Origin of the sequence: uncultured Faecalibacterium sp., assembly GCF_900066275.1 — a bacterium.
In the GTDB taxonomy this organism is placed as follows: Bacteria; Bacillota; Clostridia; order Oscillospirales; family Ruminococcaceae; genus Faecalibacterium; species Faecalibacterium taiwanense.
In genome coordinates, this window is sequence record NZ_FMFG01000020.1 from 1 (window position 1) to 45308 (window position 45308).

At 56.0% G+C, this 45308-nt stretch carries 44 protein-coding genes and 1 tRNA gene; 19 read left to right on the forward strand and 26 right to left on the reverse strand.

Features of this window, described 5'->3' with window-relative positions; all coding sequences use genetic code 11:
- A partial coding sequence (locus QZL71_RS08115) for a helix-turn-helix domain-containing protein (protein ID WP_294648445.1) occupies positions 1-473 on the reverse strand: 473 nt, incomplete at its 3' end.
- Between the two features lie 449 nt (positions 474-922).
- On the opposite strand from QZL71_RS08115, the gene QZL71_RS08120 reads away from it, so the two are divergent.
- The 3 genes from QZL71_RS08120 to QZL71_RS08130 all read left to right on the forward strand — a co-directional run bounded on the left by QZL71_RS08120 (position 923) and on the right by QZL71_RS08130 (position 2749).
- On the forward strand, positions 923-1204 hold the full coding sequence (locus tag QZL71_RS08120; protein ID WP_005928337.1) for a hypothetical protein: 282 nt from the start codon (positions 923-925) through the stop codon (positions 1202-1204).
- Positions 1204-1911, forward strand: coding sequence for an ImmA/IrrE family metallo-endopeptidase (locus QZL71_RS08125; RefSeq protein ID WP_181573319.1), 708 nt, complete (start codon positions 1204-1206; stop codon positions 1909-1911). Before QZL71_RS08120 ends, QZL71_RS08125 begins: the two co-directional genes overlap by 1 nt.
- A 526-nt stretch (positions 1912-2437) precedes the next feature.
- A complete protein-coding gene (locus QZL71_RS08130; protein ID WP_294648446.1) occupies positions 2438-2749 on the forward strand; it encodes a helix-turn-helix domain-containing protein in 312 nt (103 codons plus the stop codon).
- A 543-nt stretch (positions 2750-3292) separates the two neighbouring features.
- On the opposite strand, the gene QZL71_RS08135 is transcribed toward QZL71_RS08130, so the two are convergent.
- The 4 genes from QZL71_RS08135 to QZL71_RS08150 form a co-directional block, all read right to left on the reverse strand.
- Positions 3293-4666 (reverse strand): sodium-dependent transporter, encoded by a 1374-nt coding sequence (locus QZL71_RS08135; RefSeq protein ID WP_154261127.1) that lies wholly within the window; start codon positions 4664-4666, stop codon positions 3293-3295.
- A 158-nt stretch (positions 4667-4824) separates the two neighbouring features.
- The gene (locus QZL71_RS08140; RefSeq protein ID WP_097780898.1) at positions 4825-6117 is read right to left on the reverse strand and encodes a TRAP transporter large permease; all 1293 of its coding nucleotides are present in this window, start codon (positions 6115-6117) and stop codon (positions 4825-4827) included.
- 24 nt (positions 6118-6141) lie between these two features.
- On the reverse strand, positions 6142-6597 hold the full coding sequence (locus QZL71_RS08145) for a TRAP transporter small permease (RefSeq protein WP_005946464.1): 456 nt from the start codon (positions 6595-6597) through the stop codon (positions 6142-6144).
- A 192-nt stretch (positions 6598-6789) separates the two neighbouring features.
- Positions 6790-7890 carry a TRAP transporter substrate-binding protein gene (locus tag QZL71_RS08150; RefSeq protein ID WP_223388112.1) on the reverse strand — a complete coding sequence of 367 codons (1101 nt, stop codon included), beginning with the start codon at positions 7888-7890 and terminating at the stop codon, positions 6790-6792.
- Between the two features lie 392 nt (positions 7891-8282).
- Between QZL71_RS08150 and QZL71_RS08155 the strand changes: the two genes are divergently transcribed.
- Complete coding sequence (locus QZL71_RS08155) at positions 8283-8972, forward strand: GntR family transcriptional regulator (RefSeq protein ID WP_294648447.1); 690 nt, start codon at positions 8283-8285, stop codon at positions 8970-8972.
- A 70-nt stretch (positions 8973-9042) separates the two neighbouring features.
- On the opposite strand, the gene QZL71_RS08160 is transcribed toward QZL71_RS08155, so the two are convergent.
- The 5 genes from QZL71_RS08160 to QZL71_RS08180 form a co-directional block, all read right to left on the reverse strand.
- A complete protein-coding gene (locus tag QZL71_RS08160) occupies positions 9043-10536 on the reverse strand; it encodes a DUF1846 domain-containing protein (RefSeq protein WP_294648448.1) in 1494 nt (497 codons plus the stop codon).
- Between the two features lie 364 nt (positions 10537-10900).
- A complete protein-coding gene (locus QZL71_RS08165; protein WP_120120958.1) occupies positions 10901-12826 on the reverse strand; it encodes a PTS fructose transporter subunit IIABC in 1926 nt (641 codons plus the stop codon).
- A gap of 48 nt (positions 12827-12874) precedes the next feature.
- Positions 12875-13780: a 1-phosphofructokinase gene (gene pfkB / locus QZL71_RS08170; RefSeq protein ID WP_005946476.1), complete on the reverse strand. Its 906-nt coding sequence runs from the start codon at positions 13778-13780 to the stop codon at positions 12875-12877.
- The gene (locus tag QZL71_RS08175; RefSeq protein WP_294648449.1) at positions 13777-14532 is read right to left on the reverse strand and encodes a DeoR/GlpR family DNA-binding transcription regulator; all 756 of its coding nucleotides are present in this window, start codon (positions 14530-14532) and stop codon (positions 13777-13779) included. Before QZL71_RS08175 ends, pfkB begins: the two co-directional genes overlap by 4 nt.
- 263 nt (positions 14533-14795) lie before the next feature.
- Complete coding sequence (locus tag QZL71_RS08180) at positions 14796-15860, reverse strand: ABC transporter substrate-binding protein (protein WP_294648450.1); 1065 nt, start codon at positions 15858-15860, stop codon at positions 14796-14798.
- Positions 15861-16080: 220 nt separating this feature from the next.
- Between QZL71_RS08180 and QZL71_RS08185 the strand changes: the two genes are divergently transcribed.
- The 3 genes from QZL71_RS08185 to QZL71_RS08195 all read left to right on the forward strand — a co-directional run bounded on the left by QZL71_RS08185 (position 16081) and on the right by QZL71_RS08195 (position 18491).
- Positions 16081-16773 (forward strand): Crp/Fnr family transcriptional regulator, encoded by a 693-nt coding sequence (locus QZL71_RS08185; RefSeq protein WP_294648451.1) that lies wholly within the window; start codon positions 16081-16083, stop codon positions 16771-16773.
- A 156-nt stretch (positions 16774-16929) separates the two neighbouring features.
- Positions 16930-17910, forward strand: a complete 981-nt coding sequence (locus QZL71_RS08190) for a glycosyltransferase family 2 protein (protein WP_294648452.1) — start codon at positions 16930-16932, stop codon at positions 17908-17910.
- Entirely contained in the window at positions 17907-18491 is a 585-nt protein-coding gene (locus tag QZL71_RS08195; RefSeq protein WP_294648453.1) for a flavin reductase family protein, read from the forward strand. The genes QZL71_RS08190 and QZL71_RS08195 overlap by 4 nt, the downstream gene beginning before the upstream one ends.
- 342 nt (positions 18492-18833) lie before the next feature.
- Here QZL71_RS08195 and metA read toward each other — a convergent pair whose 3' ends face one another.
- The 5 genes from metA to QZL71_RS08220 form a co-directional block, all read right to left on the reverse strand.
- On the reverse strand, positions 18834-19766 hold the full coding sequence (metA, locus tag QZL71_RS08200; protein ID WP_294648454.1) for a homoserine O-acetyltransferase MetA: 933 nt from the start codon (positions 19764-19766) through the stop codon (positions 18834-18836).
- 160 nt (positions 19767-19926) lie between these two features.
- Positions 19927-21201 (reverse strand): O-acetylhomoserine aminocarboxypropyltransferase/cysteine synthase family protein, encoded by a 1275-nt coding sequence (locus QZL71_RS08205; RefSeq protein WP_097780906.1) that lies wholly within the window; start codon positions 21199-21201, stop codon positions 19927-19929.
- A gap of 228 nt (positions 21202-21429) precedes the next feature.
- Positions 21430-22086, reverse strand: coding sequence for a methionine ABC transporter permease (locus QZL71_RS08210; RefSeq protein ID WP_097773982.1), 657 nt, complete (start codon positions 22084-22086; stop codon positions 21430-21432).
- The gene (locus QZL71_RS08215; protein ID WP_005946498.1) at positions 22083-23096 is read right to left on the reverse strand and encodes a methionine ABC transporter ATP-binding protein; all 1014 of its coding nucleotides are present in this window, start codon (positions 23094-23096) and stop codon (positions 22083-22085) included. Before QZL71_RS08215 ends, QZL71_RS08210 begins: the two co-directional genes overlap by 4 nt.
- Before the next feature lie 150 nt (positions 23097-23246).
- Positions 23247-24167: a MetQ/NlpA family ABC transporter substrate-binding protein gene (locus QZL71_RS08220; protein WP_097773984.1), complete on the reverse strand. Its 921-nt coding sequence runs from the start codon at positions 24165-24167 to the stop codon at positions 23247-23249.
- A 536-nt stretch (positions 24168-24703) separates the two neighbouring features.
- Between QZL71_RS08220 and QZL71_RS08225 the strand changes: the two genes are divergently transcribed.
- Together QZL71_RS08225 and QZL71_RS08230 are read left to right on the forward strand one after the other, a co-directional pair.
- The gene (locus tag QZL71_RS08225; RefSeq protein WP_005946503.1) at positions 24704-25495 is read left to right on the forward strand and encodes a threonine/serine ThrE exporter family protein; all 792 of its coding nucleotides are present in this window, start codon (positions 24704-24706) and stop codon (positions 25493-25495) included.
- Complete coding sequence (locus QZL71_RS08230; RefSeq protein WP_294648455.1) at positions 25492-25938, forward strand: threonine/serine exporter family protein; 447 nt, start codon at positions 25492-25494, stop codon at positions 25936-25938. Before QZL71_RS08225 ends, QZL71_RS08230 begins: the two co-directional genes overlap by 4 nt.
- Positions 25939-26221: 283 nt before the next feature.
- On the opposite strand, the gene QZL71_RS08235 is transcribed toward QZL71_RS08230, so the two are convergent.
- The 3 genes from QZL71_RS08235 to QZL71_RS08245 all read right to left on the reverse strand — a co-directional run bounded on the left by QZL71_RS08235 (position 26222) and on the right by QZL71_RS08245 (position 27989).
- Entirely contained in the window at positions 26222-26839 is a 618-nt protein-coding gene (locus QZL71_RS08235; protein ID WP_294648456.1) for a twin-arginine translocation signal domain-containing protein, read from the reverse strand.
- 199 nt (positions 26840-27038) lie between these two features.
- Positions 27039-27620 (reverse strand): twin-arginine translocation signal domain-containing protein, encoded by a 582-nt coding sequence (locus QZL71_RS08240; protein WP_294648457.1) that lies wholly within the window; start codon positions 27618-27620, stop codon positions 27039-27041.
- Between the two features lie 243 nt (positions 27621-27863).
- Positions 27864-27989, reverse strand: coding sequence for a hypothetical protein (locus tag QZL71_RS08245; protein ID WP_005946513.1), 126 nt, complete (start codon positions 27987-27989; stop codon positions 27864-27866).
- A gap of 178 nt (positions 27990-28167) precedes the next feature.
- Between QZL71_RS08245 and QZL71_RS08250 the strand changes: the two genes are divergently transcribed.
- The 5 genes from QZL71_RS08250 to QZL71_RS08270 all read left to right on the forward strand — a co-directional run bounded on the left by QZL71_RS08250 (position 28168) and on the right by QZL71_RS08270 (position 31783).
- Complete coding sequence (locus QZL71_RS08250; RefSeq protein ID WP_044954313.1) at positions 28168-28743, forward strand: nitroreductase family protein; 576 nt, start codon at positions 28168-28170, stop codon at positions 28741-28743.
- 197 nt (positions 28744-28940) lie between these two features.
- The gene (locus QZL71_RS08255; protein WP_294648458.1) at positions 28941-29780 is read left to right on the forward strand and encodes an amino acid ABC transporter substrate-binding protein; all 840 of its coding nucleotides are present in this window, start codon (positions 28941-28943) and stop codon (positions 29778-29780) included.
- 112 nt (positions 29781-29892) lie between these two features.
- Positions 29893-30657 (forward strand): amino acid ABC transporter permease, encoded by a 765-nt coding sequence (locus tag QZL71_RS08260; protein WP_223388126.1) that lies wholly within the window; start codon positions 29893-29895, stop codon positions 30655-30657.
- Positions 30647-31411 (forward strand): amino acid ABC transporter ATP-binding protein, encoded by a 765-nt coding sequence (locus tag QZL71_RS08265; protein WP_097776679.1) that lies wholly within the window; start codon positions 30647-30649, stop codon positions 31409-31411. The genes QZL71_RS08260 and QZL71_RS08265 overlap by 11 nt, the downstream gene beginning before the upstream one ends.
- Positions 31412-31645: 234 nt before the next feature.
- A complete protein-coding gene (locus tag QZL71_RS08270) occupies positions 31646-31783 on the forward strand; it encodes a hypothetical protein (RefSeq protein ID WP_005946525.1) in 138 nt (45 codons plus the stop codon).
- Positions 31784-31918: 135 nt separating this feature from the next.
- Here QZL71_RS08270 and dnaK read toward each other — a convergent pair whose 3' ends face one another.
- The 3 genes from dnaK to QZL71_RS08285 form a co-directional block, all read right to left on the reverse strand.
- Complete coding sequence (gene dnaK / locus QZL71_RS08275; protein ID WP_294648459.1) at positions 31919-33736, reverse strand: molecular chaperone DnaK; 1818 nt, start codon at positions 33734-33736, stop codon at positions 31919-31921.
- A gap of 91 nt (positions 33737-33827) precedes the next feature.
- Positions 33828-34928 (reverse strand): SseB family protein, encoded by a 1101-nt coding sequence (locus tag QZL71_RS08280; protein ID WP_154261097.1) that lies wholly within the window; start codon positions 34926-34928, stop codon positions 33828-33830.
- 165 nt (positions 34929-35093) lie between these two features.
- Positions 35094-36044: a glycosyltransferase family 2 protein gene (locus tag QZL71_RS08285; RefSeq protein WP_294648460.1), complete on the reverse strand. Its 951-nt coding sequence runs from the start codon at positions 36042-36044 to the stop codon at positions 35094-35096.
- Positions 36045-36251: 207 nt separating this feature from the next.
- Between QZL71_RS08285 and QZL71_RS08290 the strand changes: the two genes are divergently transcribed.
- Positions 36252-37991 carry an ABC transporter ATP-binding protein gene (locus QZL71_RS08290; protein ID WP_294648461.1) on the forward strand — a complete coding sequence of 580 codons (1740 nt, stop codon included), beginning with the start codon at positions 36252-36254 and terminating at the stop codon, positions 37989-37991.
- Positions 37988-39763: an ABC transporter ATP-binding protein gene (locus QZL71_RS08295; RefSeq protein WP_294648462.1), complete on the forward strand. Its 1776-nt coding sequence runs from the start codon at positions 37988-37990 to the stop codon at positions 39761-39763. The genes QZL71_RS08290 and QZL71_RS08295 overlap by 4 nt, the downstream gene beginning before the upstream one ends.
- A 57-nt stretch (positions 39764-39820) precedes the next feature.
- On the opposite strand, the gene QZL71_RS08300 is transcribed toward QZL71_RS08295, so the two are convergent.
- Both QZL71_RS08300 and QZL71_RS08305 read right to left on the reverse strand, forming a co-directional pair.
- Positions 39821-40774 carry an FKBP-type peptidylprolyl isomerase gene (locus tag QZL71_RS08300; RefSeq protein WP_294648463.1) on the reverse strand — a complete coding sequence of 318 codons (954 nt, stop codon included), beginning with the start codon at positions 40772-40774 and terminating at the stop codon, positions 39821-39823.
- A gap of 14 nt (positions 40775-40788) precedes the next feature.
- Complete coding sequence (locus QZL71_RS08305) at positions 40789-41163, reverse strand: DUF3592 domain-containing protein (protein ID WP_154261093.1); 375 nt, start codon at positions 41161-41163, stop codon at positions 40789-40791.
- 230 nt (positions 41164-41393) lie between these two features.
- On the opposite strand from QZL71_RS08305, the gene QZL71_RS08310 reads away from it, so the two are divergent.
- From QZL71_RS08310 to QZL71_RS08320, 3 genes are all read left to right on the forward strand, one after another.
- Positions 41394-41480 (forward strand) — tRNA-Leu (locus tag QZL71_RS08310).
- Between the two features lie 177 nt (positions 41481-41657).
- Complete coding sequence (locus tag QZL71_RS08315; protein WP_294648464.1) at positions 41658-41909, forward strand: DUF6061 family protein; 252 nt, start codon at positions 41658-41660, stop codon at positions 41907-41909.
- A 70-nt stretch (positions 41910-41979) separates the two neighbouring features.
- Entirely contained in the window at positions 41980-42309 is a 330-nt protein-coding gene (locus tag QZL71_RS08320; protein WP_294648465.1) for a hypothetical protein, read from the forward strand.
- A 20-nt stretch (positions 42310-42329) separates the two neighbouring features.
- Here the strand turns inward: QZL71_RS08320 and QZL71_RS08325 are convergent, their stop codons facing one another.
- The 3 genes from QZL71_RS08325 to mobC are packed head-to-tail and all read right to left on the reverse strand — an operon-like array spanning position 42330 to position 45249.
- Positions 42330-43295 carry a hypothetical protein gene (locus QZL71_RS08325; protein WP_294648466.1) on the reverse strand — a complete coding sequence of 322 codons (966 nt, stop codon included), beginning with the start codon at positions 43293-43295 and terminating at the stop codon, positions 42330-42332.
- Positions 43296-43307: 12 nt separating this feature from the next.
- Positions 43308-44843 (reverse strand): relaxase/mobilization nuclease domain-containing protein, encoded by a 1536-nt coding sequence (locus QZL71_RS08330; protein ID WP_294648467.1) that lies wholly within the window; start codon positions 44841-44843, stop codon positions 43308-43310.
- Positions 44815-45249: a plasmid mobilization protein gene (gene mobC / locus QZL71_RS08335; RefSeq protein WP_294648468.1), complete on the reverse strand. Its 435-nt coding sequence runs from the start codon at positions 45247-45249 to the stop codon at positions 44815-44817. Before mobC ends, QZL71_RS08330 begins: the two co-directional genes overlap by 29 nt.
- Positions 45250-45308 lie beyond the last annotated feature (59 nt).

Consider the following 45308-nt stretch of genomic DNA (forward strand, 5'->3'; position numbering starts at 1 on the left):
CCCTCAAGAAAAGCTCCTAGACCTGCCGATACTGGCAACTCTGATACAGGCATCATTATGTAGTCGATTTCCGCGGGTTCTTCTGCGTCTGGCTGGTAGCGCCGAGATGCAATCAAGTCCATTTCGTACTCAGCGACTTTTTTTTGCCCGATGGCATTTAGAAGGGCGGGTTTCTGAAAGGTCTTTGTAAAGTAGGAAGGTCCTTCCTTGATGTTCAATGCGTGGCAGATCGCAACCAGTTGGTAGATGCCGGGAGTGGTGTATCCTTTTTCCCATTTACTGATTCCCTTGTCACTGACATCGACGCCATAGTGGCGGAGAAGTTCGGAGAAAGTTACAAGTGAATAGCCATTCCTTTTTCGTACAGCTGCGAGAATCAGACCAACCTCATTACTATCCCTTGCGGCGACTGCATCATAGCACACCGTAGATGGGGCTATGTGCATTTTGGTGAGCGCAGTTTTCTTTTTCATAGCAAGAACACTCCTTTGTGATCCGGTAGCTCTATTATAGTATAGAAAAGATAATAAATCAACAAGAAATCTCCAAAATGGCGACAAATGCGTAATTGACATCTCCATAAAGTGGGTGTATAATCGAATCAAATCCGCAAATAACAGCTTTTTGGTGTTGATTCTGGACCGAAATCGTGTATATTTGGCGTTTTTGAGAGGTGATAATATGAGAAAAGAAAATTTAAGATGCCCGATGTGCGGAACCATGAACTATGATGTAGATCTTGATGCAACCGACGGCTGGACAAAATGCCGTCTGTGCAAAGCAGTAACCTGCTCTATGGATGAGTGGAAAAAGCATACAGTGTCCGTTCCTCTGTTAAACGAAAAGCAGCTCGTGGCACGCAGTATGATTCGCAAGTAATACACGCTGCATTCTGATAAATCTGCAAAAAGGAGGAATTCTGATGTGTGGTGATTACAACCTTCGCCGTGAGAAAAGATACGTCGAAGTGGATGTTCGTTTTACTCCTGACGGCAAGATCCGTCCTCTTGCCATAAACTATGACAAGACTCGTACTTATGGAATTGATCGTGTCTTGGCAGTCAAGCACGGTACATCACGTTTTGGCGTGAAAGGGCATTGCTTCACCTGCCTGATTTGCGGGCAGAAGCGGAATCTTTGGCTTGAAAAGGGCAAGTGGTTTGTGGAAGCCTACTGTGCCACATCAGAAGGTAGGGCTTCATAATGGCAAGATACTTATCGCGTGCAGAACTTTCGTGCATAGCAGGCAAATATATTGAAATGTATTATGCACTCTTCGGAATAAGCAAAAATGACCCCGCTCCTATTAACCCAGAGCAGTTTGCAAATTCTGTTCTTGGACTGAACCTGAAGATGTTGCCGCTGTGTAGCGATGGTCACATCCTTGGATTAACGGTTTTCCAGAGATGTAGCTTCACAGCAACCCTTGAGGATGGAACAAAGCTTGTTGAAGTATTTATGCCGAGGGATATCGTAATCGATTCTGCTCTTGCGGCAGACAGATGCACTGGATGCCGGAATTTCACAATAGCGCATGAAGCAGCACATCAGATTTTGGCTGATCTGTTTCCGAACGACTACGGAAAAGCAGTCAAGTGCCGTGGGCACATTGCCTATCGGGAGAGAAACGGAAAGCCCTCGTGGGAAGAATGGCAGGCGGATACCCTTGCAGCAGAGCTGCTGATGCCAACATTTCTGATCAATGCCGAAATAGAACGTGTAGCGTTGACTCTGCCAAATGGGATTCTGTACAAATCAGTGTCTGACCCTAACTATGAAAAAATTCTGGAGATGGCTCGACGGATTGGGGTTTCTTGGTCTGCAATCAGGATCAGACTGCAGCAGATGCAGGTTATAAAAGGCAAACCCATCCACTGCCATCCATTGGACATCATGCGATTTGGAGAATGAATATGATTCAGTTAAAGAACCGTCCCTTTGCCGGTAAAGCACCGACTACTACACAGCAGGCAGAATTTAGCATAGGCTGGAGATTTTGCCCTGTTTGTGGAAATAAGTTATACCAAAAAATCGAGGGGTGTTCAGGTATACTACAAGTGAAGTGCAATAGATGCAAAGAAACCCTGAAACTTGATCTGGCATTTAGATGCCGGTGATTTTCCAGTCATTTTAACAAATACGGGTGCATTGCACCCTGAATATGGACTGTTCGCTCCGAGCAACGGGCCATTGCCGCAAGGCAATGTATGAAACGTGCTCCAAATAGCCGGGCAACAGCTGATTGAGAGATTTTCTTCGAAGATTCCTCAGTTGGTTGTTGTCCGGCTATTTTTTTAGCCTTCAGGAAGCCTGCTCCCGTAAAAAGGAGCAGGCTTTATGTTTGTCCGTTTTTCGTGGATGCCCCAAGCGGCTAGATATCCGTAGCAACTCCGAGTTTTCGACTTCTCACGCTTTATCGAAAATTTGGAGGTCACACATGAGCTTTGATCCGAATGCTATTGGTAACCGTATTTTTACTTTGCGTACAAATGCGAAGTTATCGCAGGAAAAACTTGCTGAAAAACTTGGTGTTTCCCATCGACACCTCGGCGATCTTGAAAGGGGAAGCTCCAATGGCTCTGTAAAAATCCTGATCGATATTGCAGAATACTTCCATGTCAGTATGGATTATCTTCTTTTGGGTCGAGATCCTTCTAGGAATCAGTTTCAAAATGAACTGCAAGCCGCTATTGAAAACATTTGTCCATCACACCAGCTACGGCTGTATGGTCTGGTTCACGAATGCTAAACAAGCAAATATCCGTAGGGAAACGTACACTTCCCAGCTAATGAAAGGTGGGCATTTTACAATGAACCTTCCACTTTTCATTAGCTCTGCTAATTTTCTGCTAATGAAAAGCCTTTTACTCGTTTTATTTCGGGGTTTGTGTTCTTTACTCAGATTGACAGCGCAACAAAAAATCAATTGATAAAACGTTACTTGTTTTACCTACTTTTGCCTAGGATTTATGGCTTCAGCCCCTACTCCTAAGCCTGAGGCCCCCGGTTCGAATCCGGGCGGGGACGCCATTTTAAGAAAATGCGAAGGTCATTTTTCCATGTGAAAAACGATCTTCGCATTTTTCATTTTGAACCGATCGCCAAAATTAGCCAGCGAATGCCATTAGCAGAATTTTCGGTTTCAGCTAATAAAATCAGGCTTCCAGCTAATTGAGGCCAAAATCGCCGTTTTCTATGCTTTATGCAACTTCACAGCATAAGAAAACCTTTTGGACATACAAAAAAGCGCAGAAGGCTTCCTTTGAGAAACACCTTCTGCGCTTTTTTGTTTTTACATTGCGATCCAGCCCAGAGCATTTGCCACAGAGCTGATCAGGATAATGGCCGCAAAGATGGGGCACAGATACTGGATCATGAAGTTGAAGATCTTTTTACGGCGGAAGGGCTTGCCGCCCAGCGTCACCTCTTCTTCGATCTTCTGCACGCCGATCACGCGGGACACCAGCAGGCAGATAGCAATGGCTGCAATGGGCATCATGACAGAGTTGGTGAGGAAATCGAAGAAATCCAGAAACTGCATTCCGAACACCGTCACGCCCGCCAGCGGGCCATAGCCCAGTGCCGAAAGGCTGCCCAGCGCCACCATGATCAGGCCGATCAGTGCCGTTGCGCGCTCGCGGCTCCAGCCCAGCTCGTCCTCAAAGGTGGAGACAGCGCTCTCGGTCAGGGCAATGGAGCTGGTCACGGCTGCAAACAGCACCAGCAAAAAGAACAGGATGCCCACCACATGGCCAAAGCCCATGCTCTCGAACACCTTGGGGATGGTAATGAACATCAGCGCCGGGCCGGCCTGCAGGGTGTCCGGGTCGCCGCCGGAGAAAGAAAACACCGCCGGAATGATCATCAGGCCCGCCATGATGGCAATGGCCGTGTCAAACACCTCCACGTTCTCGGTGGATTCCTCAATGGAGACCTCCTTCTTCATATAGGAGCCAAAGGTGACCAGAATGCCCATAGCGATGGACAGCGAATAGAACATCTGGCCCATGGCCGTGACCACCGTCATCCAGGAAAAGTTTGCCACGTTCGGCACCAGAAAATATCTGACGCCGGCCAGTGCACCCGGGCGCGTGACCGAGTAGCCCGCAATGACCACCGAAAGCACCACCAGCACCGGCATCATCACCTTGGAAACACGCTCCACGCCGTTGCGCACACCTGCAAAGATGATGGCCAGCGTAAAGGCCGTGAAGATCAGAAAGCACACCTCTGCCGACAGTCCGCTGGAAATGAAATTGGAAAAATAACCGTCCTGCGAAAGCTCACTGCCATGGCCGCTGATATATTCCGACAGATAGCGGATGACCCAGCCGCCGATGACCGAATAGTACGGCACGATCAGAATGGGAATGACCGCATTGATCCAGCCGCCGAACCGCAGGCCGCCTTTTTTGCCAAAAGCTCCAAAGGCACCCACCGGGCTTTTGTGGGTCATGCGGCCCAGTGCCGTTTCGGCCACGATCATCGTGTAGCCAAAGGTGACGGCCAGCACGATGTACACCAGCAGAAAAATGCCGCCGCCGTATTTCGCGGCGAGGTACGGAAACCGCCAGATGTTGCCCAGACCCACCGAAGCGCCTGCGGCCGACAGCACAAAGCCGATCTTGCCGGAAAAGGCGCTGCGCTTTTGTTTTTGCGTATCCATGATTTAATTCCTCTTTTCCTATATTCCTATACACAAGTGGCCTTAGTGTACCATATCTGTCCGTCAAATACAATGGTCCCGCCTGTTTGCGTGCAAAAAACAAACAGCGCCCCGCAAGGGAGCGCTGCCTGTCTTTATAAGAGGTATACGCGTTGAGCTCAGAAGATGCTGTAGCCCAGCAGCTGCGGCAGGGCGGTGGTAAGCGGGCCCCACAGGCTGATGGAGATCAGAACGATCACGTTGCAGATCACGTAGGGCGCTGCGCCCTTGAAGATCTCGATGATGGGCATACGGTTGATCTTGTTGCAGGCGTTCAGGCACATGCCGACCGGCGGGGTGACCAGACCAATGGCCAGACCGGTGATCATCATGGCACCGAACTGCAGCGGCGAGAAGCCGTACTGCACCATGACCGGCAGCAGGATGGGGGTGAGCAGCAGGATGGCCGGGCTGACGTCGATGAAGGTGCCGATCATCAGGATCAGCACATCAAAGATCAGTGCAATGGCCCATGCGGGCATGTTCAGGGACATGAAGAAGGCACCCACCGTCTGCGGCACCTTCTGCATGGTCAGCACCCATGTAAAGATGGTGGTAAAGCCGATGATGAGCATGATGGAGGAAGAAGAGATCAGGGTCTTTTTCAAAGCCTCCCAGACACCCTTCCATGTCAGCTCCTTGTAGACGAAGAAGCCCACCAGCATGGAATACAGCACGGCCACACCGGCACTTTCGGATGCAGTGCACACGCCGAAGGAAACGCAGATGATGATGAACAGCGGCATGATGAGGGCAGGAATGCCGGAAAGCAGGCTCTTGGCGGCGCGCTTGCCGTCAAACTTGACCTTTTCCGGATGCCAGCCCTTCTTGGCGCTGATGATGTACACCAGCACCAGCTGGGTCAGACCAATCAGGATGCCGGGCACGGCACCTGCCACGAACAGCGCACCCACCGATGCACCGGAGATCATGGAGTAAACGATCATGGGGGTGGAGGGCGGGATGATCATGCCCATGGTGGAGGATGCCACCGTGATACCGGCAGAAGCTTCCGGCGGGTAGCCTTCCTTCTCCATGGCGGGGATCAGGATGGAACCCAGAGCCGAGGTATCGGCCACAGAGGAGCCGGAAATACCGCCAAAGATCATGGAAGCCACAATGTTCACTTCGCCCAGACCGCCGCGGATGGGCCGCAGCAGCTCCATGCAGAAGTTGATGATGCGCTGGGTGATGCCGCCGGTGTTCATCAGTTCGCCAGCCAGCATGAACAGCGGCATGGCGATCATCAGCTCACTGTAGGCACCGTTCCACACGCGCTGCGGCAGCATGGTAATAAAGGTAGGTGCATAGATCAGGATGTAGGTCACACAGGAAGCGCCGATGGCGAAGGCCAGCGGGATGCCCAGCGCGGCAAAGAAGATCAGCAGCACCAGAAGGATGAGCATTGCCATAGTTGTGTATTCTCCCCTTTCCGCTTATGCGTCGTCACGGCTCAGCGCCTGATTCTTGGGCGCAAAGTAGGAAATATCGGCCTTGTACAGGGTGATGATCTTGATCACGACGCAGATGGCACAGATGATGCCGCACACCGGCATGATGCCGTACATATACATCATGGGGATCTCCATGCCCTGACTGATCTGCTTACCGGCAACGCCCACATACTTGAAGCCCTGATAGGTGAACACCAGCACCACGGCCAGCACGATGAGGTAATTGACGATAGCCAGCCAGCGCTTGCGGGCAGGCTTGACACCGTCGTAAAGGATGTCGATCATGACGTGCTCGTCCTTGATCACGTTGATGCCCATGCCCCAGAAGGTGGTAAAGGCAAACAGGGTGGTGTTGAACTCTGCCAGCTGCTTCCAGCTCAGGGAGAAGCAGTAGCGCGCAATAACGGTAAAGATCACAAGAGCCGCCAGCAGTGCCATGGCGATCACGCCGATGGTAAAGTATATGTCAAACAGCTTCTTGCCGATTTTTTTCAGCTTTTCGATGGTGCTCAGCCCCTTTCGGTTATTTTACAACTTTTTCCATTGGCCTGTTACAGCAGAGGGCAGCCCGCAGGCTGCCCTCTCGCCTTTACCGTAACATGGCCGTTTTTTGCCTTTGGTCGTTTCTGCTTATGCCTTTGCGACGATATCCTGCATCTCCTTGATCTCGTCGGCAGTGCAGATGCCCTCGGTGACACACTGGTCGTACACGGACTGCACAGCGGTCTGGAAGGCCTTCAGCTCATCGGCAGAGGGCTCGTAGACTTCGCAGCCGGAATCCACGATGGTCTGCTTTGCGGCGCTGGAGTTCTTGTCGATCAGCTCGTCGTTGTACTCGCCCATCTTGGTGGCGCACTCGGTAATGATATCACGGTACTCCTCGGGCAGGCCGTTCCACCATGCTGCGTTCACATAGAAGGGGTCCGGATGGAACTGGTAGTTGACCTCGGTGAAGTACTTCTGCACTTCATAGAACTTCATGCCCTCCACATTGACCCAGGGGTTCTCCTGACCGTCTGCCACGCCGGTCTTCAGGCCCATGTACAGGTCGGAGTACGGGATGGTGGTGGTGGTAGCACCCATTGCCTGGAAGGTCATGTCAATGGTCTTCATGCCGTTGGTGCGCATCTTCAGGCCCTTCAGGTCTGCGGGAGCCTTGATGGGGTGCTTGGAGTTGGAGAACTGGCGGTAGCCGCCTGCATCGCACAGGTTAATGATGACAGTGCCCGTCTCGCCTTCGGCCTCAGCGCACACCTTCTGTGCCAGATCGCTCTGCAGCAGAGCCGTGACCTGCGCACGGGTGTTGGTCAGGAAAGGCAGGGTGAACATCAGCAGACGGGGGCTGAAGTCGAACTGACCGCCGCGCATGCCCTGCACGGTGCCGGCCACGACCTGCTCCAGCATCTCCTTCTCGGTGCCCAGCTGGCCGTTGCCGTAAACTTCGATCTTCACATGGCCGTTGGTGGCCTCTGCCACATCGGCGGCAAACTGCTCCATGGAAACAAAGCGGGGGTTGCCTTCGGGCTGTGCATGACCAACGGTCATGGTGAAGTCGCCCAGAGATGCAAACTTGTCCTCACCGGCTGCTGCGGCACTTGCTGCAGTGCTGGTGGATGCTGCGCCGGAAGCAGCCGGAGTGGATGCACCGGAACCGCCGCAGGCTGCCAGAGCACCTGCAGCTGCCATTGCACCAGACACCTTCAGGAAATTGCGACGAGAGATCTTTTTCATAATCTTCTTCCTCCTTGTTTCAGGGGTGCCTTTTTACCTTATACGCTAGCAAAGTTTTTGGCGACCCCTGTATACAGCATTTTCATTGCACGCTAATCGTAACAGAAAATTCACATCCGCACAAAAGCCAAACTTCACCAACTTCGTAAAGTTTCTTTGTGCATAACTAACAATCTTATCCGTTTCTCGTGAAAGATGTTACAATCTGATGACACAATCCCGTTCATTTTCATCTGATATATCAATTTTTGTCAGATATGATAAATTTTGGAGCTTTTCCTATACTTGTATACAGGCTATTGTATACTTCATTCTCATGCGTTGACAATCTCTTTTTGGCAGGCTAAAATAGAAATGTCTTATCATCAACTATGTAAATGGAGTGTGAGCACATGGCTGAACAGCTGCATCCGGAGGACATCTACCAGACGCTGGAATATGAGATCGTTACGCTGAAGATCAAGCCCGGAGAGACCATCAGCGAAAATCAGCTGTGCAAACGGTTCGGCATTTCGCGCACACCGGTGCGCGCTGCCCTGCAGCGGCTGGAACAGAACGGCTTTGTGCAGATCATTCCCTGCAAGGGCACCATCGTCACCCCCATCAATCTGGATATCGTGGATCAGATCGTATACCAGCGCACAGCCGTTGAAAGCACGGTGCTGCGCGATTTCATTCAGGTCTGTTCGCCCAAAGAGTACATCGAAATCAAGCACAAATATGACCTACTGGAAGAGATGGCCCAGACCATGACCGACCCAGACAATGTGGATATCAATGCCTTCCTGACGCTGGATCTGGAAATGCACGCCATCTGGTTTTGCAGCATGAACAAGTGGTACATCTGGCAGAACCTGACAAAGCCGCAGCCGGATTATTCCCGCTTTACCCGTCTGGATGTGGTGCGGGCCAACAATGTGCCGGATGTGCTGAGCGAGCACCGGGAAATTTTGCGGGTGATCCGGGAAAAAGACCTGGATGCCATTGAACCGCTGATCCGGCGGCACCTGTACGGCGGCCTGCGCCGCATGGGCACACAGCTGTATGCAGAAAAGTACAGATCCTATTTTACCGGCATCTGAACCAATGAAAAACAGGCGCATCCGCCAGCCTTTCGGCCTTTGGATGCGCCTGTTTCGTTTTTTGTATAATTTACTGCTTGTGGTACTTGCGGTCTTCTTCCTCGTAAACAGGGTCACAGGTCAGGTACATTCCCAGCCGGTTCAGGGTGCTGGTATCCACACCCGAAAGCAGCACGGTGGAGTGCACATCGCAGCCCTTGAGGTTGGGCAGCTGATGCATGGCCGCTGCAGCCTGCTCGTTGGAAGCAGCCGAGCTGGAAAGCGCGATCAGAATCTCGTCGGTGTGCAGGCGGGGATTCTTGCCGCCCAGATAGTTGGTCTTGAGGGTCTGGATGGGCTCAATGGAAGCCGCACTCACAAGGTCGGTCTCCTGCGGGATACCGGCCAGCACCTTGAGAGCATTCATCAGAGCAGATGCTGCTGCACCCAGCAGCGGACCGGTCTTGCCGGTAACAACGGTGCCGTCCGGCAGCTCAATGGCGGCAGCAGGGGCCCCGCCGGTGCTCTCGCTGCGGGCATGAGCCTGCTTTTCCACTTCGCGCTGGCCCACGGTCAGGTCGGCCTGATTCATCAGCAGTTCCAGCTTGTAGCGCTCGGTCTCCTTGACCGTGCCGGTGATCTTCTGCTCACACAGGCACTTGAAGTAGCGGCGCAGGATCTCCTTGCGGGAGGCTTCGCGGCAGACCGCATCGTCCACGATGCAGTTGCCTGCCATGTTCACGCCCATGTCCGTGGGGGACTTATACGGGCTTTTGCCGGCGATCAGCTCAAACATGGCGTTCACCACCGGGAAGATCTCAATATCGCGGTTGTAGTTGACGGTGGTCACGCCGTAGGCTTCCAGATGGAACGGGTCGATCATGTTCACATCGTTCAGGTCGGCTGTAGCGGCCTCGTAGGCCAGATTCACCGGGTGCTTGAGGGGAATGTTCCAGATGGGGAAAGTCTCGAACTTGGCGTAACCGGCCTTCACGCCGCGCTTGTACTCATGGTACAGCTGGGAAAGGCAGGTGGCCATTTTGCCGCTGCCGGGGCCGGGGGCCGTGATGACCACCAGCGGGCGCTGGGTCTCGATGTAATCGTTCTTGCCGTAGCCCTCGTCGCTGACGATGTGGGCCACATCGTTGGGATAGCCGGGAATTTTGTAGTGGCGGAAGGTGCGGATGCCCAGACTGTTCAGCCGCTTTTCAAAGGCCTCCACCTCCGGTGCAGCGGCGTACTTGGTCACGCACACGCTGCCCACATACAGGCCTACTTCCTGGAAGGCATCGATCAGGCGCAGCACATCCAGATCGTAGGTGATGCCGTAGTCGCCGCGAATCTTGTTGCTGATGATGTCCTCGGCGCTGATAACGATGACCACCTCGGCCTGATCCTTCAGCTGCAGCAGCATCTGCAGCTTAGAATCGGGCTGGAAGCCCGGCAGCACGCGGGACGCGTGGTAATCATCGAACAGCTTGCCGCCGAATTCCAGATAAAGCTTGTTGTCGAACTTCTTGATGCGCTCGCGGATATGTTCTGACTGCATCGAGAGATATTTGTCGTTGTCAAATCCAATTTTCATCGTTCGTTTCCTTTTTCCTCTTTGCTGTGCCCGGCACACCGCACCGGAACTTTTCCATAACAGAAACAGTATACCACACTCAAAAACCGGGTGCAATCCAAAAGGGCGGCTTCAAAGTTTTTTCCAGCAAATGCGGTGTTTCGCGCTGTTCTTTGCTGCATTTTTTGTGAAAATGGTTCTTGCCGCGTTTTTGACAGCGGGTGTATCATGTTATATCTGATTGGATTGGAAGTCGTGGGCGGTTACTTTTTCTTTTTATCCTTCTGATCCTTCGCGCGATCCTGCGTAATACAGCAAGCCCCCGGGTCTCCCCGGGGGCTTGCTGCAGCTTTATGAAGTATCTCGAATATGGAAGGAATGGCGTTTATTCTGCGTCGGTACGGTTTTTCTTGAGCAGGCTCAGGATCACAGCACCCAGAACGCTGCCCACAGCCAGCGCCACACAGTACAGAGCGGTATGGTCCACGACTGGGAACACGAAGATGCCGCCGTGCGGTGCACGCAGAGCGCAGCCGAAGGTCATGGAGAGCGCACCGGCCACCGCTGCACCGGCCACGCAGCTGGGCAGGACGCGCAGCGGATCTGCTGCTGCATAAGGGATCGCACCCTCGGTGACGAAGCACAGGCCCATGACGTAGTTCACGATGCCGTTGCGGCGCTCGTCGGCAGTCCACTTCTTGGGGCAGAAGGTGGTGGACAGGGCGATGGCGATGGGAGGAACCATGCCGCCCACCATGACAGCGGCCATCACCTCATAGTTGCCGGAGGCAAGGGCTGCCGTGCCAAAGACGTAAGCTGCTTTGTTGAACGGGCCGCCCATATCAATGCTCATCATACCGGCCACGATGGCACCCAGCAGCACCTTGGAGGTTCCGCCCATGGCGTTCAGGCAATCGGTCATGGCAGTGTTGATCATGCCCATGACCGGGTTGATGCCGCACATCACCGCGCCAAGGATGAGCATACCGCCCAGCGGGTAGATGAGCATGGGACGGATGCCGTTCAGGCTGGCAGGCAGCTTTTCGGTGATCTTTTTCAGCAGCTCGACGATATAGCCTGCAGCAAAACCGGCCAGCAGTGCAGCAAGGAAGCCGCCGGAAACACCGGTGGTCTCACCCGCTGCAATGCCTGCAAAGTTGGTGCCGTTCATGGCCAGCACACCGCCCACAAAACCGACCGCCAGACCCGGACGGTCCGCGATGGACATGGCGATGAAGGCAGACAGGATGGGCAGCATGTAACCGAAGGCTGCGCTGCCCACCGTCTTAAAGAAGGCAGCGACCGGGGTGTTCATGCCAAAGTTGGAGGGATCGATGGTGTAATCGTCCAGCAGGAACGCCAGTGCGATCATGATGCCGCCGCCCACCACGAAGGGCAGCATGTGGGAGACACCGTTCATCAGGTTCTTGTACAGAGTGCGGCCAAAGCTATCCTTGCCGGAAGCATCCTCGGCGGCCTGTGCGCCGCCCTCGGCGTGGTAAACAGGCACCTCGCCGTGCACGATCTTCTTGATGAGCTCCTCCGGCTTGTGGATGCCATCGTCCACCCGGGTGAACAGCACCGGCTTGCCGTCGAAGCGGGCGGTCTCCACCTTCTTTTCTGCTGCCACGATGATGCCGTCGCAGTTTGCGATTTCTTCTCTGGTGAGGATGTTCTTGGCACCGTCCGAGCCATTGGTCTCCACCTTGGTGGGCAGGCCCAGCTTGTCACCGGCCTTGGTCAGGGCTTCCGCTGCCATATAGGTGTGGGCGATGCCGTTGACGCAGGCGGTCACGGCCAGAATGCGGTAGCCGCTCTGGGGGATCTCCTGCTGGGTGAAGCTCTCCGCGCCGAACTGAGCCTCCTCCTGTGCATCGATGCAGTCAAGGAACTCTGCCGGGGTCTTTGCAGCCTTCAGCTTTTCTACAAAGTCCTCGTTCATCAGCATCTGCATCATACGGGCCAGCATGTCCACATGCAGGCTGCCGTTTTCCGGAGCCGCAATGGCAAACAGCAGGTCGGTGGTACCGTCGTCCTCGGCGTTGTACTGCACAGGGCTGCTCAGCCGCAGCGCCGCCAGACTGGGCCGGGTGACTACATTGGTCTTGGCGTGGGGCACCGTGATGCCGTTGTCCACATAGGTGGAGCCCTCCGCCTCACGGGCATAAAGGGCCTTTTTGTAGGCATCCTTGTCCGTGATGTTGCCATGGGTGGCCTGCAGCTCCACCAGACGGCTGATGATCTGCTCCTGATCGGTCAGAGCCTCATCCAGTGCGATGGACTGCGCGGTGAATAATTCCGTAATACGCATGATTTTTCTCCCTTCCTGTATAACTGCAACCCTCTCCGTCACAGAGGGTCAGATTTCCTTCATCAGTTCGTCGATTTTTTCTTTGGTGGCAAGGCCAAGGCTGAACGCCGTTGCACTGCCGCAGGCTGTGCCCAGACGCAGTGCAAAGGAATAGCTCCGGGTCTGCATCCAGCCAGCCACAAAGCCGGCCACCATGCTGTCGCCTGCGCCCACGCTGTTTACGACCTTGCCCTTGGGGCAGCCGATGCGGTGCACCTCGCCATTTTCGTCCACCAGCAGGGCACCGTCGCCCGCCATGCTTACCAGCACGTTGCGAGCGCCCTTTTGCTGTAGGGTGCGGGCCGCAGCAATGATCTCTTCGTCCGTAGTCAGCACCCTGCCCACGATCTCGCCCAGCTCGTGGTTATTGGGCTTGATGAGGAAGGGGTGGTACTGCAGCACGTTCACCAGCAGGTCGCGGGTGGCATCCACCACAGCACGCACGCCCCTGCCCTGCAGCCGGGCCAGCAGCCGCTCGTAGGTATCCTGCGAAAGGCTTGCCGGGATGCTGCCCGCCAGAATGAGGATATCATCCTCGTTCAAGCTGTCCAACTTCTTTTCCAGCTCCTGCATGGCGCTCTCCGGAATGTCGGGGCCCGCGCCGTTCAGCTCGGTCTCCTGCCCTGCCTTGATCTTGACATTGATGCGGGTCATGCCCTGTTCCAGATGCACAAAATCGGTCTTTAAGCCCTGTGCAGCAAGGCCGCGTTCCAGCCATGCGCCGGTCTCACCGGCCACAAAGCCCAGCGCCACGCTCTCGCAGCCCAGCTGTGCCAGCACACCGGACACATTGATGCCCTTGCCGCCCAGCACGCAGTCCTCGCCTTTGGCGCGGTTCACCTCGCCTACTTCCAGCGGTGCATCCAAACGCACCACATAGTCAATGGCCGGGTTGAATGTTACGGTATAAATCATACTTCCGTCTCCTTTACCAGCGTGAATTGTTTGTATTTGGGATTGGGGCAGCGGTTGGTGAGAATGGAACCGCCCTGCAGGTCGGCAATGACTGCCGGGTAGATGCGGGAAAACTTGGCATCATCCACAAGGAACCAGGCTTCCCGTGCACGGTGCACTGCCGCTGCTTTCACGGCAGCTTCCTCGGGGTCCGGCGTGGTAAAACCGGCATCCAGCGCCACACCGTTGGCACCCATGAACGCCTTGGTAAAATTGTAGCGCTGCAGGCTGGTGACTGTGGGTGCACCCACAATGGCTTCGGTCTCGGGCCGCAGCAGTCCTCCGGGCAGATACACCCGGCAGCCCTTTCGGGCCAGTGCCCGGGCATGGGCCACGCCGTTGGTCACATAGCTGGCTTTGAGGGCATCCTCCGCCAGTGCGCGCACCAGCTCCAGCGTGGTGGAGCCTGCATCGATGAACACAAAATCATCGGCGTTGATGAGCTCTGCCGCCGCCTGCGCGATGCTGCGCTTCTGCTCCACAGCCTGCGACTCCTTGGCCTCCATGGTGGGTTCATCCGCCAGAAAACGGCTGTCCGGCAGGGTGGCACCGCCGTGCACCTTGTTCAGCTTGCCCAGCCGGTCCAGTTCGGTCAGGTCGCGCCGGATGGTGGATTCGCTGGTATTCAGCGCCTCGCACAATTCCTGCACCGTCACGGTGCGCTTGCGGTTCAGCTGTTCCATGATCAGGCTGAAGCGTTCTTCTGCCAGCATCGGCATCCTCTCCTTTGGTTTGATCTTATCTTTGACGGTTTATGACCGTTTGTGCGCTGTTTTGGTTGATTGCATCTTTATTATAGCAAATACAGCACCAAAATCAATCACTTTCAGTCAATTTCATTCATTTTCGTACACAAAAAATTGTCTTTAAATTTGTGCAGGGAGCACAAAAGCTGGGATACAAGCATTTTGTGCAAACAAAAAAACCGCCGTGCGTACCAATCGCACAGCGGCCGGAGAGATGGCTTATTGAGGAATCACTCGGCAGTCCAGTAGAAATCGTCGCCGGGCATTGCGCCGCCCACTGCCTTGGGGTCGGCATCAAACAGCACCTGCAGATAAGCAGATGCGTTGGTCTTGAGCTCGTCGCCGGTCAGGCAGACGATGTTGCAGTTGGGCAGGGCCTTCTTGGCAATGGCAGCCTTGGCCACAACACCCTGCTCCTCGCACAGAGCGGCAGTGCCGTCCAGATCGGTGTTGGCAGCTTCCACGCTCTTGGCGTAGTCGGTAAGGAATGCGGCCACAACATCCGGGTGTTCCTCGGCATACTCCTTGCGCACCACGGTCACGCCGGTGATGAGCTGGGTATCCGCAACCTTGTTCCATTCCTCGGTCAGGTCGAGGGCCACACGCAGGGTGTCGTCCTGCAGGCCGGCTGCAGTCACATAGGGCTGGGGCAGAACTGCAATGGCATCCTCGGTATTGGCCATCTGGGCCGTGACCTCGGTGGCCTCGCTGTAGTATTCAATGGTCACGTCCTTGTCCGGGTCGATGCCGTTGGCGTTCAGAAGATAGCGCAGCACGTACTCCGGCGTGGTGCCCTTGCCGGTGGACAGGATGGTACGGCCTGCAAGGTCTGCCATGGACTGGATCGTATCACCGCCTTTTTCCACTACGTACAGCACGCCCAGCGTGTTGACGGCCACAGCCTGAATGCCGCCTTCCGTCTTCTGATACAGGGTGGCGGCCAGATTTGCCGGGATGGCAGCCATGTCCAGCTCGCCCTTCATCAGCAGCGGCACGATCTCATCGGCAGCGCCGTAAAGCTGCAGGTCGTAATCCATGGAAGCGGTGCCATCCTCTTCCATGCTCAGCAGGTTGACAAGGCCCATGGTGGTGGGGCCTTTCAGGCCAGCAATGCGCAGAGCATCGGTGGTGGACAGTTCCTTTGCTTCCTCACTGGAAGCGGCTTCCGAAGCAGCCTCGGGGACAGCTTCGCTGGAAGCTGCACTGGATGCAACAGAGCTGGATGCCGCACCGCCGCAGGCGGCAAGGCTCAGCACAAGGGCCAGAGCCAGCAGCACAGATGTCAGTTTTTTCATGCGGGGTTCCCTCTTTTCCTCATCAGACAGCGCGATTCCTGTGCCGCAAAACTTTGCACAGAATCATCGGACTGTCTTTTTATATTTTTTACAAAGCAAATTTGCAAAATCATTTGCTTTGCGGGTCTAAGTTTACTATAATAGAATCAAAAATACCGTTGCGTGTGCAACGGAATTGCAGGAGGGCTGTGGGAAGCCGGATCTTTCCCACGGAATTGTGATGAAAAACTTTCTTCCGCTGTTATGCTCCACCTCTTTATTCAATGGTCTGACCTCTGAAGAGCTGCAGACCCTGCTGGCTCAGCTGGGTGCCGTTATGCGCAGCTATGGCAAAGGCGAAGCGCTTGTTCTGGCGGGCGAACCCAACCGCAGGGTGGGCATCGTACTGTCCGGTGAGCTGGAAGCCTACCGTCCCGGGCCGCAGGGTGCGCGCATTCCCATCACCCACATGGAACCGGGCGGCGTGTTCGGCGATGTGCTGAGCGGTTCCAGTCTGGCAAGCCCGGTCACGGTGATGGCTTCGGTGCCCTGCGAGGTGCTGCTGATCCCCTACGAGCGGCTGCTGCTTTCGGATGGCAGTCCGGCGCACCAGCAGACATTGCGCAATCTGGTGCGCACCATCAGCGATAAATATTTTTCCCTCTCCCGCCGCATCGACCTGCTGGTGCTCAAAAGCCTGCGGGCCAAAGTGTGCGCCTATCTGCTCAGTGAAGCCGAGCGGGCTGGCAGCCTGACCTTCAGCATCCCGTTCTCCCGCATCCAGCTGGCAGATTACCTGAACTGCGACCGCAGCGCCCTCAGCCGTGAGCTGAGCCAGATGCAGCGGGACGGCCTGCTGGACACCTACAAGAGCAGCTTCAAGCTGCTGGAGCCTGAGGTGTTGAAGCAGATGGTGCAGCGACCATTTGAATAGCCGCCGCGTGCGCTTTGGCTGTATTCAGCTTAAATTTTATTTTTATATTTGAGTTTTAGAAAAATCTGCGAATTTTTCTAAAACTCTTTTTCACTGGAAGGCCGTAACCGTCAGCGGCATCATCTTGTTATTTTTAATATAGGAGTATTTTTAAATATGTCAAAACCGATTTTATGGATCGTGATCCCCTGCTACAACGAGGAGCAGGTGCTGCCCATTACAGCTCCCCTGTTTCTGGAAAAGATCAGCGGCCTTGCCGCACAGGGCCTTGTGAGCGAGAAGAGCCGGGTGCTGTTCGTGAACGACGGCTCCAAAGACAAGACATGGGAACTGATCCAGAGTTTTGCCGCACAGGACGAGCACTACATCGGCATTTCCCAGAGCCGCAACCGCGGCCACCAGAACGCCGTGCTGGCAGGCTTGATGGAGGCACTGCACAGCGGCACCTGTGATGTTACCATTTCCATCGACTGCGATGGTCAGGACGACATCAACGCCATGGACGAGATGGTTAAAAAGTATCTGGACGGTGCCGAGGTGGTCTACGGCGTGCGCAGCCGCCGCGATACAGACACCTTCTTCAAGCGCTTCACCGCCGAGGGCTTTTACCATGTGATGAACGCTCTGGGCGCAGACATCGTGTTCAACCACGCAGACTACCGCCTCATCAGCACCCGTGTGCTGGAAAGCTTTGCCGACTACAGGGAAGTGAACATTTTCCTGCGCGGCATGGTGCCTCTAGTGGGCTTCCGGAGCGATGTTGTCACCTACGAGCGCCATGAGCGCCTTGCCGGTGAGAGCCACTATCCGCTGAGCAAGATGCTGGCCCTTGCCTTTGACGGCATCACCAGCCTTTCCAACAAGCCTATCCGCATCATTACCGGGGCGGGCATCGCCGTGAGCCTGGTCGGCTTTATCGGAGTCATCTGGGCCATCGTGTGTGCCGCCATGGGCAGCAGCGTGGCCGGCTGGGCCTCCATCGTGTGCATCGTCTGCTTCATGAGCGGCGTGCAGCTGGTGTGCTTAGGCGTGATCGGCGAGTATATCGGCAAAATTTATATGGAGACGAAAGCCCGCCCGCGCTACATCATCAGCGAGCGCACCTGGGCACCCTACGAAAGGAAGTATCACGGATGAGCAAACAGAGCTGGCGCGGCAGCACCCTGCTGAACCCGGAACCGCCGGTACTGGTGTCCTGCGGCGGGCTGGAAAAGCCCAATCTCATCACCATCGGCTGGACGGGCACCATCTGCACCCAGCCCAGCATGGTGTCCATCAGCGTTCGGCCGGAGCGCTACAGCCACCACCTCATTCAGGAAAGCGGACAGTTTGCCATCAATCTGCCCACCGAAGCGCTGGTGCGTTCGGTGGACTGGTGCGGCGTAAAAAGCGGCCGTGATGTGGATAAATTTGCCGCTTGCGGCCTGCATTCTGCCCCCGGCAGCGTGCTGACCGACTGCCCCATTCTGGAAGAAAGCCCGGTGAATCTTGAGTGCAGGGTGACCCAGGTGATCCCGCTGGGCAGCCACGACCTGTTCCTTGCCGAAGTGGTGGCCTGCGATGTGGACGAAAGCCTGCTGGACGAAAACGGCAAGCTGTGTCTCGAAAAGGCAAAGCTCATCGTCTACAGCCACGGCGACTATCTGGCACTGGGCAAAAAGCTGGGCACCTTTGGCTACAGCGTGCGCAAGAAAAAGCCGGTAAGGCGTAAAAAATAATTTACATTTCATCGCTTGACTTTTGCCCAAAACTGCATATACTAAAGATAGGCAATGTAGAGAGATTGAATCCATCGGGTTCATGCCGAAACACGAAGCCCCCGGTAGTGTCAGTACCGGGGGCTTCTTTTAGTGTTTGCTGCCCTTGCCGATCTTACCGTCGATCCATGTGCACAGATAGTAGGCAACTACCTGCGCGGCAACGGTTTGGATAAATGTAGAGAGAGTTTCCAAGGGGTTCACCTCCTTTCCGCGGTTAGGGGAATGGAGAAGGGCCGCAGGAACAGTATAGCACAAAAACCGGTATCGCGCAATTTTGACGCAATACCGGTTTTTGTGCATTTATTCGTGCTTTACGCGCTGGATCTCGCCCAGATCATAGGGGGTGTTCTGGTAGACATAGTAGTTCAGCCAGTTCTCATACAGCAGGTGGGCGTGGGCACGCCAGCGGAACAGCGGCGGTTTGGACGGGTCATCATCCGGGTAGTAATTCACCGGCACATGGATGGGCAGGCCCTTGTCCACATCGCGGCGGTACTCTGAATCCAGCGTGTATTTGTCATATTCCGGGTGGCCGGTGACAAAGATCTGCCGTCCGTTCTCGGTGCTCATGAGGAAAGGCCCGGCCACATCGCTCTCGGCAAGGATGCGCAAAGCCTTACAGTTGTCCACATCCTCGCGGCTGATGCTGGTGTGGCGGCTGTGGGGCGCATAGAACACCTCGTCAAAGCCGCGCACCAAAGGGTTCGACGGGCGTGTGACCCGGTGCTCGAACACACCGAACATCTTTTCCGGCAGCAGCTGCTTGTGCACGCCGTAGTGGTAGTACAGGCCAGCCTGTGCACCCCAGCACACATGCAGGGTGGAGTAGACATTCGTCTCGCTGAAGTCCATGATCTCGCACAGCTCCGGCCAGTAATCCACCTGCTCAAAGTCCATGGTCTCCACCGGTGCGCCGGTGATGATCATGCCGTCGTAGCGGTTGTTCTTCACCTCGTTGAAGTTCTTATAGAACGATTCGAGGTGTGCTGCCGAAACGTGGGTCGCCGCATGGCTGGCCGTCTGCAGCAGGGTCATGTGCACCTGCAGCGGGGTATTTGCCAACAGACGGGCGATCTGGGTCTCGGTGGTGATCTTGGTGGGCATCAGGTTCAGGATCAGGATCTCCAGCGGGCGGATGTGCTGGGCAAGGGCGCGCTCACGATGCATGACGAAAATATTTTCGTTGTAGAGGGCATCGTAAGCAGGCAGGGTCTTGGGGATGATCAGCGGCATAGTTTCGTACTCCTAACGATTTAGAATAGCCTCCGCTGACGCTCTGGCTATCTTCAGCGGAATTTATTTTTATATTTTGCGTTTGTCGCGCCCTGCGGGGCGCTCCAAACGCGTTTTTACGAGAAGGGCCGGAACCGATAGATGCTGCTGAACTCACCTTTTAGATCTTATCCAGCGCCTGTGCAATATCTGCGATGAGGTCTTCGCTGCTTTCCAAGCCGCAGCTCATGCGCACCAGCTCTGCGGGCACACCAGCAGCTTTCAGCTGCTCATCGTTCATCTGGCGGTGGGTGCTGGATGCAGGGTTCAGGCAGCAGGTGCGGGCATCGGCCACATGGGTCTCGATGGCTGCCAGCTTCAGATTCTTCATAAAGATGCTTGCAGCCTCACGACCGCCGGCCAGACCAAAGCTGACCACGCCGCAGCTGCCATTCGGCAGATACTTCTCCGCCAGTGCATGGTACGGGCTGGACTCCAGACCGCAGTAGTTCACATAGGCCACCTTGGGATGGCTTTCAAGGAACTCTGCCACAGCCATGCCGTTGGCGCAGTGGCGCTGCATCCGCACATGCAGGCTTTCCAGACCGAGGTTCAGCATGTAGGCGTTCATGGGCGACTGCATGGAGCCAAAGTCACGCATCAGCTGCGCGGTAGCCTTGGTGATAAAGGCACCCTCTTTGCCGAAACGCTCGGCGTAGGTGATGCCGTGGTAGCTGTCGTCCGGGGTGCACAGGCCGGGGAACTTCTCGGCATGGGCCATCCAGTCGAACTTGCCTCCGTCCACGATGGCACCGCCCAGCACTGCGCCGTGGCCGTCCATATACTTGGTGGTGGAGTGGGTGACGATGTCCGCGCCCCACTCAAAGGGGCGGCAGTTGACCGGCGTGGGGAAGGTGTTGTCCACGATCAGCGGCACACCGTGGGCGTGAGCAGCCTTGGCAAACTTCTCAATGTCCAGCACGGTCAGAGCCGGGTTTGCGATGGTCTCGCCGAACACCACCTTGGTGTTGGGCCGGAATGCGGCGTTCAGCTCTTCCTCGGTGCACAGCGGGTCCACGAAGGTGGCTTCAATGCCCATCTTCTTCATGGTGACCGAGATCAGGTTGAAGGTGCCGCCGTAGATGGTACTGGATGCCACGATGTGGTCGCCTGCTTCGCAGAGATTGAACAGGGCAAAGAAGTTTGCAGCCTGACCGCTGCTGGTCAGCATTGCGGCCGTGCCGCCTTCCAGCTCGCAGATCTTCTTAGCCACAAGGTCGCAGGTGGGGTTCTGCAGACGGGAATAGAAGTAGCCGTCAGCTTCCAGATCGAACAGCTTGCCCATGTCCTCGCTGGTGGCATACTTAAAGGTGGTGGACTGGATAATGGGGATCTGGCGGGGTTCGCCGTTGCCGGGGGTGTAACCGCCCTGCACACAGATGGTATCGCGATTCATACTACATACTCCTTTACTGGGTTTGTCCATATAGCACAATTCCCCGCAGGAGTGCAGCAGCCTCCGGCGGGGAATTGAAACGTTAAATTTTAGTTCCCGTTCGGGGGCAAAATGAGGAGAGGACTCCTTCCGTCAAAGCCTTTCGGCTTTGGCAATACCGGAAAGTTTTCCTCTTCGCCAGAGGCTCCCTCTCCGGGGGAGCTGGCGCACGAAGTGCGACTGAAGGAGTTACTTCCGCAGCCGCTTATCGCTTCTGGTGGCCCAAGCAGTGCCCAAAGTCTGGAACACCTGAACCATCAGCACCAGCAAAATGACACACACGATCATGATATCGGTCTGGTAGCGGTAATAGCCGTAGGACAAAGCGATCTTGCCCAGACCGCCGCCGCCAATGACACCGGACATGGCCGAGTAGCCCAGAATGGTGGTCAGTGCGGTGGTCATGCTGGAGATCAGGCCGGGCAGGCATTCCGGGATCATCACCTTGGTAATGATCTGGAACGGCGTTGCGCCCATGCTCTGGGCGGCTTCCACCACGCCCTCGTCCAGCTCGCGCAGGCTGGTCTCCACCAGACGTGCCACGAACGGGAAGGCTGCCACCACCAGCGGAACAATGGTGGCTTTGGTACCCACCGTGGTGCCCACGATGGCACGGGTAAGCGGGAATACACAGATCATCAGGATCAGGAAGGGAACACTGCGCAGGATGTTGATAACGATGTTGAGAATGTGCATCAGCCAGCCGGGCAGCGGCAGAATGCCGTCCTTATCACCGGCCACCAGCAGCACACCCAGCGGCAGGCCCAGCACCAGCGCAAACGCGGTGGAAAGGACCGTCACATAAAAGGTCTCCCAGATGGCAAAACCGTAATCTGCAATACTCATTCGCCGGTCACCTCCTCTACCGTAATGCCGGGCTGGGCGCGCATATAGGCCGCAGCCTGCTTGGCCTGCTCCACATCAGCGGGCAGCTTGAGCAGCATGGAGCCGTAGCACTGGCCGCTCAGATCACGGGTGTCGGCACTGAGTACCGACACCAGAATGCCTTTTTCTGCAGCAAGGCTTGCCACCAGCGGCTTTGCCGTGGACGAACCGTTGAAGGTGACGCGCACCACATGGTCGTCCGGGGCAAAGCTGGAAAGGTCCCGCGCAGCGCTGCCGCCATTGGGGGCCACCAGACGCCTTGCTGCGGGCGTTTTGGGGTTCGAGAAGATCTCCTGCACGGAGCCTTCCTCCACCACAACGCCGCCATCCAGAATGGCAACGTGATCGCAGATCTCTTCCACAACGCTCATCTGATGGGTGATAACCACAACCGTGATGCCCAGCTTCTTGTTGATGTCCTTGATCAGGGTCAGGATAGCATGGGTGGTGTTGGGGTCCAGTGCGCTGGTGGCTTCATCGCAGAGCAGAACTTTGGGGTCCGTTGCCAGTGCGCGGGCAATGGCAATGCGCTGCTTCTGGCCGCCGGACAGCTGTGCCGGGTAGGCGTTGGCCTTATCGGGCAGGCCCACCACTTCCAGCAGCTCTCTGGCACGCTTTTCGGCATCCGCCTTTTTCACACCGGCCAGCTCCATGGGGAAGCAGATGTTCTTCAGGCAGCTGCGCTGCATCAGCAGGTTGAACTGCTGGAAGATCATGGTGATATCGCGGCGGCGCTCACGCAGCTGGGCTGCGTTTAAAGTCTCCATAGCGGTGCCGTCGATCACAACGCTGCCCTCGGTGGGGCGCTCCAGCAGGTTGATGCAGCGCACCAGCGTGGATTTGCCCGCACCGGACATGCCGATGATGCCATAAATGGAACCATCCGGGATGGTGAGGTTGATGTCCTTCAGCGCATTTACCGCGCCGTCCTTCATCTGGAAGGTCTTGGAAAGATGTTTGATCTCGATCACAGAAATTGCTCCTTGCTGTTGAATAAACTCCTTCAGTCAAACCCTTGCGGGTTTGCCAGCTCCCTCATGGAGGGAGCCTGAAACAGAACGGTCAGGCAAAGACCCCCTCCCCGAGGGGGCTGTCACCGCAAGGTGACTGGGGGAGTTTGCTTAACCCTCGATCGGTGCCAGACTGTCCTGCTTGCCGCCGTAGATGCCCATAGGCTCCACGTGGATGCCGGCAACCGTCACCAGATGGGTGCCGTGCTCTGCATTGAAGTCGTCCAGATACGGCTGATGCTGGAAATAGTTGGTATCGCACTGGCCGTCCTCAACGATGTTGTTGGGAATGATGTAGTCGTCGTACTCCTGAATATCCAGCGTGATGCCCTTTTCGGCCAGAATGTCCTTGCAGATCTCCAGAACCTCGCAGTGAGGAGCCGGAGTAGCAGCGCAGCTGACGGTCTCGCCGTTCAGTGCATCGTAGTCGATGGAGGAGTCATAGCCGTCGGTGGGGTTCTCCACAACGGACACCACAGCGCCCTTGTAGTTTTCATCCATGAAGTCCTTCACCTTCTGGCTCTGCAGAGCAGCGGCCAGAGCCTTGATCTTCGGCTCTTCCTGATTGCCGTCCTTGCAGACCAGAATATTGACGTAAGCAGAGGTGCCGTCCTCCATTGCCAGAGCATCGGTCATGGGGTCCAGACCAGCGGAGATGGCGTAGTTGGAGTTGATGACGGCGTAGTCCTCGTCCTGCAGGACGTTGGGCACCTGAGCAGCCTCGACCTCATCGACGGAAACATTCAGGGGGTTCTCCTCGATGTCCTTTGCGGTTGCGGTCAAGCCTGCATCAGCCTTCAGCTTAAAGAAGCCGTTCTTCTCCAGCAGGGTCAGGGCGCGTGCCTCGTTGGTGGTGTCGTTGGGCACAGCCACCTTCACCTTGTCCAGCTTAGCCACAGCAGAAGAAGCTGCGGAAGAAGCAGTGCCGGAAGCAGCAGAAGATGCGGTGGAAGAAGAACCGCCGCATGCGGTCAGGGCAGCTGCAGCAGCTGCAGCTCCGGTAACTTTCAGAAAATCACGACGAGTAATCATAGTTTTGTTCCCTCTCTATTTGCTTATTATAATGTACAGCGGCCCACACGGCACAGTTCCGTGCTAAGGGCCTTTGACGGATGCATGAAAAAAGCTCCCGTCCTTGACCTTGAGCCAACGCTCAGACAAGGACGGGAGCATAACATACTTCCGTGGTACCACCTTGGTTTACCATACCCTTGCGGGCACAGCCTCAATGCTGCGGCAGCTTTGCTGCTTACAGCCGGACGCTGTAACGGGCGCTCCCGTTGCAGACTTAGCACTCATGCGCCTCGCCCACACGGCTCCGAGACCATTTTCAGCTTCCTGTTTCCTGCCCTTTTCCATCGCCCGGGCTTTCTGGTAAGGATCAATGCGAAGGCCTACTCTTCTCTTCACAGCCATTTTTGTGATATTGCATTTATAATAATCCAATCGACCGGATTTGTCAACACCTACAACGAAGTTTTTTAGTAGGAAATTGCGTTTTTTTATCTTGTGCGCCAGCCGCGGACATGGTAGAATAAGACAGCATTATTTATAAAGGAGGTGCGGCAATGAACAGCCGCGAGGTTTTCCCGGATGAAGAACTGCGCCGCCGCATCATGGATTTTATCATGGCGGCGGGCCAGACATTGCTGGAAAACGGTGCCGAGGTGTTCCGGGTGGAGCAGACCATGGAGATCATGGCCCGGTCATTCCACCTGCGGGAGTTCCATGTTTACGTGCTGACCAACGGCATCTTTGCCAGTGCGGGCACCGCCGAGATCAGCGAGGTGCGCAATGTGCCTACCCGCACCACTCATCTGGGCCGGGTGGCGGCAGTGAACGCCCTCTCCCGCGAGATCGCAGAGGGCAGCATGTCGCTGGACGAAGCCGAGAGCCGTCTGGTGCTGGCGCGGTGCATCCCTTTTCCCAAGGACTGGGTGCAGCTGGTCAGCGGCATGTGCGGTGCATTCTGCTTTGCGCTGATCTTCGGCGGCACACTGCGCAGTGCACTGGCGGCGGCACTGGCAGGCTTTCTTGCCAGCGGCTATTTGCTGCTGTGTGAGCAGCACGAGCTGCCCGGCGGCTTTTGCAAGATCAGCTGTGCTGCGCTTATCACGCTGGTGTGCATTCTGGCCTGCCGAGTGCTGGGCACACCGGCCAGTCATTCTATTATCGGTTCGCTGATGATCCTGACCCCCGGCATCGCCTTTACCATGGGCATCCGCGACTTTGTGCACGGAGATTACCTCTCCGGCACCATCCGCATGATCGATGCGCTGCTCATTGCAGCCAGCATTGCCATTGGCACCGGCCTTGTGCTGAGCCTTTATACATTCTTTACGGGGGTGGTCGTGGCATGATGTTGACCAGTACACAAATTGGGGAGCTGGCCGCGCAGTTCTTTATTGCCGGCGCAGGCACCCTGAGTTTTGCCGTCCTGTTTGCGTGCCCCCGCAAAAGCCTGCCCTTCTGCGGGCTGGTGGGTGCCGTGGGCTGGTTTGTCTACGAGCTGGCCGTGATGCTGGGGGCAGACAGTGCCGCAGCCTCTCTGCTGGCGGTCATTCCGCTCACCCTGCTCACCCGCGTGTTTGCCATTGTGATTAAAATGCCGGTAACGGTGTTCCTGCTGTCCGGCATCTTCCCGCTGGTGCCCGGTGCGGGCATCTACTACACCGCCTACTATTTTATACAGGGCAACAATGCGCTGGCCCTTTCCAACGGCATCAGCACCTTTAAAGTAGCCGTTGCGCTGGCCATCGGCATCACGCTGGTGCTGTGTGTGCCGCTGCCGAAGCGGAAGTAAGACCCTCTCAGTCACGCCTGACGGCGTGCCAGATTCCCCCTTTTGTCGCTGCGCGACATCTTCCCCCGGAGCGGGGGAAGTCTTTCCTCTCAGGGGGAACTGGCGAACGCAGTGAGCCTGAGAGGGTTTATCTTGCCGCTTTGCGGCAAGACGGAAGGGGTACACACGCCACCCCAAAAACAGCCGCAAACATTTTATATAAAAGCAAAAAGATGCCGGCAGGTCGTTTTCAACCTGTCGGCATCTTCGTGTTTATGCAATCAGTTCAGCTGTACTTAGCGGTTTAGCCCTTGAGTGCCACGGTCAGCGGAACAGTAGCCTTATAACCGCCGTTTACGATCTGCAGATAGCTCACCCAAGTCGTATCCGGTTCGATATCCTTGCACTTTTCGAGCAGGCTGTCCTTAACGTCATCGTAGTTAATCATCTCATTCGGGTTGCTCTTCAAATCAAAAACCTTGTTGACGGTCACTTCCACATTGCGAGGCTGTACACCGCCAGTAGTGAACATCAAAGTAAGGAACACCGTGCTCTTGCTTGCTCCCTTGTGCACAGGAACATTAGCAATGTTCATGTTGCCGTTATTGATGATGTCAACTTCATCAGTGCTGCTCAGCACATAGCCCTCCGGCAGCTTCTCGGCGGGGATCAGCTTCGGGTCGTACCTCTTTGTGCCCTTCAGAACCTTCGTCTCGAAGATGCCGTTAACGCTATCGCCAACACCCTCACCACTTTGATCATCCACAAAATTAACGCGCAGATCAACGCTGGTCACCTCGGGAACATCGGGCACATCAGTGCCGGGGACATTACCGCAGCCAGCCAGAACACCGGCAGCAGCAACAGCCAGAGTAGCGACACCTGCGCCCTTCAGGAACTGACGACGAGAGATATTAGACATAATAATCAACCTCACAATCTTTTTGCATGCCCCGATCACTTTTTTGTGGAGCCTGCCTTTCCTATATAGTACCCCCCCCTGTAATATTTTGTCAAGTAAAATTTCAACAAAAAAGCAACACCAATAGGGCGGAGGCCTTGTTGGCCGCCACCCTGTTGGTGCTATTTGAGTTTTTTCAAAAAACTTCTGTGCCAGGAAATCAGAGCTTGGTCACAATGAAGACAGTCCCGAAGGGACGAACCTTCAACAGCTCTTCCTCCGTGCCGTAGTCGGTGCTCAGCTTGTAGCCGTCCGGCAGCTGAATATCAGCAGCGCTGACGCCAGTTGCATCGACTGCAACCTCAGCCTTAGCCTCAATGAAGTTGTTCGGCAGCTCCAGCAGTTTGACATCGATGGTCTTCTTGGTCGGAGTCATGGTCACATCAGTCACGAAGACGATGATGTACTCACCCTTGCTGTCGTCCTTGCGGATTTCAACAACAGCGTTCTCGTTCTCCAGATGGTAATCTTCGGGAAGCAGCTTCTTATCGATGTCAGCAACCTTCACAGAGTTCTCGGTCTTCAGAACATCAATCTTGGCAGTCTCACCCACAACGTTGGTCACACCATTGCCTTCGTCCTTCATGAAGATAACCGTAACAGGACGAGTGGTCACACCGGGGACATCGGGGACATCGGGGACATCATTGCCAGAGCAGCCAGCCAGCACACCGGCAGCAGCAACAGCCAGAGCAGCCACACCTGCGCCCTTGAGGAACTTACGACGAGAGATATTAGACATAATAATCAACCTCACAATCTTTTCTGCATGCCCCCATCACTTTTTTGTGGAGCCTGCTTTTCCTATATAATACCCCCCCCCGTAACAGTTTGTCAAGTGGTTTTTGGCATCTTTTTCCGCCGGATGCAGAAAAACAGGAGCGACCAAGAGAAAATCGTAAGTTCGGTCAAGCCCGGCAAAAGGGGCCGCTGCACGGAATGCTGTGCGGCGGCCCCTTCTGTTCTATGCTGTTTCCCTTCATTCTCAACATGTCTTGTTTTCATCTTCTGTCTGCTCGTCCTTCTCCTTTGCCGCCCGCATCAGCCCGGCAAACAAAAAACCCAAATTGACCCCCAGAATAAAACCCACGATGCCTGCCGCCAATACCATTGCGCCACCTCCTTTCTTCTACCATATTTTACCATGTATCATTTGTCGGATGCAATCGCAGCCTGTCGCAAAAGGCAAAATCACTGCCCAACGTGCAAGCTTTTTGCGCCGGAGCGTTGCAAGACTCTGCCGCATCTGCTATACTTTTGACAACACTTATATAAAGGAGGTGCTCTTTATGTCTGTTATGGATACTCTTGTCAGCCGCCGCACCTACCGCCGCTTTGCACAGAAAGCTGTTCCGCAGGATGTGGTGGATGATATCGTCGAGGCCGTCCGCCTGTCCTCCTGCGGAGCCAACCGTCAGGCTGTGCGTCTGGTGGTGGTGAACAAGCCCGAGGCGGTGGCAAAGGTGCAGCCGCTGGTCAAGTGGGCTGCCTATCTGCCGCCGGAGCAGGGCACGCCCAAAGCCGACGAGCTGCCCACCCTGTATGTGGCCGTGGTGCAGGACACTTCCATCCCCGGCGACCTTGCCACCGATACCGGCATCGCCCTTGCCAACATGACCCTTGCCGCATGGGACAAAGGCGTGGGCAGCTGCATCATGGGCGCGATCAACAAGCCTGCCCTCACCGAACTGCTGGGCATTGAAGAACCGCAGAAGCTGGCATTCATGGTGGCGTTCGGCTACCCGGCCCACAAGGCTCACATTGTGCCGCTGACGGCTGAGACCGGCGTAAAATATTATCTGGACGAGAACCGGGATTACTGCGTGCCAAAGCGGAGCAAAGAAGAGATCGCAAAATATCTATAATTTGTATATATACATTTCTTCGGCCGCATTTTTTGTATAATTGTTTTCAATTCGGTTTCAATTGATGAGATTTTTTGCACAAGTATTGACTTTTCAATTTGTACAATCTATACTAAATTCGTTCGCCAGATGTTCGATGAATCGCATCGTTCCGGCGTACCGCAAAAACATACAGTACATTTGAGGAGTGTTTGAATATGAAAAAGATTTCTCGTCGCAGCTTTCTGGCAGCTGCTGGTCTGTCCGTTGCCGCTCTGGCTCTGACCGCCTGCGGTGGTTCTTCCGCAAGCACCGCTTCCTCCGTGGCAAGCTCTGCTGCTTCTTCTGAAGCTGCTTCCACCAGCGCTGCCGCTGGCGAGCTGACCACCGTTGAGGCCGGCAAGCTGACCATGGCTACCAACGCTGCCTTCCCTCCGTATGAGATGACCACCGATGCGGGCGAGTTTGAGGGCATCGACATCGAGACTGCTCAGGCCATTGCTGACAAGCTGGGTCTGGAGCTGCAGATCGATGATATGGACTTTGACGCTGCTCTGCTGAGCGTGCAGCAGGGTAAGGCCGATATCGTCATGGCTGGCGTTACCGTCACCGACGAGCGCAAGGCTGTGATGGACTTCTCCGACAGCTACGCTACCGGCATCCAGTCCATCATCGTTCCCGAAGGCTCCGATATCGCCTCTCCGGATGATCTGGCAGGCAAGAAGATCGGCACCCAGCGCGGCACCACCGGCTACATCTACTGCTCCGATGACTTCGGCGACGACAATGTTGTGGCTTACGACGACGGTCTGACCGCTGTGCAGGCTCTGAACAATGGTCAGGTGGATGCAGTTGTCATCGACAACGCTCCCGCCAAGGAGTTCGTTGCTGCCAATCCCGGTCTGGTCATTCTGGATACCAGCTACGCCGAGGAAGATTACGCCATTGGTATGGCAAAGGGTTCTTCTCTGGAAGATGCCGTCAACGCCGCTCTGGAAGAGCTGAAGGCTGACGGCACCCTGCAGTCCATCGTGGACAAGTACATCACCGCTGAATAATCAGCTGGCTGATAACGGAACCACGGGGAGGCAGCCCCCAACTGGGGCACCTCCCCTTTTTTGGAAAAATAAGGTTACAAAATTCTAACAAAACAGGAAAGTGAGGATGCGAATGGCTGCTCAATACGAACTGCTCAAAGAGCTGCTCAACAGCGGCACCAAGCTCAGCTTCGGGCAGGAGTTCTTCTTCAAATTTTATCAGGCCTTCATCCTGAAAGACCGCTGGACGCAGTACATCAACGGCGTGAGCACCACCCTGCTGGTCACTGCCATTGCGCTGGCACTGGGCATCGTACTGGGCAGCGTGGTAGCTCTGGTGCGTGTAGCACACGACCAGCAACGCCCCGGCCACAAGAACCCGGTGTTGGGCTTCTTCAACATCATCTGCGAAATTTACACCACCATCATCCGCGGCACGCCCATGATGGTGCAGCTGCTCATCATGAGCATGGTCATCTTTGCCAACAGCCGCAACTTTACCATGGTGGGTGCGCTGGCACTGGGCATCAACTCCGGTGCCTATGTTTCGGAGATCATCCGCGGCGGCCTGATGGCCGTTGACCCCGGCCAGATGGAGGCCGGACGTAGCCTTGGCCTGAACTACATGACCACCATGGTGGTCATCATCATCCCGCAGGCCATCCGTGCGGTGCTGCCCGCACTGGGCAACGAGTTCATCGTCCTGCTGAAGGATACCTCCCTGATCACGGTCATCGGCGGCAAGGAGCTGCTGTACGCCGCGCAGGGCATCATGAACCGCACCTACGAACCCATGTTCCCGCTGCTGGGTGATGCACTGATCTACCTTGTGCTGGTCATGCTGTTCACCCGTCTGCTGGCAAAGTTTGAGAGGAGGCTGGCTCAAAGTGACCGATAAAATTCTGGAAGTCCGCGGCCTGACAAAAACCTACGGCGGCGAAAAGAAGCCGGGCGCAAAGCAGCCCACCCCCACTCTGGACGTGCTGAAGGGCATCGATATTGATATTTACCGCGGCGATGTGGTCTGCCTGATCGGCCCCTCCGGCTGCGGAAAATCTACCTTTCTGCGCTGCCTGAACCGGCTGGAGATTCCCTCCTCCGGCAGCATCAAATTTGAGGGCACCGAGGTGGACGAAGCCCACATCGACGCTGTGCGCCAGAAGATGGGCATGGTGTTCCAGCACTTCAACCTGTTCCCGCACCTGACCGTGAAGAAGAACCTTGAGCTGGCCCCCACCCTGCTCAAGCTCAAGGATAAGCAGGCCATTTCCGACAAGGCCGACGAACTGCTGGCCCGCGTAGGCCTGTCCGACAAGGCCGACGCCTACCCCAAGAGCCTGTCCGGCGGCCAGCAGCAGCGTATTGCCATTGCCCGTGCCCTTGCCATGGATCCGGACGTAATCTTGTTCGACGAGCCCACCAGCGCCCTCGACCCCGAAATGGTGGGCGAGGTTCTGGAACTGATGAAGGAGCTGGCCCACACCGGCATCACCATGCTGGTGGTCACCCACGAAATGGGCTTCGCCCGTGAGGTGTCCAACCGCGTCATCTTCATCGACGACGGCAAGATCCAGGAGGACGAGCCGCCGCAGGAACTGTTCACGAACCCGAAGCATCCCAGACTGAAAGCATTCCTTTCCAAGATGCTGTAATACTTTTCCACATAGAAAACGCTCCGCTGTGCAAAACACAGCGGAGCGTTTTGTTGTACTTCGTCAAAAATTATGGTATAATGCAAATAAGGCGCTGATTGCAAAATTGGTGGTCATGCTTTCTATCCCGTATCGCTGCTTCTTTTCACATAGAACGAAGCAGAGGTTCCGGGAGGAAACTTTTTTGGGGAAGTACCCTGCCCGGAGCCTTGAAGGCGAAGGGAGGGATATCGGATGACTCTGTTGGAAACTCTCGCACTGCTTACGTTCATTCTCACGCTGCTGGGTCTGATCGTGGATGTGATCCGCCTGACCGTCGAGGTTATGGCAAAGTTTTCCCAGACGAAAAGCGATGATAACAAAAAAGATTGACCGCCTACAGTTACCAGCCGAGCGGTCAATCTTTTTGACTAACGGGATGGAAAGCTGACCTTTGCAGTCAGCGCCCCTTCTGTTTGTAGTATAACTTTTTTCTGTCGCTCTGTCAAGGGCGACCTTTTTTACGTGTTACAGATTATTTTCTCCGTTTCCGCTTTCGCCCTGCTCGCTGGTATACAGCACCATCAGATGGTTGGCGCTCTCTTCCAGCTGGGTCTTGGCCTGACGGAGATTGGCTTCCTCGTTTTCATTCATCTTTTCGGGCTTATCCTTGCGCAGGCAGCGGCGGAGGTTGGCAAGGTCCGTTTTGATGCGGTTCTTCTCGTCCTTGTCCAGCTCCTTTTTGCATTTGGAAAGAGCCTCGTCCACCTTGTAGGCCAGCACCTCGGCCTGATTGTGCAGGTCTAAGCGCTCCTTGCGGCGGCTGTCCTCGGCCTCGTAGGCGGCAGCGTCTGCCATGGCGCGCTGGATCTCATTTTCCGAAAGGTTGGTGCTGCCGGTGATGGTGATGTTCTGCTCCCGGCCGGTGCCAAGGTCTTTGGCAGACACCTTCACCACGCCGTTCACGTCGATATCGAAGGTAACTTCGATCTGCGGTTTGGAGGAGAAGCTTGCCCGAATGCCGGTGAGCTTGAATTTGCCCAGACTCTTGTTGTCGCGGGCAAAGTGGCGCTCGCCCTGCAGCACGTTGATCTCCACACTGGTCTGCATGGGCCGTGCGGTGGTGAAGATCTGGCTCTTGCGGGTGGGGATCATGCTGTTGCGGGTGATCAGCGGGGTGGCCACGCCGCCCAGCGTCTCAATGGAGAGGGTCAGCGGGGTCACATCCATCAGCACAAGGCCCTGCGCCGCTGCGCCGGTGGCACCGGCCAGCTTGCCGCCGCCCTGCAGCAGACCGCCCTGCACAGCCGCACCCATGGCAACACACTCGTCCGGGTTCAGGCTGTGGCTGGGTTCGCAGCCCAACAGCTCCTTCACCTGACGCTCCACCGCAGGCATCCGGGTGCTGCCGCCCACCAGCAGCACCTTTCCCAGCTGGCTGGCAGAAATGCCTGCATCCCGCAGCGCATTCTGCACGGGAGCCACTGTGCGGGCCAGCAGGTCGCCGGTCATCATTTCGAACTGCGGGCGGGAAAGCGAGATATCCAAGTGGTGAGGGCCGTCCTTGCCCACTGCGATAAAGGGGAGGTTCAGCTGTGCCGACGGCGCGGCAGAAAGCTCCTTCTTTGCCTTTTCGGCTTCCTCTTTCAGTCGGCCCATAGCTGCCGGGTCGCGGGAGAGGTCGATGCGATCCGACTTTTTGAACTCGGCCACGGCATATTCCACGATGCGCTGATCGAAGTCGTCACCGCCCAGATGGGTGTCGCCGCCGGTGGCAAGCACCGTAAAGGTCCCGTCCTCGATCTCGATGATGGACACATCAAAGGTGCCGCCGCCGAGGTCGTAGACGAGGATCTTCTGCGATGCTTCGTTATCCAAACCATAGGCCACAGCGGCAGCAGTAGGCTCGTTGATGATGCGCAGCACGTTCAGGCCTGCAATGCGGCCTGCATCCTGCGTAGCCTTGCGCTGGCTGTCGTCGAAGTAGGCGGGCACCGTGATGACCGCTTCGGTCACCGGCTCGCCCAGATAGCTCTCGGCATCGCGGCGGATCTTGGCCAAGATCATGGCGCTGATCTCCTGCGGGGTCAGGTCTTTGCCGTCGATGTGCACCCGGTAGTCACTGCCCATATGGCGCTTGATGCTGGAGATGGTGCGCCCGGAATTTGTGGCGATCTGGCGCTTGGCCGCGCCGCCCACCAGACGTTCACCGTCCTTCGTGAAGGCCACAACGCTGGGGGTGGTGCGCTCACCCTCCGCATTGGTGATGACCACGGGCTTGCCGCCCTCCACCACTGCCACACAGGAATTGGTCGTGCCGAGATCGATGCCGATTACTTTGCTCATACTGTCTGTTTCCTCTCCGGTGCTGTGCATCTTGGGCGCAGCTCTTCAAATCATTTCCGAGTATATCTTACCGTCCCGATATGACGATTTTTTAGTCCAATTGTAAAGATTCCATGTCGTAAGCTGTGGCTCTGGCAGGCAGTTCACTGGTCAGTTCCCGGATGAGCTGGTCGGCTTCGGCCAGCCACTGCTCTGCGTCCGGCTCGTGCTCACGGGCCTTGATGGAAAAGCCCTGCCTTGCTTCTGCGGCCAGTGCCAGCGCCTTTTTGCGGCTGGTGTAGCGCGTTTCGGTCTGGGCCACACGCAGGCACACCTGCGGAGTGTACTCGATATCCGGCATATGGGCTGCGTTGGCGCGGGCACGGCGGTAATACAAAAGTGCCCGGCCATTGTCGCCCCGGGCAGCGCAGTCATCGCCCAGTGCAATGTTGGATAAGATCTCGCCGCTGTCCGCTGCTTCCTTCCACATGCGGCGGGCCTTGGCACGGTTCGTGCGGGTGCCGCGGCCCTTATAAATACAGTCTGCCAGCAGGGCAAGTCCCATGGCACTGCCAAGCTCGGCTGCTTTTTCAAAGCATTCCACAGCCTGCGCCCAATTGCCCTTGCGGGCGGCTTCCTTTCCGGCATCTGCTTTCTCATCACCGGGGTCTTCCGGCGTATGACCCGCGTGCAGCAAACCGTTGAGCAGAGCGCCGTCCAGCGTAGCCGAGTGGCTCCACGGGTCCAGCACCACGCCGTCGATCCCCTCAGTGGAAAGGGCCAGCTCCATGGCATCCTGCAGGGTGTAATCTGCCATTGGCCGGGCAGAAGTGCTGCGGTCGGCGCAGGCCGCAGCTGCAGAGGTGAACATAGGCAGCCATGTGCGGCCCTTCTCGTTGCGCAGGGTCCACAGCTGCAGGTCCTTAGCCTTTGCCGTGGGCACCGGATGCTCCGTCCACGGTGCAGGCGTGTTGTGCACCGTCAGTGCCGTGCGCAGCGGCACCAGAACATGGGTCTCCATTTCCAGTGCATAGTTCAAAGCGCCCATCAGCGTCCAGAAGCTTTCTTCGTTCTGGCCTTTATATAAATTTTCCACTGCCTGCTCAAAGGCCGGGCAGCCGGTGCCCGCCGGGCTGTAGGCCGGAGCGTTCTGCCGATGCTTGCGGGTGCCCACCGGGCGCAGCCGGATGCCGCCGTCTTGTCTTTTTGCCATCTGCTCACCATTCTTCCAGTTTCTAGTCAATTTTTAGTATAGCAGGAAATGGCTTTGGGTACAACGCCTATCTGTATGTATCCATTTTTCCCTGCTCAAAAAAAGCGGGGTGCCAGATCAGCTTCTTCTGGCACCCCGTTAAAAATACATTTTTCCTGAAACGCCTTATTCTGCGTCCAGATCGTCTTCGGTCTCAGCAGCAATATAGATCGGTCTGTGCTTTGTTTCAAGATATGTTTTGGCAAGGTACTCGCCCGCAATTCCCGTACACAGCAGCTGCACACCACTGCACAAAAGGATAATGCAGACAAGGCTCGGCCAGCCGGAAGTAGGGTCGCCGAACATCAGTGCACGCACCACCACGATCATGATGCCTACAAACGCCAATACGCAAAAGGCAAGGCCAAGGCCCGCCGCCATCAGCAGCGGAGCTGTGGAAAAGCCCACAATGCCTTCGATCGAATATTTGAGCAGACCCCAGAAGTTCCACTTTGTTGTGCCCGCCACACGCTCTACGTTTTTGTAGTCGATCCACTTTGTTTTAAAGCCGACCCAGCTGAAAATACCCTTGCTGAAGCGGTTATATTCCGCCATGCTCAGCACGGCATCAGTCATTTTGCGGCTCATCAGGCGGAAGTCTCTTGCTCCATCCACGATCTCTGTATCCGAGAGCTTATTGATGATCTGATAAAACTTTTTGGCAAACCAGCTGCGAACGGGCGGTTCACCCCCGCGTGTCGTGCGGCGGGTGGCCGCGCAGTCATATTCGCCGGAGAGCAGCAGCTCCAGCATTTCCGGCAGCAGCGAGGGCGGGTCCTGCAGATCCGCATCCATCGTTGCTACATAATCGCCCTTTGCCGCTTTTAATCCGGCATAAATGCCTGCTTCCTTGCCAAAGTTCCGGCTGAAGGAGATGTACCGCACACGGGCATCTTTCCGGTGCAATTCCCGCGCGATCTGCAGTGTGCGGTCTTTTGAGCCGTCATCCACAAAGATGAACTCAAAATCTGCTCCGTGGGATATTCCCATCTGCTGTGCGATCTTGCTGGCCTCTTTATAAAAAATGGGAAGTGATTCTTCCTCATTGTAGCACGGAACGACCAAACTTATCAGCATTCCTGTTTCCCCTTTTGTGCAATATTTAAAATCATTGTAGCATACCCCCACCCCGGTTTCAACCGTTTTCGGCATTTTGCCCGGCGGTTTTCAGCACACTTTTGCAATAAAAACATTTTCTATGGCTTTTTAAGTTTTTGTACGCTATAATAAGTAGGATTTCATAAACCTTATAATGCAAGAAAGCAAGAAAGAAGGAGTATCGCCTTGAACAAGATGCTAGGCTATCTGAAGGACTACAAGCGCGAGAGCGTGCTTGCGCCCCTTTTCAAGATGCTGGAAGCCACGTTCGACCTGTTCGTGCCGCTGGTCATGGCGGATATCGTGAACATCGGCATTGCCGCCCACGACTTCCACTATATTCTTGTGCGGTGCGGCATTTTGCTGCTGCTGGCCTTGATCGGCCTTGCCTGTAGCCTGACGGCACAGTATTTTTCCGCAAAGGCGGCCGTGGGCTATTCCACAGCTCTGCGCCACGCCCTGTTTGAGCACATCCAGACCCTGAGCTTTACCGAGATGGACACCCTCGGCACCAGCACCCTGATCACCCGTATGACCAGCGACGTGAATCAGGTGCAGAGCGGCCTGAACCTGTTTTTACGCCTGTTCCTGCGCAGCCCGTTCGTGGTGATCGGTGCCATGGTCATGGCCTTTACGGTGAATTCCCGTGCAGCGCTGATCTTTGTAGTGACCATCCCGCTGCTGAGCGTGGTGGTGTTCGGCATCATGGCTGCTACCCGGCCCCTGTACAAGACGGTACAGAATCGCCTTGACCGGGTGCTGGGCCTGACCCGTGAAAACCTGACCGGCGTGCGCGTGGTGCGCGCTTTTGATAAGGAAAAGAGCGAGGTAGAGCGCTTTGAGAATGCCAACGACCTGCTGACCAAGATGCAGCTCCATGTAGGCCATATCTCTGCCCTGATGAATCCGCTGACCTATGTGCTCATCAACATTGCCATTGTGGCACTGCTATATGTGGGCAGCATTGAGATCAATGTGGGTGGCATGGCTTCCGGCGACGTGATCGCGCTGGTGAACTACATGAACCAGATCCTTGTGGAGCTGGTCAAGCTGGCAAACCTGATCGTGCAGGTGAGCAAGGCACTGGCCTGCGCAGGCCGCGTGCAGGCTGTGCTGGACACCACGCCCGGCATGGCCTTCCCGGAAAAGCTTCTGGGCGAGGTGCCCGCCGAAAAATCCGGCGATGCCGTGCGCTTTGAGCACGTAAGCCTGACCTATGCGGGTGCCGGTGCACCCAGCCTTTCCGACATCAGCTTCACTGCAAAGCGCGGCCAGACCATTGGTGTCATCGGCGGTACCGGCAGCGGCAAATCCAGCCTTGTCAACCTGATCCCCCGCTTCTACGATGCCACCGAGGGCACGGTGGAGATCATGGGCCGCGATGCCCGGAACTATCCCCGTGAAGAACTGCGCGGCAAGGCAGCCATGGTCATGCAGAAGGCCCAGCTCTTTGGCGGCACCATCCGCTCCAACCTGCTGTGGGGCAACAAGAATGCCACCGATGCGGACCTGTGGGCTGCACTGGAAACAGCACAGGCTGCGGAGTTCGTCAAAGCCAAGCCCCTTGGGCTGGACGAGCCTGTGGAGCAGGGCGGTCGCAACCTGTCCGGCGGACAGAAGCAGCGCCTGACCATCGCCCGCGCCCTTGTGGGCAAGCCGGAAATTCTGATCCTTGACGACAGCGCCAGCGCACTGGACTACGCCACCGATGCTGCTCTGCGCAAGGCACTGGCTGCTCTGCCCGGCAGCCTGACCGTGTTCATCGTGAGCCAGCGCGCCGCCAGCCTGCAGCACGCGGATCAAATTCTGGTGCTGGACGACGGCCATCTGGTGGGCATCGGCACCCACGACCAGCTGCGCCAGACCTGCCCCGTCTACGAGGAGATCTACGAGAGCCAGTTCAAGAAAGGGGATGCGCAGAAATGAGTGCAAAAGCAAAAACAAAGCTGACCCCGCAGCAGCGCAAGGCCACCTTGACCCGTGTTCTGGGCAAGATCAAACCTTATTCCCTGTTTGTGGTGTGCAGCCTTGTGGTGGCCGCTGTGAGCGTGGGCGCACAGCTGTATATCCCCATCCTCTGCGGCAGCGCCATTGATATGATGCTGGGCAAGGGTGCCGTAGATTTTGGCGGTGTGATGCGCATTATCATCGAGGTGCTGGTGGTTGCCGGTGTGGCCGCTCTTGCGCAGTGGCTGCTGAGCGTGTGCAACAACCGCATCACCTTCCTTGTCAGCCGCGACCTGCGCAACGAAGCCCTGCGCAAAATTCAGACCCTGCCGCTTTCCTACCTCGACAGCCACCCCTCCGGCGATATCGTCAGCCGCATGGTGGCCGATGTGGATACCTTTGCGGACGGCCTTCTGATGGGCTTTACACAGCTGTTCAGCGGCGTGCTGACCATCCTCGGCACCCTGCTGTTCATGCTCAGCGAGAATGTGCCCATCACGCTGGTGGTGGTGTGCATCACCCCGCTGAGCCTCGTGGTGGCAAGCTTCCTTGCCAAGCGCAGCTATGGTTACTTCCAGAGCCAGAGCGCCGTGCGCGGCGAGCAGACCGCGCTGGTCAACGAGATGATCGAGGGCCAGAAGGTGGTGCAGGCCTTCGGCCACGAGGCCGAGAGCCTTACCGCCTTTGACGAGGTGAATGGCCGTCTGCAGGACGTGAGCCTGAAGGCCATCTTCTTTTCCAGCCTGACCAACCCCGCCACCCGCTTTGTGAATAACATCGTGTACGCAGGCGTGGGCCTTGTGGGTGCCGTGTACGCGGTGCGGGGCGGCATCACCATCGGCCAGCTGAGCGTGTTTTTGAGCTACGCCAACCAGTACACCAAGCCCTTCAACGAAATCTCCGGCGTGGTGACGGAGCTGCAGAACGCACTGGCCTGCGCCGCCCGCGTGTTTGAGCTGCTGGATGCCGACGATCAGGTGCCGGAAGTCGAGAACGCCTCCGTGCTGCAGCCGGACGGCCATGTGCAGCTGGAGGATGTTTCCTTCCGCTACCTGCCCGACCGCCCGCTGATCGAGAGCCTTTCCCTCGACGTAAAGCCCGGCCAGCGCATTGCCATCGTCGGCCCTACCGGCTGCGGCAAGACCACCCTCATCAACCTGCTCATGCGCTTCTATGATGTGAACGGCGGTTCCATCAAGGTGTCCGGCACCGACATCCGGGATGTGACCCGCGCTTCCCTGCGCGGCAGCTACGGCATGGTGCTGCAGGATACATGGCTGCGGGCCGGTACCGTGCGGGAAAACATTGCCTACGGCAAGCCGGATGCAAGCCTTGAAGAGATCGTGACAGCAGCCAAAGCCGCCCATGCAGACAGCTTCATCCGCCGCCTGCCGGAGGGCTACGATACCGTCATCGCCGAGGACGGCGGCAACATCAGTCAGGGCCAGAAGCAGCTGCTGTGCATTGCCCGCGTGATGCTCTGCCTGCCGCCGATGCTGATCCTGGACGAAGCAACATCCTCCATTGATACCCGCACCGAGGTGCGTATCCAGAAAGCTTTTGCCCGCATGATGCAGGGCCGTACCAGCTTTATTGTGGCGCACCGCCTTTCCACCATCCGCGAGGCGGACGTGATCCTTGTGATGAAGGACGGCCACATTGTGGAGCAGGGCAGCCACGACGAGCTGCTTGCTGCAAACGGCTTCTACGCCAAGCTCTACAACAGCCAGTTCGAGGGCGTGGAGACCTGAGAGTTCCTGATAATAATAACAAAAAGGAGCGATGCGCTGCATCGCTCCTTTTTGTTATTATTTGCTTTCAACTTTCTGCACGATGGGTTCATCGGGCGGCGGCGTGAGGGTAGAGTGCTCCACGATGAACTGCTCCGCCCTCTCCCGGGCCAGACGCTGGCGCACCTTGCGTGCATCGTTGGCGGGGAAGGTGCGCTCGCCGTCCAGCTTGGCATCCCAGTGGGCAGCGGCTGCTTCCACCTCGGCGTCCGTGGGTGCAAGGCCCTCCTTTTCTGCCACCAGCAGAAGCCCCAGCCAGCTGCGCAGCTTGCGCTCTGCCTGCGCGTGGAGCCATGCACGGAACTCTTCCACCGTCTGGCCGCGCACTTTAAGGAACTGGTCAAAGTTGATGCCATTGGCCTGCAGGCTCAGGTTGAACTGGCGCTGCTCGGCAAAATAGTTACCGCCCACCAGCTGCTTTGGCAGCGGGCCTTTCACTGCATCGCCCAGCTGCCATACCAGCTCCTTGCGTGCCCGCTGCTCAGCCTGGGCACAGCGCTGTGCCCAGATCTCGCGGGCCACCTGCTGCCGCAGCGCCGCCTTGCCCGCTGCATCGGCTGCACGTTCTTCGTTGCCGTGGTGACGGTTGATCTCCAGTTCAATGGTCAGCTGCCGGATGGGGTGCGGCTCAATGGGCTGCACGAAACCGGTGTATGCTCCCACTTCCAGCGGCGGCAACGCGTAGAACTGCGCCCCCGCCCGGAAGCCCTCGGCCCGGTTCACCGCCAGCAATTCAAAATCCGGGTCGGTCACCGGCACCACATGGTACTCCTGCACCAGCTGCTCATACAGCGCCGAAAAGCCGCCAAGAATGGTGCGATTCACCGCCTCGGTCAGCAGACCGTCCTCTTCCTGCGGCGCGTCCGGCTCCGCCTGCACCTGCGCAACGGCTGCCGCCAGTTCCTCGGCACCGGCTGTAAATACCAGCCGGCAGTCGCCCGGCTCAGCCATGCCAAAATGTTCCAGTTTCATTCTCTTTTCCCCTTTCAGCGGGCAATGCCCACGGTCAGCACCAGCAGGGCCACACCTATCACGGCATACAGCACCTCGGCTCCCAGCGTGGCCCGGTCGCCTTCCACGTACATCTTCTCCGGGTCGTCGGGGTCATAGTATAAGGTGACGGTATCCCCCACCGCAAAGCTCTTGCCCCGCGCAGGCTTCGGGTAGTGCAGCCGATGGCTGCCGCCTGCGGTGGTAAAGGCCAGCACATAGGCACCGCCATCCCGGCTCTGCACGGTGCCCTCCACCGTGGCCGTGACCTTCTGCCCCTGCGTGCACAGCCTGCGCCGTGCCAGCACACTGCGCAGAGCCATAAAGAACATGATGCCTGCTCCCAGCAGGAAAATAATGATATTGAACATTCTGCATTTCCCTCGTTTTCTCAGTCTGCGCGCAGGACACCCTCCCGGCGCGTCCTGTTTATTGTATCACACTTTGGCAAAAATTTCGCCCTGCAGCTGCCATTCAGAATGCATCAATTTTCAAGCAAAATTTTGTCGAGAAAAATTAAAAATAATGCTTGACAATTCTGCCATATCTGGTATAATAACTATCGTTCCGAGCGTCACGCCTCACGAACAAAACAGAATATGCGGATATGGCGGAATTGGCAGACGCGTTAGATTCAGGTTCTAATCGGGGCAACTCGGTGGAGGTTCAAGTCCTCTTATCCGCACCAAACAATGAAAATCCGAACCTTTTCTCGATAGGAGAAGGGTTCGGATTTTTTGTTTTTTTCGGAAAGCAGAACGAAGGTGCTTTTCCAACCGCTGTGTGTCCGAAACCTTATCAGAAGAAAGACCGTATCACAAAGGTCACAACTGTAAAGGTGCCGTAAGGCAGAAAGGACACAAACATGAAGTACGATGAAAGAGCCTGCAAATTCAACATGGACACCGGGTGCGTGGAGCTTCTGCTCCGGGATGGGAGAAAAATCTCCATTGACTGCACTGGGGTCGAGGATGAATTGGACGTGACCATGGCGCAGAGGACGGAACTGGACTACCTCATCTACAACGATCCGTTGGGCTATGCAGATTTGATTCTGAACGGTGACCTGGAGAAATATTTGAAGAATGTGGCTGGAAGCCATGGGCTAGAAGATTAAGGGCAAAACAAAAAACAGGGTGCGCCCCTGAATAGGACGCACCCTGCCAAAAGCCACAGACGATAACGATATGTACAACAGGGAGTTCCCCAGTGGGAACTTCCTGTTTTTCGTTGTTTGCATGATGAGCCTGTTCTGCCTGCCATACGGCAAACTCCCGCTGGCCTTCCTCGCTGTTCCAGCAGGCAAGGATGGCCGGGTAGAATGCCCGTGCCAGACGGTCGATGATTTCATCGGGATAAGGGGAAGTGTTTGTGGACTTTTTCTTTTTGTTCAAACGCACGCTCCTTTGATCGTCCCACCGTGGCAAATTCGGGCGAGAAAATCAAAGTTCCAATTTTTATCAGGCGCAAGGGCGCGGATGCTTTCCGCCCTGCTCTTGCGGCTGGTGGCTCGTTGATGGCTTACAGATGTCTGCTGTTATGCGGTCTTTTCTTCTTCAAGGGCTTCTGCAAGAGCCTTTTCCAGATAGGTTTCGATTTCAGTCAGGTAGTTAGCAGGTCGCTGCATTGCGAAGCGGAGAACCTTCTGCTTTTCCGGGTCAGTGAAATAGCTGGGATTGTTTTTGAGCGTTTTCTTCCATGAGTTTTTCATCATTTCGGTCGCACGGCTCAAAGATTTGTAAACCTTCATAAACTCGTCCGGTACATGATAGCACCGAAATTCTTCTGTTTGTGGTGTGGGCATGGGAACGGGTTCCGCTTTTTCAGGTTCAAATTCTGCGCTGGCAGATTCCAACACTTCCAATGCCTCTGGATGCAGGATTTGAGCAAGGACATCTGAACGATGCTCGACACTTGCCTGCACAAGCTTGGACATTTCTTCGTTGGTGAACTTCACTTCGCCGGAAAAGACTTTCTGCTTGATGCCGGGAGAGAGATTATCTGCGATGTCGATGCCTCGTGTATAGTGGCTGGCACGAAGAACGGAGGCACGGCTGACACCGTTTTCCTCTGCGATCCGGTCGCAGGTTTTCTTCCCGGAGTGGTGGTTATCACCGTGATCACCACCACTTTTCTTTGCTAAAGTGTACTGATTGCCCCGAAAGATTTTTGCAGCTTTCTTCTCGGCTTCGTACTGCTTCCCCAGCAGGTAACGCTTTTGTTCGGGGGAAAGATTGCGCCGCCCCAGCTGATTCTTGCAAATCCAAGCGAGTGTTTCCTCACGATTTGCAAAGCGGAGCGGCATGGTAGAAAAGCAGATTTCGGGATGCTTCTGAAGAATCGCATAACGGTTGTGACCATCAACAAGGGTGTTACCCCAAACGATCAAAGGAGAGAGCAGCTTGCCCTCTTTCAGGATGTTTTCTTCAAGCTGCTTGAATTCATCATCGGTCAGAGGAGGAATCTGGGACTGGAACTCCGGGTCAATTTTCAGATTGATCATACGCACACTCCTTTATCTCTCCTGCTGCGTCTGCTCTTCCTCCCGGAAAAAGGACGCAACATTCTGCTTTGCGGTTTTCAGCTTGAGCAGTTCCTCTTTGGCTTCTTTGTACTGCTCGTAGAACTTTGCCTTTTCGGATGCCAGCTGCGCATACTCGGCTTCCAGCTTTTTCGGGCTGGGCAGCTTTGTGATGTTGTTTGCCTTGAAATAGGCTGCTGCCGCCCGGTACGCTGTCAGCTCTGCACGATGCTGTTCCTCAAAGGCTGCGGGTCGCTTGGCGGTCTTTAACTGCTGTGCGACATTCTTGGTGCTGGTATAGGCTGCGACATGATAGCGCAGCTCTTTGTTGGCCTTCATGCAGCTTTCGAGGTCTTTCACCACCGCCAGCGAGTCGTGATACTTGGCTTCCAGTTCGGCGATGCGCTGGTTCAGGGCGTCCTCGTCGGTCAAGCCCTTTTCCTGCAGAAGCTTCACGGTCTGTGCCATAACTTTGAGGTTGTGTTTCGTGAGCCAACGCTTATAGCCGATGCCCTTGCCCTCGGTCATCTTCGACTGGATGTCGATCAGTTTCCCGATGGTATCCTGCTTGAACTGCGCCTTGGGTTTGCGCTCGGTGTTTGCCTGCAACGTGGCAAGCACTGCTGCCTTATCGAACTTGTCACCGAGATGTCTTGCCCGGATGAACTTTGTTCTGCCAGCAGGCAGATAGCTGAGCTGCCCACGGCTTTCCTTGACGGCAATGCCGTACTGCTGCATGAGCCTATCGGAAAAATCCTCAAAACTCACAGCGCGATACAGCACCGAAGAAATCTGCTTCCGCAAAGTGTCCTTTACGGTTTCAAACTTCTTTTGCTGGGACGGTTGTCCGGCTGCGGTGAGGGCTGCGTTTGCAAGGTCGAGCTTCTGCTGACCGCGCCTGCGCGCCCAATACTCAGCTTCGCTCACACGCTCTTTCGAGCCGTTGAGCAGGTCGATCTGGTACAGTCCGGCACCCTCGCACAGCTCCATGACCTCGACACGGAGGTGCCGCATGGTCTGGGCGGTGCTGGAATGCTTCATACCCTCGCGCCAGTCGCGGGGCTTCTGCATATAGGGCTTGCGTTCCACCTCTCGTGTTCGGATGCTGTCGATCACGATGTGGACATGGATGTTTCCCGAATGGTTGTGCCCATCCGGGTGAGTGCAGACGATGGCAGGATGACCGGGAAAGTTTTCTTCGCAGAATTTCAGGCCAAGAGCCTGTGCCGTTTCCATGGTCAAGCCATTGTCGGCTGCATCGCGTGGGTCAAAGCTGATGATATACTGGTGACTCTTGATATCACCATGCTGGGTGTTCTTGCCATACTTGCGGTTCGCCAGCAGACAGGCCGTTGCGAACGAGAAATTGCCACACTCAAGTGTATCGAGCAGGTACGAATCCCGCAGCTTCGGCTTGCCCTGTTCATCCAGAAGTTGTTTTCCGGTGAACGCGTCGTGCTGGTAAACGAGGTACGCTTCGATGGCGGTGTAGTCCGAGTTTTTAGAGGCGATATGCTTGAGCGTTGCCATACAGTTCACCCAGAACTTTCTCGGCGCTGAGCCGGAATGCAGTCAGGTCTGCAAGTTCGTCAAGGAGTTTCGCTCGGATCTGCTCGGTGTCTGCACCGCCTGAATTGAAGTGCCTTGCAAGCTGGTTGATGTTTCCGCCCACCTTGCTGCACTGAGCAAGCAGGGTGGAAACAGCGGTCAGGGCTTCTTCGCCACCACCGGCAACGATGACTGTTTTCTCAATCTTGACGTTGTGAATGGCTCGGCGGATGAAAGTGGAGAGGGAGAGATTTAGGAGTTTGCAAGTGAGTTCCAGTGACGCTTTTTCCTCCGCTGTCACACGGAACTTGATGACGTGCGTTTTGTTGTTCGGCGTGTCGTGGTGCTGGGAATTGCTAGGAATCGGTTGAACATTCGTTTTGGTCATTGTACCTCCTGTCTGTTCGATAACTCCTCGGTGAAGTTATGTAAGCACGACACGCCGTT

Excerpts from the sequence above, each read along its gene's own strand:
- QZL71_RS08250 (WP_044954313.1), top strand. The coding sequence starts at position 28,168 with ATGTCTGTTATGGATACTCTTGTCAGCCGCCGCACCTACCGCCGCTTT.
- QZL71_RS08135 (WP_154261127.1), bottom strand. The coding sequence starts at position 4,666 with ATGGATACGCAAAAACAAAAGCGCAGCGCCTTTTCCGGCAAGATCGGC.
- metA (WP_294648454.1), bottom strand. The coding sequence starts at position 19,766 with ATGCCGCTGATCATCCCCAAGACCCTGCCTGCTTACGATGCCCTCTAC.
- QZL71_RS08120 (WP_005928337.1), top strand. The coding sequence starts at position 923 with ATGTGTGGTGATTACAACCTTCGCCGTGAGAAAAGATACGTCGAAGTG.
- QZL71_RS08230 (WP_294648455.1), top strand. The coding sequence starts at position 25,492 with ATGATGTTGACCAGTACACAAATTGGGGAGCTGGCCGCGCAGTTCTTT.
- QZL71_RS08160 (WP_294648448.1), bottom strand. The coding sequence starts at position 10,536 with ATGAAAATTGGATTTGACAACGACAAATATCTCTCGATGCAGTCAGAA.
- QZL71_RS08255 (WP_294648458.1), top strand. The coding sequence starts at position 28,941 with ATGAAAAAGATTTCTCGTCGCAGCTTTCTGGCAGCTGCTGGTCTGTCC.
- pfkB (WP_005946476.1), bottom strand. The coding sequence starts at position 13,780 with ATGATTTATACCGTAACATTCAACCCGGCCATTGACTATGTGGTGCGT.
- QZL71_RS08180 (WP_294648450.1), bottom strand. The coding sequence starts at position 15,860 with ATGAAAAAACTGACATCTGTGCTGCTGGCTCTGGCCCTTGTGCTGAGC.
- QZL71_RS08305 (WP_154261093.1), bottom strand. The coding sequence starts at position 41,163 with ATGTTCAATATCATTATTTTCCTGCTGGGAGCAGGCATCATGTTCTTT.
- QZL71_RS08240 (WP_294648457.1), bottom strand. The coding sequence starts at position 27,620 with ATGTCTAATATCTCTCGTCGTAAGTTCCTCAAGGGCGCAGGTGTGGCT.
- QZL71_RS08270 (WP_005946525.1), top strand. The coding sequence starts at position 31,646 with ATGACTCTGTTGGAAACTCTCGCACTGCTTACGTTCATTCTCACGCTG.
- dnaK (WP_294648459.1), bottom strand. The coding sequence starts at position 33,736 with ATGAGCAAAGTAATCGGCATCGATCTCGGCACGACCAATTCCTGTGTG.
- QZL71_RS08285 (WP_294648460.1), bottom strand. The coding sequence starts at position 36,044 with ATGCTGATAAGTTTGGTCGTTCCGTGCTACAATGAGGAAGAATCACTT.
- mobC (WP_294648468.1), bottom strand. The coding sequence starts at position 45,249 with ATGACCAAAACGAATGTTCAACCGATTCCTAGCAATTCCCAGCACCAC.
- QZL71_RS08205 (WP_097780906.1), bottom strand. The coding sequence starts at position 21,201 with ATGAATCGCGATACCATCTGTGTGCAGGGCGGTTACACCCCCGGCAAC.
- QZL71_RS08145 (WP_005946464.1), bottom strand. The coding sequence starts at position 6,597 with ATGGCACTGCTGGCGGCTCTTGTGATCTTTACCGTTATTGCGCGCTAC.
- QZL71_RS08175 (WP_294648449.1), bottom strand. The coding sequence starts at position 14,532 with ATGCTGGCAGAAGAACGCTTCAGCCTGATCATGGAACAGCTGAACCGC.
- QZL71_RS08260 (WP_223388126.1), top strand. The coding sequence starts at position 29,893 with ATGGCTGCTCAATACGAACTGCTCAAAGAGCTGCTCAACAGCGGCACC.
- QZL71_RS08235 (WP_294648456.1), bottom strand. The coding sequence starts at position 26,839 with ATGTCTAATATCTCTCGTCGTCAGTTCCTGAAGGGCGCAGGTGTCGCT.
- QZL71_RS08210 (WP_097773982.1), bottom strand. The coding sequence starts at position 22,086 with ATGAGTATTGCAGATTACGGTTTTGCCATCTGGGAGACCTTTTATGTG.
- QZL71_RS08295 (WP_294648462.1), top strand. The coding sequence starts at position 37,988 with ATGAGTGCAAAAGCAAAAACAAAGCTGACCCCGCAGCAGCGCAAGGCC.
- QZL71_RS08280 (WP_154261097.1), bottom strand. The coding sequence starts at position 34,928 with ATGGCAAAAAGACAAGACGGCGGCATCCGGCTGCGCCCGGTGGGCACC.
- QZL71_RS08125 (WP_181573319.1), top strand. The coding sequence starts at position 1,204 with ATGGCAAGATACTTATCGCGTGCAGAACTTTCGTGCATAGCAGGCAAA.
- QZL71_RS08130 (WP_294648446.1), top strand. The coding sequence starts at position 2,438 with ATGAGCTTTGATCCGAATGCTATTGGTAACCGTATTTTTACTTTGCGT.
- QZL71_RS08140 (WP_097780898.1), bottom strand. The coding sequence starts at position 6,117 with ATGGCAATGCTCATCCTTCTGGTGCTGCTGATCTTCTTTGCCGCGCTG.
- QZL71_RS08315 (WP_294648464.1), top strand. The coding sequence starts at position 41,658 with ATGAAGTACGATGAAAGAGCCTGCAAATTCAACATGGACACCGGGTGC.
- QZL71_RS08165 (WP_120120958.1), bottom strand. The coding sequence starts at position 12,826 with ATGCGTATTACGGAATTATTCACCGCGCAGTCCATCGCACTGGATGAG.
- QZL71_RS08195 (WP_294648453.1), top strand. The coding sequence starts at position 17,907 with ATGAGCAAACAGAGCTGGCGCGGCAGCACCCTGCTGAACCCGGAACCG.
- QZL71_RS08220 (WP_097773984.1), bottom strand. The coding sequence starts at position 24,167 with ATGATTACTCGTCGTGATTTTCTGAAAGTTACCGGAGCTGCAGCTGCT.
- QZL71_RS08225 (WP_005946503.1), top strand. The coding sequence starts at position 24,704 with ATGAACAGCCGCGAGGTTTTCCCGGATGAAGAACTGCGCCGCCGCATC.
- QZL71_RS08155 (WP_294648447.1), top strand. The coding sequence starts at position 8,283 with ATGGCTGAACAGCTGCATCCGGAGGACATCTACCAGACGCTGGAATAT.
- QZL71_RS08150 (WP_223388112.1), bottom strand. The coding sequence starts at position 7,890 with ATGAAAAAGATCTCTCGTCGCAATTTCCTGAAGGTGTCTGGTGCAATG.
- QZL71_RS08325 (WP_294648466.1), bottom strand. The coding sequence starts at position 43,295 with ATGATCAATCTGAAAATTGACCCGGAGTTCCAGTCCCAGATTCCTCCT.
- QZL71_RS08190 (WP_294648452.1), top strand. The coding sequence starts at position 16,930 with ATGTCAAAACCGATTTTATGGATCGTGATCCCCTGCTACAACGAGGAG.
- QZL71_RS08300 (WP_294648463.1), bottom strand. The coding sequence starts at position 40,774 with ATGAAACTGGAACATTTTGGCATGGCTGAGCCGGGCGACTGCCGGCTG.
- QZL71_RS08320 (WP_294648465.1), top strand. The coding sequence starts at position 41,980 with ATGTACAACAGGGAGTTCCCCAGTGGGAACTTCCTGTTTTTCGTTGTT.
- QZL71_RS08245 (WP_005946513.1), bottom strand. The coding sequence starts at position 27,989 with ATGGTATTGGCGGCAGGCATCGTGGGTTTTATTCTGGGGGTCAATTTG.
- QZL71_RS08330 (WP_294648467.1), bottom strand. The coding sequence starts at position 44,843 with ATGGCAACGCTCAAGCATATCGCCTCTAAAAACTCGGACTACACCGCC.
- QZL71_RS08185 (WP_294648451.1), top strand. The coding sequence starts at position 16,081 with ATGAAAAACTTTCTTCCGCTGTTATGCTCCACCTCTTTATTCAATGGT.